At 57.7% G+C, this 48,441-nt stretch carries 43 protein-coding genes and 1 pseudogene; 8 read left to right on the forward strand and 36 right to left on the reverse strand.

The features are described 5' to 3' along the window. Nucleotides 1–114 precede the first annotated feature (114 nt). From WA157_RS10790 to WA157_RS10805, 4 genes are all read left to right on the forward strand, one after another. Entirely contained in the window at nucleotides 115–477 is a 363-nt protein-coding gene (locus WA157_RS10790) for a PilZ domain-containing protein (protein WP_011464547.1), read from the forward strand. Between the two features lie 90 nt (nucleotides 478–567). Then, a complete protein-coding gene (locus tag WA157_RS10795; protein WP_422620957.1) occupies nucleotides 568–1,362 on the forward strand; it encodes a TatD family hydrolase in 795 nt (264 codons plus the stop codon). Nucleotides 1,363–1,384: 22 nt separating this feature from the next. After that, a complete protein-coding gene (locus tag WA157_RS10800) occupies nucleotides 1,385–2,041 on the forward strand; it encodes an ankyrin repeat domain-containing protein (protein ID WP_422620958.1) in 657 nt (218 codons plus the stop codon). A 93-nt stretch (nucleotides 2,042–2,134) separates the two neighbouring features. Beyond that, nucleotides 2,135–2,827 (forward strand): crotonase/enoyl-CoA hydratase family protein, encoded by a 693-nt coding sequence (locus WA157_RS10805; protein ID WP_422620959.1) that lies wholly within the window; start codon nucleotides 2,135–2,137, stop codon nucleotides 2,825–2,827. 75 nt (nucleotides 2,828–2,902) lie between these two features. Here WA157_RS10805 and WA157_RS10810 read toward each other — a convergent pair whose 3' ends face one another. The 6 genes and pseudogenes from WA157_RS10810 to guaB all read right to left on the reverse strand — a co-directional run bounded on the left by WA157_RS10810 (nucleotide 2,903) and on the right by guaB (nucleotide 10,904). Next, nucleotides 2,903–4,552, reverse strand: a complete 1,650-nt coding sequence (locus WA157_RS10810) for an AMP-binding protein (RefSeq protein ID WP_422620960.1) — start codon at nucleotides 4,550–4,552, stop codon at nucleotides 2,903–2,905. A 76-nt stretch (nucleotides 4,553–4,628) separates the two neighbouring features. After that, nucleotides 4,629–5,543 (reverse strand): FHA domain-containing protein, encoded by a 915-nt coding sequence (locus WA157_RS10815; RefSeq protein ID WP_422620961.1) that lies wholly within the window; start codon nucleotides 5,541–5,543, stop codon nucleotides 4,629–4,631. A gap of 57 nt (nucleotides 5,544–5,600) precedes the next feature. Beyond that, entirely contained in the window at nucleotides 5,601–6,647 is a 1,047-nt protein-coding gene (locus WA157_RS10820) for an LD-carboxypeptidase (RefSeq protein ID WP_422620962.1), read from the reverse strand. A gap of 23 nt (nucleotides 6,648–6,670) precedes the next feature. Then, a pseudogene (gene tadA, locus WA157_RS10825) lies at nucleotides 6,671–7,693 on the reverse strand (tRNA adenosine(34) deaminase TadA); the annotation flags it as partial. Nucleotides 7,694–7,800: 107 nt separating this feature from the next. Beyond that, nucleotides 7,801–9,411 carry a glutamine-hydrolyzing GMP synthase gene (gene guaA / locus WA157_RS10830; protein ID WP_422620963.1) on the reverse strand — a complete coding sequence of 537 codons (1,611 nt, stop codon included), beginning with the start codon at nucleotides 9,409–9,411 and terminating at the stop codon, nucleotides 7,801–7,803. Between the two features lie 23 nt (nucleotides 9,412–9,434). Beyond that, nucleotides 9,435–10,904 (reverse strand): IMP dehydrogenase, encoded by a 1,470-nt coding sequence (gene guaB, locus WA157_RS10835; protein ID WP_422620964.1) that lies wholly within the window; start codon nucleotides 10,902–10,904, stop codon nucleotides 9,435–9,437. A gap of 129 nt (nucleotides 10,905–11,033) precedes the next feature. Here guaB and WA157_RS10840 point away from each other — a divergent pair, with 129 nt between their 5' ends. Next, a complete protein-coding gene (locus tag WA157_RS10840) occupies nucleotides 11,034–11,555 on the forward strand; it encodes a DUF4124 domain-containing protein (protein WP_422620965.1) in 522 nt (173 codons plus the stop codon). A 35-nt stretch (nucleotides 11,556–11,590) separates the two neighbouring features. On the opposite strand, the gene WA157_RS10845 is transcribed toward WA157_RS10840, so the two are convergent. The 3 genes from WA157_RS10845 to bioB all read right to left on the reverse strand — a co-directional run bounded on the left by WA157_RS10845 (nucleotide 11,591) and on the right by bioB (nucleotide 13,550). Beyond that, entirely contained in the window at nucleotides 11,591–11,938 is a 348-nt protein-coding gene (locus tag WA157_RS10845; protein WP_422620966.1) for an RnfH family protein, read from the reverse strand. Then, nucleotides 11,928–12,371: a type II toxin-antitoxin system RatA family toxin gene (locus WA157_RS10850; RefSeq protein ID WP_422620967.1), complete on the reverse strand. Its 444-nt coding sequence runs from the start codon at nucleotides 12,369–12,371 to the stop codon at nucleotides 11,928–11,930. Before WA157_RS10850 ends, WA157_RS10845 begins: the two co-directional genes overlap by 11 nt. A 129-nt stretch (nucleotides 12,372–12,500) precedes the next feature. After that, entirely contained in the window at nucleotides 12,501–13,550 is a 1,050-nt protein-coding gene (gene bioB / locus WA157_RS10855) for a biotin synthase BioB (RefSeq protein ID WP_422620968.1), read from the reverse strand. Nucleotides 13,551–13,793: 243 nt separating this feature from the next. Here bioB and WA157_RS10860 point away from each other — a divergent pair, with 243 nt between their 5' ends. Next, a complete protein-coding gene (locus WA157_RS10860; protein WP_422620969.1) occupies nucleotides 13,794–14,399 on the forward strand; it encodes an HD-GYP domain-containing protein in 606 nt (201 codons plus the stop codon). Between the two features lie 6 nt (nucleotides 14,400–14,405). Here the strand turns inward: WA157_RS10860 and WA157_RS10865 are convergent, their stop codons facing one another. The 21 genes from WA157_RS10865 to WA157_RS10965 all read right to left on the reverse strand — a co-directional run bounded on the left by WA157_RS10865 (nucleotide 14,406) and on the right by WA157_RS10965 (nucleotide 35,522). Continuing rightward, complete coding sequence (locus WA157_RS10865) at nucleotides 14,406–15,614, reverse strand: PLP-dependent transferase (protein WP_422620970.1); 1,209 nt, start codon at nucleotides 15,612–15,614, stop codon at nucleotides 14,406–14,408. A gap of 28 nt (nucleotides 15,615–15,642) precedes the next feature. Continuing rightward, the gene (locus WA157_RS10870; protein WP_422620971.1) at nucleotides 15,643–16,167 is read right to left on the reverse strand and encodes a phosphoribosyltransferase; all 525 of its coding nucleotides are present in this window, start codon (nucleotides 16,165–16,167) and stop codon (nucleotides 15,643–15,645) included. Between the two features lie 88 nt (nucleotides 16,168–16,255). After that, nucleotides 16,256–17,632 (reverse strand): adenylosuccinate synthase, encoded by a 1,377-nt coding sequence (locus WA157_RS10875; protein ID WP_422620972.1) that lies wholly within the window; start codon nucleotides 17,630–17,632, stop codon nucleotides 16,256–16,258. Nucleotides 17,633–17,656: 24 nt separating this feature from the next. After that, nucleotides 17,657–18,805, reverse strand: a complete 1,149-nt coding sequence (locus WA157_RS10880; protein ID WP_422620973.1) for an ATP phosphoribosyltransferase regulatory subunit — start codon at nucleotides 18,803–18,805, stop codon at nucleotides 17,657–17,659. A 57-nt stretch (nucleotides 18,806–18,862) separates the two neighbouring features. Next, nucleotides 18,863–19,051: a DUF2065 domain-containing protein gene (locus WA157_RS10885; RefSeq protein ID WP_422620974.1), complete on the reverse strand. Its 189-nt coding sequence runs from the start codon at nucleotides 19,049–19,051 to the stop codon at nucleotides 18,863–18,865. 17 nt (nucleotides 19,052–19,068) lie between these two features. Then, a complete protein-coding gene (gene hflC, locus WA157_RS10890; RefSeq protein WP_422620975.1) occupies nucleotides 19,069–19,968 on the reverse strand; it encodes a protease modulator HflC in 900 nt (299 codons plus the stop codon). Between the two features lie 9 nt (nucleotides 19,969–19,977). Then, nucleotides 19,978–21,369, reverse strand: a complete 1,392-nt coding sequence (gene hflK / locus WA157_RS10895) for an FtsH protease activity modulator HflK (RefSeq protein ID WP_422620976.1) — start codon at nucleotides 21,367–21,369, stop codon at nucleotides 19,978–19,980. A gap of 69 nt (nucleotides 21,370–21,438) precedes the next feature. After that, nucleotides 21,439–22,587, reverse strand: a complete 1,149-nt coding sequence (hflX, locus tag WA157_RS10900) for a GTPase HflX (RefSeq protein ID WP_422620977.1) — start codon at nucleotides 22,585–22,587, stop codon at nucleotides 21,439–21,441. Next, nucleotides 22,565–22,813 carry an RNA chaperone Hfq gene (gene hfq, locus WA157_RS10905; RefSeq protein ID WP_011464588.1) on the reverse strand — a complete coding sequence of 83 codons (249 nt, stop codon included), beginning with the start codon at nucleotides 22,811–22,813 and terminating at the stop codon, nucleotides 22,565–22,567. Before hfq ends, hflX begins: the two co-directional genes overlap by 23 nt. 168 nt (nucleotides 22,814–22,981) lie before the next feature. Next, entirely contained in the window at nucleotides 22,982–24,325 is a 1,344-nt protein-coding gene (gene der / locus WA157_RS10910) for a ribosome biogenesis GTPase Der (protein ID WP_422620978.1), read from the reverse strand. A gap of 17 nt (nucleotides 24,326–24,342) precedes the next feature. After that, on the reverse strand, nucleotides 24,343–25,482 hold the full coding sequence (gene bamB, locus WA157_RS10915) for an outer membrane protein assembly factor BamB (RefSeq protein WP_422620979.1): 1,140 nt from the start codon (nucleotides 25,480–25,482) through the stop codon (nucleotides 24,343–24,345). Beyond that, nucleotides 25,479–26,201 (reverse strand): YfgM family protein, encoded by a 723-nt coding sequence (locus WA157_RS10920; protein ID WP_422620980.1) that lies wholly within the window; start codon nucleotides 26,199–26,201, stop codon nucleotides 25,479–25,481. Before WA157_RS10920 ends, bamB begins: the two co-directional genes overlap by 4 nt. Nucleotides 26,202–26,215: 14 nt before the next feature. After that, the gene (gene hisS / locus WA157_RS10925) at nucleotides 26,216–27,529 is read right to left on the reverse strand and encodes a histidine--tRNA ligase (protein WP_422620981.1); all 1,314 of its coding nucleotides are present in this window, start codon (nucleotides 27,527–27,529) and stop codon (nucleotides 26,216–26,218) included. Nucleotides 27,530–27,537: 8 nt separating this feature from the next. Continuing rightward, nucleotides 27,538–28,812 (reverse strand): flavodoxin-dependent (E)-4-hydroxy-3-methylbut-2-enyl-diphosphate synthase, encoded by a 1,275-nt coding sequence (ispG, locus tag WA157_RS10930; RefSeq protein ID WP_422620982.1) that lies wholly within the window; start codon nucleotides 28,810–28,812, stop codon nucleotides 27,538–27,540. Beyond that, a complete protein-coding gene (locus WA157_RS10935; RefSeq protein ID WP_422620983.1) occupies nucleotides 28,812–29,750 on the reverse strand; it encodes a helix-turn-helix domain-containing protein in 939 nt (312 codons plus the stop codon). Before WA157_RS10935 ends, ispG begins: the two co-directional genes overlap by 1 nt. After that, a complete protein-coding gene (gene pilW, locus WA157_RS10940; protein WP_422620984.1) occupies nucleotides 29,743–30,579 on the reverse strand; it encodes a type IV pilus biogenesis/stability protein PilW in 837 nt (278 codons plus the stop codon). The genes WA157_RS10935 and pilW overlap by 8 nt, the downstream gene beginning before the upstream one ends. A gap of 3 nt (nucleotides 30,580–30,582) precedes the next feature. Continuing rightward, nucleotides 30,583–31,731 carry a 23S rRNA (adenine(2503)-C(2))-methyltransferase RlmN gene (rlmN, locus tag WA157_RS10945; protein WP_422620985.1) on the reverse strand — a complete coding sequence of 383 codons (1,149 nt, stop codon included), beginning with the start codon at nucleotides 31,729–31,731 and terminating at the stop codon, nucleotides 30,583–30,585. A gap of 84 nt (nucleotides 31,732–31,815) precedes the next feature. After that, nucleotides 31,816–32,241 carry a nucleoside-diphosphate kinase gene (gene ndk / locus WA157_RS10950; RefSeq protein WP_296482098.1) on the reverse strand — a complete coding sequence of 142 codons (426 nt, stop codon included), beginning with the start codon at nucleotides 32,239–32,241 and terminating at the stop codon, nucleotides 31,816–31,818. Between the two features lie 57 nt (nucleotides 32,242–32,298). Continuing rightward, a complete protein-coding gene (locus WA157_RS10955) occupies nucleotides 32,299–33,699 on the reverse strand; it encodes a pseudouridine synthase (protein ID WP_422620986.1) in 1,401 nt (466 codons plus the stop codon). Continuing rightward, nucleotides 33,696–34,388, reverse strand: a complete 693-nt coding sequence (scpB, locus tag WA157_RS10960) for an SMC-Scp complex subunit ScpB (protein ID WP_422620987.1) — start codon at nucleotides 34,386–34,388, stop codon at nucleotides 33,696–33,698. The genes WA157_RS10955 and scpB overlap by 4 nt, the downstream gene beginning before the upstream one ends. 129 nt (nucleotides 34,389–34,517) lie before the next feature. After that, nucleotides 34,518–35,522, reverse strand: a complete 1,005-nt coding sequence (locus WA157_RS10965; protein WP_422620988.1) for an RluA family pseudouridine synthase — start codon at nucleotides 35,520–35,522, stop codon at nucleotides 34,518–34,520. Nucleotides 35,523–35,542: 20 nt separating this feature from the next. Between WA157_RS10965 and WA157_RS10970 the strand changes: the two genes are divergently transcribed. After that, nucleotides 35,543–36,349: an outer membrane protein assembly factor BamD gene (locus WA157_RS10970; protein ID WP_011464601.1), complete on the forward strand. Its 807-nt coding sequence runs from the start codon at nucleotides 35,543–35,545 to the stop codon at nucleotides 36,347–36,349. On the opposite strand, the gene WA157_RS10975 is transcribed toward WA157_RS10970, so the two are convergent. Continuing rightward, complete coding sequence (locus WA157_RS10975; RefSeq protein WP_422620989.1) at nucleotides 36,312–38,324, reverse strand: ATP-dependent DNA helicase; 2,013 nt, start codon at nucleotides 38,322–38,324, stop codon at nucleotides 36,312–36,314. The genes WA157_RS10970 and WA157_RS10975 overlap by 38 nt on opposite strands. Nucleotides 38,325–38,529: 205 nt before the next feature. Here WA157_RS10975 and WA157_RS10980 point away from each other — a divergent pair, with 205 nt between their 5' ends. Further along, on the forward strand, nucleotides 38,530–39,291 hold the full coding sequence (locus WA157_RS10980; protein ID WP_422620990.1) for a PP2C family protein-serine/threonine phosphatase: 762 nt from the start codon (nucleotides 38,530–38,532) through the stop codon (nucleotides 39,289–39,291). A 49-nt stretch (nucleotides 39,292–39,340) separates the two neighbouring features. Here WA157_RS10980 and zapE read toward each other — a convergent pair whose 3' ends face one another. From zapE to WA157_RS11005, 5 genes are all read right to left on the reverse strand, one after another. Beyond that, a complete protein-coding gene (zapE, locus tag WA157_RS10985; RefSeq protein WP_422620991.1) occupies nucleotides 39,341–40,438 on the reverse strand; it encodes a cell division protein ZapE in 1,098 nt (365 codons plus the stop codon). An 80-nt stretch (nucleotides 40,439–40,518) separates the two neighbouring features. Continuing rightward, on the reverse strand, nucleotides 40,519–41,946 hold the full coding sequence (gene lpdA / locus WA157_RS10990) for a dihydrolipoyl dehydrogenase (protein WP_422620992.1): 1,428 nt from the start codon (nucleotides 41,944–41,946) through the stop codon (nucleotides 40,519–40,521). A gap of 82 nt (nucleotides 41,947–42,028) precedes the next feature. Then, a complete protein-coding gene (odhB, locus tag WA157_RS10995) occupies nucleotides 42,029–43,291 on the reverse strand; it encodes a 2-oxoglutarate dehydrogenase complex dihydrolipoyllysine-residue succinyltransferase (RefSeq protein WP_422620993.1) in 1,263 nt (420 codons plus the stop codon). Between the two features lie 17 nt (nucleotides 43,292–43,308). After that, nucleotides 43,309–46,200, reverse strand: a complete 2,892-nt coding sequence (locus WA157_RS11000) for a 2-oxoglutarate dehydrogenase E1 component (RefSeq protein ID WP_422620994.1) — start codon at nucleotides 46,198–46,200, stop codon at nucleotides 43,309–43,311. Between the two features lie 193 nt (nucleotides 46,201–46,393). Then, a complete protein-coding gene (locus WA157_RS11005; protein WP_422620995.1) occupies nucleotides 46,394–48,289 on the reverse strand; it encodes a propionate--CoA ligase in 1,896 nt (631 codons plus the stop codon). Nucleotides 48,290–48,441 lie beyond the last annotated feature (152 nt).

The raw sequence follows: 48,441 nt of genomic DNA on the forward strand, positions 1-48,441 counted from the left end.
GCGCTGGCAGCAGCCGTGCGCACGGTGGAGCACCCATTTAACTGCGGTTTGATGCTGGAAGCAGTGGTGAGTCAGGCGCAAAATGCCATCAATGCAAAGAACTAGCAAAAGCCCATGAGTAACTCAACGCCAGTCACCCCACGTCCGAGTGTCATTCAGTTGGCCATCAAGGAAAAGTCGGCGCTCTACGCGGCCTATATCCCTTTGTTTACCGAGGGTGGCATCTTTATTCCGACAGCGCGCGAGTATGAGTTGGGCGACGATGTTTATGTGTTGCTGTCCCTGCCGGAAGATCCACAGCGTTACCCGATTGCGGGCAAAGTGGCTTGGGTGACGCCGCCCAGGGCGGCCAACAACCGTACGCAGGGCGTTGGCATTCTGTTTCCCAAGGACGAAAAATCGCGTTTACTCAAGCTCAAAATTGAAGAAATTCTGGGTGGCCATTTGGCCTCTGATCGGCCCACCCAAACGATCTGAACTGCCGCTTTGCGCCACAACACAGAGTAGGGGGACGGCTTTTCGGCACTGCCGGTCTGACAAACCGCCCGCTGCCTTTGACTGATACCTATGTTTACCGATTCCCACTGCCATCTCAATTTTCCTGAACTGATCTCCCAACTGCCGGCCATCCGGCAGGCCATGAGCGAGGCCCGGGTGGATCGCGCTTTGTGCATCAGCACCACGCTGGAGGAGTTTGGCGCTGTGCATGCGCTGGCCACCCAATATGACAATTTTTGGGCCACGGTGGGTGTCCATCCCGACAGTGAAGACGTGCAGGAACCCAGCCTGCAGGATCTGCTCAGCCGCGGCCAGTTGCCGCGCGTGGTCGGGATCGGTGAAACCGGGCTTGACTATTACCGTCTGGGCGAGCGCAGCGTGGCAGACATGGCGTGGCAACGCGAGCGCTTTCGCACCCACATCCACGCCGCCCGGCAGTTGGCCAAACCACTGGTGATTCATACCCGATGCGCATCCGACGACACCCTGGGCATACTTCGAGAAGAAGGTGAAAACGGCACTTTGGGAAGCGCCGGGGGTGTCTTTCATTGTTTTACCGAAACGCTTGACGTGGCGCGAGCGGCGCTGGACTTGGGTTTCTACATCTCTTTTTCCGGCATCCTGACTTTCAAAAACGCCCAGGACCTGCGCGACGTCGCTGCCTTTGTGCCGCTGGACCGTCTGCTGATTGAGACCGACAGTCCCTATCTGGCGCCAGTGCCTTACCGTGGCAAAACCAACAATCCGTCGCTGGTGCCGTTTGTGGCGGCGCAGTTGGCTGAGACCCGACACCGCCCGGTGGAATACATCGCGGAAATCACCAGTCGCAATTTCGAGACGCTGTTCAAAGGGGTTTTGTTGTGAATTCCGGGCAAGGAGTAAGTTAATGTTTAACTTTAAATATGTCTTTTATCTTATTGTTTTAATTAGTTATTCTTTCTGTCATGCTGGTTCGTATGACGATTTTTTTACTGCCATCAAGCACAACGATACCAACACGGTCATTGGACTCCTAAACCGGGGTTTTGATGCCAATACGCTGGATCCGGCGGGTGAACATGGTTTGTTGCTGGCCATAAGGGAACCCTCGCTCGAGGTGGCGACCGTCCTGATCAACTGGCCGAAAACCAAGGTCGAGACGCGTAATCGCCAGGACGAAAGCCCACTCATGCTGGCGGCCATCAACGGCTTGACGGAGATTTGTCAGCAGCTCATCAACAAGGGCGCGGACGTCAACAAGCCAGGCTGGACGCCGCTGCATTACGCGGCCACCCATGGGCATCTGGCGGTGATGAACCTGCTGTTGGAAAACTACGCCTATATCGATGCAGCTTCACCCAACGGCAGCACGCCGCTGATGATGGCAGCCAGCTATGGCACGCCAATGGCCGTCAAGCTGCTACTTGAAGCCGGCGCAGACCCCATGCTCAAGAATGACCAGGGGCTGTCCGCGATTGACTTTGCCCAGCGCGCCAACCGTGCGGAGTCCGCCGAGATGATTTCCGCCTTTGTGCGGGCTCGCCAGCCGAAAGAGAAATGGTAGCTTGATCTGAATCGTACTTCATACGATGTATATTATGTTAAGTTACGTTGCTACGGTTAGACTGTCCGCTTTGCCACTTACAGGATATTGATCATGAGCAGACTGGTTACGTACGATCTTGCGGATGGTGTTGCCACGCTGGCGTTGGACAATGGCAAGGTGAATGCCCTGTCGCCCGATCTAATCATCGACTTCAATCAGGCGCTGGATCAAGCCGAGCAAGATCGCGCGGTGGTGATCGTGACTGGCAAGCCGGGCATTCTTTCCGGTGGATTCGATCTGAAGGTCATGATGTCCAGCCCCCAAAATGCGATTGATCTGGTGACTGCCGGGTCAAGGCTGACGCGTCGCATGCTGACCCATCCGTTTCCGCTCATCGTCGCCTGTCCGGGTCACGCCGTTGCCAAGGGCGCATTTTTGTTGCTGGCAGCCGACTACCGAATTGGCGTCGAGGGGCCGTTCAATATCGGACTCAACGAGGTGCAGATCGGTATGACCATGCACCATGTAGGTATCGAACTGGCGCGTGACCGCTTGAGCCCGTCGGCCTTTCAGCGCTCGGTCATCAGCGCTGAAATGTTCACCCCCCAGGGAGCGCTGGTCGCGGGCTTTTTTGACCAGGTGGTTGCCATCGATCAGTTGCTGGTTACAGCCGTGGAAGTCGCCCAGCGTTTGAAGAAGATCAACATGACGGCGCACAAAAACACCAAACTCAAGGCCCGCAAGGCACTGTTGGACAGACTCGACAGCGGCCTGGAACGCGACAAAATAAGCGGCTTGCACTAAACCAAAACAAGGAGGACGCAAGGGCTGGCGAAGACTTCGCCTACCCTGCCTTTCCCTTGAGCGCCGTTAAGGCAGCTAGCTCTTGGGCATGTCGCGCAGATCGCGGCGCAGGATTTTCCCGATCGGCGTCTTGGGTAATTCATCGCAAAACGCGATGTGGCGCGGCATCTTGTAGCCGGTGAGTTGGGTCTTGCAGTGCGCGATGATGTCGTCTTTCGTGAGGCTGGGGTCTTTTCTCACAACCACCACTTTCACCGCTTCGCCCGTTTTTTCATCGGGTATGCCCACCGCCCCGCATTCAAGCACCCCCGGATGCATCGCGATCACGCTCTCGATTTCGTTCGGGTAGACGTTGAAGCCAGAGACCAAAATCATGTCTTTTTTGCGGTCGGTGATGGCGAAATAGCCCTCACCGTCCAGGTGTCCGACATCGCCGGTCTTTAACCAACCGTCCTGCATCACCTTGGCCGTCTCTGCCGGGTTGTTCCAGTAACCCTTCATCACCTGCGGGCCGCGGATGCAAATCTCGCCTGTGTGTTGCTCCAGATCGCCCTCGCCGTGCCAGACCGGCAACTCGTTGAAGTGTTCGTCCCGGATCGACACCTCGGTGGATGGGATGGGCAAACCTATTTTTCCATTCCAGGGTGTGGCCAGCGGATTGGCGCAGACCCCAGGCGAGGTTTCTGTGAGGCCATAGGCTTCCGTGATGTAACGCCCAGTGACTTGCTGCCAACGCTCGGCCACGGTCTTTTGCACCGCGGCACCACCGCCCACCACCACCTTCAACGTCGAAAAGTCGAGTTGGTCGAAGCCTGGGGCATTCAAGAGGCCGTTGAACAAGGTATTGACGCCGGTCATGACGCTGAACTTCCAGCGCCCGAGCTCCTTGATCAGTGCCGGCAAGTCGCGCGGATTGGTAATCAGCGCGATCAGGCTCCCCCACTTCATGAACGACAGGGTCGAGGTCAGACAAAAGATGTGATACAGCGGCAATGGCGCAATGGCAATCTCGCTGCCTTCCTGAAAGCTCGCCGATATCCAGACACCCGTTTGCTCCACGTTGGCCAGGATGTTGCGGTGGGTCAGCATGGCACCCTTCGAGACACCGGTGGTGCCGCCGGTGTATTGCAAGAATGCGATGTCCTCGCGCGTCACTTGAACCGGCTTAAACGACGACTTTGCGCCGCGTTCCAGCGCCGCCCGAAAGCCAATCGCGCCATCAATGCGCCAGGCAGGCACCATCTTTTTAACCTTCTTGATGACGAAGTTGATCAACGAACGTTTCGGCCACGGCAGCAGGTCTCCGACTTGCGTGGTGATCACATGCTTGACCGGCGTGTTGCTGAGCACGCGCTGCAGCACACTGGCAAAATTCTCAACAATGACAATGGCTTTGGCGCCGGCATCCTGCAACTGATGCGCCACTTCACGCGGCGTGTACAGCGGATTGACATTCACCACGACCATGCCAGCGCGCAGGATGCCGAACAGTGCCACCGGGTATTGCAGCAGGTTCGGCGCCATGATGGCGACGCGGTCACCCTGGGCCATGCCCGGCAATCCCTGCAAAAAGGCGGCAAATTCACGCGTCAGGCGCTCCAGCTCGGCATAGTCCACGGTGTGGCCGAGGTTGTGAAAAGCCGGTCGGTCAGCAAACCTGGTCGCGGTCTTTTCGAGCAGATCGGGGATTGACGTGAACAGGTCGGGATTGATGTCGGCTGGCATTCCGGCGGGATAGTTTTTTAACCAGATTTGCTTGTCGATGTTGTTCTCCAGTGAGAGTTGACTCGGGGCCGCGGTCTCAGGACACTGAAAAATGCAAGGTCGGCGCGTTCTGGTCGGCAAACGATGTTCCAAGGGCAATTTCGCCGCGCCCATGCAAGACACATTCTTCGCGCCTGAGCAACAGGTCGGAGCCGCCGCCTGAAAACCGCACCCAGCAGCCGTAGGAGCTAAGGTCCACCAGCATGACGCTGCCATTGCGCCAGTCAACACGCGCGTGGGTGCGGGAAACGCGCGGGTCATTGACGACCACCTCGGCCTGATGCATGCGTCCAATGTGAATCGGCAGCTCGAACGACTGGAAAGTCTTGCGGTTGCCAAGCCAGCTCAACTCAATCTGGCCGCCCAGCACATCGGTTTGAGTCACATCAAACTGCGGGTCCACCTCGGCCTGCTTGGTCAGAAAAGCCGAGGCGACGTCTTCCTGCCAATCGACCTGGTAGACGGTACACGGCTCGGCGCGCCCGCGGATGTTGATCGGCCCCAGAATTCGAAAGCGCACACCTTCTGCTTCCGTGGCGCTGTCCAGCGCTGCGCTATTGGCCCAGATCTGATGCGCACCCGAGAGGTCACTCAGACGCGCCGCGATGTTGACGGCATCGCCATAACAGTCACCAGCCAGGAGCTCGACATCGCCACTGGCAACACCAATGCGGATCGGCATTCGTTGGGCGGGGGGTACCAGGGTCATGCGTTTTTGATGTCGGCGCTGTATCTCGACCACGGCATTGATGGCGGACGCGCTGTCCTTAAACAGGGCCAGCACCCCGTCGCCCAGCATTTTGACAACCCTCCCTCCGTGCGATTCAACCACGATGGCAATCCAGGTCGTAATCTGCGTTACAGCCAGAGTGGCTTTGGCATTCCCCAAGGCTTCAAAGACACTTGTGCTGCCAAACAGATCGGCAAATACGACAGTCGTGTGCTCACCCATACCCAGCTGATTCCGTTTCTTGATCTTGGATCGAGTTTAGGGCATATCCCCGCCTTTTCAGGCGTGGCCCCAAAACAGCAAGGCGTCGCGTCCCTGCACCAAAAGATCGGTTTTGGCCCCCACGGGCAGCAGCACTTTGGTGGCGACATGGCCATAGGGCAAGTTGGTGAGCACCGGGACTTTGATCTGCTGGCGCAACCAGTTCACGACCGTCTGCAATTTGTAGCCCCGGTCATGTGGCACCAGTTTGAACTCGGTGAACTGGCCCAACAAAATCGCTTTTTGCCGCGCCAACACACCCGCGTGCAACAACTGCGTCAGCATACGTTCGATCCGGTAGGGGTGCTCGGCCACATCTTCCAGAAACAGGATGCCGCCCTTGACCTCTGGAAAATACGGTGTGCCCAGCAGTGAGACCAGCACCGACAGATTGCCGCCCCAAAGTACTGACTTATTTATGCCAAATGAGGCTGCAGCCCCCGTCGATATTGCATTAGTTGCTATTAAATCATTAGCATTTGAAGATGCGGCATCAGAGTTCTTGTCGCTCAGGTGCGGCTCACGCAATTGCCGCCAGCCGGCCCCCTCCCCTTGCCCACAGATCAAATCGTCAAAACAGGCTTCCATGATGTCGTCGGGCACGGCATGGGTCGGCCCGGTGGTTGTCAGTGGAAGTTCAGCGTCATGACCGTCCGTCTTGCCACCCACGCCAAAACCTTCGCACAGCGCAGGGCCAGCCCAGGTGACGCGCCCGGTTTTCGCCAGCACGGCACTTTGAAACGCCGTGAAATCACTGATGCCAACGAAGCGCGTGCCTTGATCAATCGCTTTGGCCACTGCTTTGTAGTGAATACCCGGCAGAAGGCGGCTCAAGCCATAACCGCCGCGTGAGATCAGTGCCACATCGGCGCCACTGGCGCAAGCGCGATGAATGGCCGCCAATCGGGTCTCGTCGTCTCCGGCAAAGCGTAAATGGCTGGTCAGCGCCGCTTCGTCAATTTCAACCTCATGGCCCAGCGATTTGAGTCGCGCCACGCCACGTTTGAAAGCGGCCTTGTCACGCACGGCGCCCGATGGAGAGTAGATGTAGATGTGTTTATTCATGAAATTTTTGTTTTGGATTGCGGGGCTGCGTCCAGCAGTGACGCGAAGGCGCGCAGCGCCGCGCGGTGGCCGCGATCCGGAAACGGAACTTCATAGGCCGCCTGTTCGCTGTCGGCTGGCGACTCCAGGTCCATGACCAACAGTTCCGCAAATCGTTCTGGCGCGCTTCTCATCAGGGCTTGCCCCAGCCATTGGCTGCTGCTTTGAACCACTAGCACAACGTTGTTCAAGTCGAGCTGCTCGACCAGCCCGCTCAACAACTGCTGGTGCCATTTCAAAGTGTGGACGCTTTCCTTTTTCGGCTTATCGCTTTTTCCAAACCCAATCAAGTCAGGCGCCACCACCCGATGACCAGCCGCCAGAAAAACCGGTATTTTCTTGTGGTACTGGTAACTCCATGACGTGCGGCCGTGCAGGCAAAGGTAGGTCAAAGGTGCCTCCTGCGGGCCAAGGTCGAGATAATGCAGCCGCAGCCCGGCGAGTGCGGGCAAATCACTGACGTACCTGGCGGCCCAAGGGTAGTCTGGCAGGCCGCAAAACCGTGCCTCCGGGGTTCGTAAGGCGTCTTCGCGCAGCGGGCTGCAACCGGTTTGACTCTGGGCCCGTTTTTGCTGAAAAAAACGCTGCAACAACTCAGCGCACGTATCGGCCAGCACGCCGCCCTGCACTTCTGTCTGGTGGTTCAACTGCGGATTGGCGAACAAATCAAGAACTGACCCGGCGGCACCTGTCTTAGGGTCGGGCGCCCCATACACCACACGCTGCAGGCGCGCGTGCAGCATGGCACCGACGCACATGGCACAGGGCTCCAGCGTGACAAACAGTTCGCAACCGTCAAGCCGGTAGTTGCCCAAGGCCCGGGCGGCGGCGCGCAAGGCCACTATTTCGGCGTGAGCGCTCGGGTCCTGGGTTTCAATTGACGCGTTGCGTCCGCTGGCGATCAGTACCCCGTCTTTCAACACCACGGCACCCACCGGCACTTCCCCGGCCAAGGCAGCAAGGCCCGCCTGCGTCAGGGCCAACTGCATGGCTTGGTCATCGGTCATGGTCGGTGGCAAGGTGATTTTGTAAGCTGGACTGGTCACCATATGCTACTATAAAGATAGCTATTAACGCAATTGGCACGCGGGCTAGCACGCAAAAACGTATATATTCATTCCCACTCAATGGTGGCCGGCGGCTTGCTTGACACGTCGTATGTGACCCGGTTGATGCCGCGCACTTCGTTGATGATGCGGCTCGACACTTTTTTCAGCAGTGCGTAAGGCAACTCGGCCCAGTCGGCGGTCATGAAGTCACTGGTTTGCACGGCACGCAAGGCGACCACGTAGTCGTAGGTGCGGCCATCGCCCATGACGCCGACACTCTTGACGGGCAAAAACACCGCGAAGGCCTGACTGGTGAGGTCGTACCAGCTCTTGCCTGATGCCTCGTCGATGAAGTTGTGCAACTCGTCGATAAAGATGGCATCGGCACGGCGCAGCAAATCTGCGTAGTCCCTTTTGACTTCGCCCAGAATCCGCACCCCCAGACCGGGACCGGGAAACGGATGCCGGTACACCATGTGATAGGGCAAACCAAGCGCCACGCCGAGCTCGCGTACTTCATCCTTGAACAATTCGCGCAGGGGCTCCAGCAGCTTCAGGCCAAGTAGCTCCGGCAAGCCGCCCACGTTGTGGTGGCTTTTGATGACCACCGCTTTTTTGTTCTTGGCGCCGCCGGATTCGATCACGTCGGGGTAGATCGTGCCCTGGGCCAACCAGGCGACGTGGCGCGACTGGTCGCTTTTGAGTTTGGCAGCCTCGGCCTTGAACACTTCGACAAACTCGCGGCCAATAATTTTGCGTTTGGCTTCCGGGTCGCTCACGCCTGCGAGTTGCCCGAGGAACTGGTCAGCAGCATCAACCCGAATCACCTTGGCGTGCAGCTTGCCGACGAACATCTCCATCACCAGATCGCCCTCGTCGAGACGCAGCAGGCCGTGGTCCACGAACACGCAGGTGAGTTGCTCACCAATGGCCCGGTGGATCAGGGCCGCGGCGACCGACGAATCGACCCCACCGGAGAGGCCCAAAATGACCTCGTCGGTGCCGACCTGGGCGCGGATTTGCTCCACCGCCTCGCTGATGTAATCGCCCATGATCCAGTCAGCCCGTGCACCACAAATATCGAGCACAAAGCGCTCCAGAATGGCCGCCCCGCGCTTGGTGTGCGTCACCTCGGGGTGAAACTGCACACCATAAAAACGCCGCGTTTCATCGGCCATGCCGGCGATCGGGCAACTGTCAGTACTGGCCATCAGCTTGAAGCCAGGTGGCAACTCGGTGACCTTGTCGCCATGACTCATCCAGACCTGCAGCATGCCGTGGCCCGCGGCCGTCTTGTAGTCCTGAATGCCTTCAAGCAAGGCAGTATGGCCATGGGCGCGCACATCGGCCGGGCCAAACTCGCGCTGGTGCCCGCTGGTGACGATGCCGCCCAACTGGTGCGCCATGGTCTGCATGCCATAACAAATGCCCAGCACCGGCACGCCCAGTTCAAACACCGCGGGTGGCGCTTTGTCGGTCGTCTCTTCATAGACGCTGGCATGGCTGCCCGACAGGATGATGCCCTTGAGCTTGCCATCGCGGGCATAGGCGCGCACCCAGTCGTCGGTCACATCACAGGGATGCACTTCGCAAAACACATGCGCCTCACGGATACGCCGCGCAATCAACTGGGTGACCTGGGAGCCAAAGTCGAGAATGAGAATTTTTTGATGCATAAGGGTTAACGCCGCGTGGTTTCTTACTCTGCTCTGTAGTTCGGTGCTTCTTTGGTAATCTGCACGTCGTGGACATGGCTTTCGCGGATACCGGCGGTGGTGATTTCCACAAACTCGGCCTTGTTTTGCATCTCTTCAATCGTGGCGCAACCGCAGTAGCCCATGCTGGCGCGCAAGCCGCCGGCCATTTGGTACACGATAGAGACCATGGTGCCTTTGTAGGGCACGCGGCCTTCAATGCCTTCAGGCACCAGCTTGTCGGCATTCGGGTTGCCCGTTGAAGATTCCTGAAAATAGCGGTCCGCACTGCCCTGTTGCATGGCACCGATAGAGCCCATGCCGCGGTAGGTCTTGTAGCTGCGGCCCTGAAACAGAATCACTTCACCGGGCGCCTCTTCGGTGCCGGCGAACATGCCGCCCATCATGACCGTGCTGGCCCCGGCGGCGATGGCTTTGGCAATATCGCCACTGAAGCGGATGCCGCCATCGGCAATCAGCGGCACGCCAGTGCCTCTTAGCGCCATGGCCACGCTGTCAATCGCCATGATTTGCGGCACGCCCACACCCGCCACGATGCGGGTGGTGCAAATGGAGCCTGGACCAATACCGACTTTGACTGCGTCCGCGCCGGCCTCGACCAGCGCCAGCGCTGCGGCACCGGTTGCAATGTTGCCGCCAATCACCTCAATGTGCGGAAAGTTTTTCTTGACCCAGCGCACGCGGTCAATCACGCCCTTGCTGTGACCATGCGCGGTGTCCACCACGATGGCATCGACCCCTGCGCGCGCCAAGGCTTCCACCCGCTCTTCAGTGCCCTCGCCCACGCCAACGGCGGCACCCACGCGCAATTTGCCCTGCGCATCACGCGCCGCGTTGGGGAAGCTGGTTTGCTTGGTAATGTCCTTGACGGTGATCAGGCCCTTGAGTTCAAACGCGTCATTGACCACCAGCAAGCGCTCAATCTTGTACTGGTTCAACAACACTTTGGCTTGTTCGAGGGTCGTGCCATCGGGGACCGTCACCAGCTTGTCGCGCGGCGTCATGATGTGGCTCACGGGCAGGTCATAACGGGTTTCAAAGCGCAGGTCACGCCCGGTGACGAGGCCAACCACCTTGCCACCATCGCATACCGGAAAGCCCGAGACACCGAGTTGCGCCGACAGGTCCATCACCTGCAGCACGGTGTGCTGCGGCGTGATCACCACCGGGTCGCGCAACACGCCTGATTCGTAGCGTTTGACCTTGGCTACTTTCGCAGCTTGCTGCTGCGGTGTCATGTTTTTATGAACAATGCCAATGCCGCCCTCTTGCGCGATGGCAATTGCAAGACGCGACTCGGTCACCGTGTCCATGGCAGCAGAGACCAAGGGCAGCTTGAGCGCAATATTGCGGGTGAAACGAGTGGCGAGAGAAGTGTCCTTGGGGAGGACTTGAGAGTACGCTGGCACCAACAGAACATCGTCGAAGGTGAGCGCTTTGCCGATCAGGCGCATGGTCTAAGCTCCAAATGGCGGATTGTACCCGCGCCTCTGGCGCTCCCCGGCGGCACAGTTGCTGCATCCAGTGTCGTTTGCAGGGTTCGTCGCCAGGCAGATGCGTCGGCAGAGCGCTAAACTTCGGCCATGAAAAATATCCGGCAAATTCTGTTTCTTTTCGCGTGCCTGGTTTCGCTGGCAGCGTCGGCGCAGTGGCAGTGGACCGACAAGGATGGACGCAAGGTGTTTAGCGACCGCGCGCCCCCGGCCGACGTCCTGGAGAAAAATATTTTGAAACGGCCAGGCATGGCTGGCAGAACCACGGTTAACGCAGGTGCGGCGTCACCTGCGGTGTCGCCTGTCGCCGCGGCATCGGCGGCGCAAAACGCGGCCAGCGCGCCCAAACTCAGTGGCATCGACAAAGAGTTGGCTGACAAGAAGAAGAAAGCAGAAGAAGCGCAGGCTGCCCAGCGCAAAGCCGAGCAAGAGAAGGTGGTGAAAGCCAAAGTCGAAAACTGCGCACGCGCCAAACAAGCCAAAGCCAACTTCGATTCCGGCGTGCGTGTCAGCCGAATCAATGAAAAAGGCGAGCGTGAAGTGCTCGATGACACCGCCCGCGCCAACGAGGTCAAGCGTATTCAGGCCATCATGAATTCCGACTGCCAATAGCCGGTTTGAAAGGCGGCGTAGATCGCCGACTCAACTCAATAACCCGCCTTGGCCCCTGCGCGTTTTTTCACAAAGAGTCCGGCGCTACGGGCGCCCTGTCTGGCAAAGCGCTCCCGGCGCGCCACTTTTGGGTCGACGGTGAGCGGCCGGTAAATTTCCAACCGATCATTGTCCTGGAGCACTTGCATCAAGCTGGCTTTGTGACCCCAGACGCCCAGCGCCAGGCAGGACGGATCAAGTGCAGGGAAAAGCTGAAGCAGCCCACTGGCCTGCAAGGCCTGCAACGCCGTGCTGCCGGCGGTCAACCGCAGCACGACCTCCCGCACATCGCGGGCTCGCGGCGAATAAACCACCGTGATTTGAAGGCAAGCGTCACTCGCCATAAACTTGTTTGGCCCGCTTGACAAAAGCATCGACCATACTGGCGGCGATCTTGTCAAACACCGGGCCCACCAGCTTGCCCAGCGTGGCATTGTCAAAGCCGTAGTTGAGCGTCAGTTCTACCCGGCAAGCGCGCTGGGAGTCGTCACCAATCGGCACAAAATTCCACTCGCCATCCAGTCTTGAGAACGGGCCGTGCACCAACTTGATGGCCACCTGCCGATTCGGCACATGCGTGTTGCACGTGGTGAACGTCTGACGGATGCCACTGAAAGAAATGCCGATTTCCGCCGTCATGCCGGTCTCGTCACCCATGACGACGCGCGCGCGATCACACCAAGGTAAAAATTTGGGATATTGGTCCACGTCCGTGACCAGCACATACATCTCGGACGGGCTGTACCAGATGAGGACGGACTTGGTGACGGTTTTCATAGGTGGATGCTGATCTGCGCGAAATTCTAAACAAGTAGGTATTCTGGCTGATCGTGACCGGTCTTTCCTACTTGTTGCCCGCATTTGCAGATGAACGCGTCATCCCTGGCGTCTTTGCCTCTCATTGATTTAGCCGCCGCAGCGCTCTTTCTGCACTTCGGTCAGGGTCGAGGCATGGGTCTTCAAACCGAGCTTCGCCAGCAGCGCGAGGTCGTCCCCGGCTTCTGGATTGCCGGTGGTGAGCAGCTTGTCGCCGTAAAAAATAGAGTTGGCGCCAGCCAGGAAGCACATCGCCTGCACCGCATCGCCCATTTGACGACGGCCAGCTGACAGCCGCACGCGCGCTTTCGGCATCGTGATGCGCGCCACCGCGATGGTGCGCACGAATTCGATCGGATCAAGCGGCTCGATGCCATACAAGGGCGTGCCTTCAACTTGCACCAGATGATTCACCGGCACCGATTCCGGATACGGGTTCAGGTTGGCCAGTTGCGCAATCAGCCCCGCGCGTTGCTCGCGCGACTCACCCATGCCGACAATGCCGCCGCAGCAAATCTTTAGTCCCGCATGCCGTACGCGCCCCAGCGTATCGAGGCGGTCCTGATAGTCGCGCGTGGAAATCACATTGCTGTAAAACTCCGGGGCACTGTCGAGGTTGTGGTTGTAATAGTCGAGTCCGGCCTGTTTCAGACGATCGGCCTGGTCGCCTTCGAGCATGCCGAGGGTGGCGCAGGTTTCCAGGCCCAGTTGCTTGACCCCGCGCACCATCGCTTCGACCTTTTCCATATCGCGCTCTTTGGGCGAGCGCCAGGCGGCACCCATGCAAAAACGGGTCGCGCCGCTGGCGCGGGCTTCACGCGCGGCCTCCAAAACCTGCTCGAGCTCCAGCATCTTCTTGGCTTCGACGCCGGTGTCGTAACGCGCCGCTTGCGGGCAATAACTGCAATCTTCCTCACAGCCGCCGGTCTTGATCGACAGCAGCGTTGCCAGCTCGACATCGCCCTTGGGGAAATGGGCGCGGTGTGTTTGCTGCGCCTGAAACATCAGGTCGTTAAACGGCAACTCGAATAAGGCCAGCACGTCAGCCAGCGGCCAGGTGGCCGCTTCCGGCAAGGTGATGGTCGCTGCCGACGGATGGAAGGCCACTGCACTGGACTGTTGCGACGGGGTTGGGGACATGGTGATTCCTTTAACGGTTCATGTTCGTTGGTGGTAGGCCAGCCAGTTTGGCAGACCGGAAAAGACAAGATACTCTGCTGCTGCAGTAGCGCACGCACGGCTGTATCAATTGCGGCATCCCGGCTGCGGTCGGGGCCGTCGCTCTGCGGCCGAAGCGGTCGAGGCAAACGGCAATTTTAATCGCCACTGGCAACGACCACAAAAACGTGGCAGAGTCGGGGCTGTCTGTTGAAGAGCTTCCTTATGGTCACCAACTCCACTTTCAATGCTCTGTACAAGTACACCAAAGCGCTGTCGGTCGCGCTCGGCTATCGCGATCAACTGACGCGTTTGCATTCCGACCGTGTGCTTGCTTTGTCGGTCGAAATGGGACTGCATTGCGGTTTGTCTGCCAGTGAAATCGATGCGCTTCGAATAGGTGCCGCGTTTCATGACATTGGGAAAATTGGCATTCCGGATGATGTGCTGCTCAAACCGGGGAAGTTGGATCAGGCTGAGTGGCAATGCATGCAAGGCCATTCCGAGATTGGAGAACAGATCCTGTTGAGCACCGATCTGAAAGGCGCAAAATCTGCCGCGCTGGCGATTCGCCACCATCACGAGCATTTCAATGGGACGGGTTACCCCGACAGCCTTCGTGGCGAGCAGATTCCGCTTGCGGCACGCATCATCTCGATCACTGACAGCTACGATGCGATGGCTGTTACCCGGTCCTACCACGCAGCCAAAAAGCATGGCGAGATCATCGCCATTCTGCGCGCGGAAAGCGGCGAAAAACACGATCCTGAGCTGACGCGTCTGTTTCTGGGCTTCATTGAGGGCAGTTCGCTCAAGACGCAACTTGTTTGAAGATGCTCAAGCCAAGCTTGCCTGCAGGGCCTGCTGAAGATCGGCCTGCAAATCGGCAACCGCCTCCAGACCGACCGAAAAGCGCACCAGCGTGCCTTGCCTCAGGTAGACCGGCCAGGTGCTACGCATGGAGGCCAGTTCATAAGGCATTACCAGACTCATGGGCCCGCCCCAGCTGTAACCCAGCCGGAACAGCTTGAGTGCGTTGCAAAATGCATCAATCTGGTCCTGACTGAACTTCTTGTCAAAAATCACGCTGAACAGGCCCGCTGCACCACCGGATTCAGTCTGACACAGCCCGAGCCAATGCCCATGCCCAGGTGAATCGATCAACGCCGGATGAAGAACTTGAACAAATTCGGCGCGGGCCTCGCACCAGCGGGCCAGTATGCGCGCTGTCTCGTCGTGCGCCCGGTAGCGCAGCGCCAGGCTGGGCAGTGCCCGCAACACGGCTTCGGCATCATTGGCCCCCACGCCCAGCCCCAGGCGCATATGGGTCAGCTTGAGCTTCATGTGCAGCGAGGCGTCACGGGTGATGACGCTGCCCATCAGCACATCGCCACCACCGCTGGGGTACTTGGTTAGCGCATGCACCGAGACATCAACACCGAGGGCCGGACTGGCGCCGGGCGTCAGGTCAAACGGCGCAAAGGCCAGACCGGCGCCCCAGGTGTTGTCCAGGGCCGTCAGCACACCACGCGCCTGGCACACGCGCACCAGCTCGCGCAGATCGGGAAACTCCAACGTGACGGAGCCGGCCGCCTCCAGCCACACCAGACGCGTGCGCGGACCGATTTTGGCCGCCAGGTCCTGCGGATTCATCGGGTCGTAGCTTTGGTGGGTGATGCCCCAGGCTTTGAGTTCGCCCTCGGCCAGCACTTTGTTGGGACCATAGGCGTTGTCTGGCAGCAGCACCTCGTCACCGGTGCGCAGCAGCGACAAGGCCACATTGGCAATGGCCGCCAGCCCACTGGGCAGCAGCAGACATTGCAGGCCGCCCTCTAACGTGCACAAACGCTCTTCCAGCATGTACGTGGTAGGCGTGCCATGCAGACCGTAGGTGTAGGCGGTCTTGTCCTTCCACTCAAAATTGCGCATGGCCGCCACATTGGGAAAGATCACCGTTGAGGCCTTGAACACGCCCGGCTGCGGCGCGGCGAAGCCTGCCGGAGGAACATACGGGTGATGAATCAGCGTGGTGGTGAGGTCAGCCATGGTCAGCTCCGATGCTTCAAGCAATTCACTAGACGCTCCACTTCTTGATCAACTGCTCCGGGCTTAAAGCGTCATAGCCCTCAAAGGGCTGGTGAATCCAGGGGTTGGTTGGCAAAAATTCGACCGAGTAATCCGGCGTAAACGTGGACAAGCCTTTGGTCCAGATCACGGCGCTACGCAGCTCGGTAATGGGCTTGTAGTTGTTCTTGAGTTGATGGATCACCGCCTTGAGCGTGTGGCCGGAATCCGCCAGGTCATCCACCAGCAGCACTTTGCCGGCAATCTCGCCCTTGGGGGTGGTGATAAAGCGCGCGATATCCAGTGTTCCCTGCACCGTGCCGGTATCAGCCCGATAAGAACTGGTGGACATGATGGCCAGCGGCTTGTCAAAAATGCGCGACAGGATGTCACCCGGACGCATGCCGCCACGAGCCAGACACAGAATGGTGTCGAACGGCCAGTCTGATTGGTGAATTTTGATGGCCAGCTTTTCGATCAGGTTGTGGTACTCGTCGTAACTCACATACAGGTGCTTGCCGTCTTCCGTCAACATAAATTTACTCCTGAATTAATAGCGTACCACGCATATAGCACGGGGGCTAGAGGCCAATTTGGCATAAATTACTTGACATTGGGCAGGCTCAGTCGGCCAAATAGGGATGACGCATCAGAATGGTCTGCGCCCGGTCCGGCCCGGTGGACACCATGTGAATGGGCACGCCGGTGATCTGCTCAATGCGCTGCAGATACAGGCGCGCGTTGGTCGGCAACTTCTCAAACTGGGTGACACCCACGGTACTGTCGCTCCAGCCGGGAATGGTCTCGTAAACCGGTGTGCAGCGCTCGATGTCATCAGCACCCATTGGCAGGATATCGGTCAATTCACCGTCGAGTTGGTAACCCGTGCAGAGCTTGAGTTCCTGCAGGCCATCGAGCACATCGAGCTTGGTAATGCACAGCCCCGTCAAGCCGTTAACCTGGGCCGAACGCTTGAGCAACGCCGCATCGAACCAGCCGCAGCGCCGACTGCGGCCGGTGGTGACGCCTTTTTCAGCGCCGACGGTGCTCATGTGGTAGCCCGGCGTGCCTTCAACTTCCCACGCCAGTTCGGTCGGAAACGGACCGCCACCGACACGGGTGCAGTAGGCCTTGGTGATGCCCAGGATGTAATGCAACATGCCCGGGCCGACACCGGAGCCGGCTGCGGCATTGCCCGCCACGCAGTTGCTCGATGTCACGTAGGGATAGGTGCCGTGATCCACATCCAGCAAGGTGCCTTGAGCGCCTTCAAACAAGAGGTTGGCGCCTTTGAGATGTGCCTCATTGAGTTCACGCGACACGTCAGCCATCATCGGTTTGAGTTGCTCGGCATGCCGCATGGCTTCGTCAAACACCGGCTGAAACAACACTTTGCCGTCTGCCATGTACGGCGCCAACGTCGGACCAAAATCAAACGCGACAGAACCGAGATAGGTGGTAAGCACATGGTTGTGCAAGTCCAGCAACTCGTGCAGCTTGCGCGCAAAACGCTCCGGGAATTTGAGGTCTTGCACGCGCAGGGCGCGCCGTGCAATTTTGTCCTCGTAGGCCGGGCCAATGCCGCGCCCGGTGGTGCCGATCTTGGCCTGGCCACCTTGCTCGCGCGCCGCTTCCCGCGCCACATCCAGCGCGGCGTGAAACGGCAAAATCAAAGGGCAGGCTTCACTGATACGCAAGCGTGAACGCAGTTCAACCCCCGCCTTTTCCAGCGCCTCGATTTCTTCAAACAGCTTGGCCGCCGACAGTACCACACCATTGCCGATGTAGCACTTCACCCCCGGACGCATGATGCCGCTGGGCACCAGATGCAGCGCGGTCTTGACACCATGGATCACCAAGGTGTGGCCGGCGTTGTGGCCGCCCTGAAAACGCACCACCCCTTGCGCACTTTCAGTCAGCCAGTCGACCAGTTTGCCCTTGCCCTCGTCGCCCCACTGAGTGCCCACGACCACGACATTACGTCCTTTGGTTGCTATCATTTTCCGCTTTCGTTTCAGTTGTTCTTAAATACTTGCCACAATCCATTGCCCGTTACACGAGATCAATTCGCGATCGCAATGGAACTCATCAACGTCACTCTCATGACCCGGCAAAACGCAGACCACGGTTTCACCTTGCGCACGCAAGGACCCGATCGCCACACGCAAGTCAGCCGCCTCACGCCACGGCGCACGGATCGCCGCGCGCAAGGGCCGCGCTGGCAGCACGCCCACCAGGGCCTTCACATCAAGGCTGAATCCCGCCGCCGGGCGGTTGCGACCAAACACGGCACCGACTTCGTCATAGCGGCCACCGCGCACCAGGGCGTCACTGGCGCCGGCCGCGTAAATTGAAAACCGGGTGCCGGTGTAGTAGGCATAACCGCGCAGATCAGCCAGATCGAAGCTGACCTTGGCGCCGTCGAGTTGACTCGCCAGCCACTTCAAGTTTGATAGCGATTCAGTGATAGCTGGCATGGGCTGGAGTGCCTTTTCAGCCTCAAGCAATACTTTTTCATCGCCGTAGAGCTGCACCAGCGCCAACAACCCTTGACGTGAAGATGGTGGAAATTTTTTCGTCAATACGGACAATTCGCTGGCATCCTTGGCTGCCAGCGCCGCATAAATTTGTTCGGCCAAGGCGATCTCGACCGGCACGCCCTTGAGCAGCGCGTGGACGATGCGGGCATCGGCCAGATCCACGCTGGGCGAGGCAACCTTGACCACTTTGAGGCAGTCCAGTGCCAGCATCAGTATTTCAAGATCAGCCTCCAGCCCGGCATGGCCATAGATTTCAGCCCCGAATTGCAGGGGCTCTCGACTGGCATGGGGCGCCCCTGGGCGCGTATGCAGCACCGGGCCGCAGTAGCACAAACGGGTCACGCCCGGTCGATTCAACAGGTGAGCATCGATGCGGGCCACCTGCGGTGTGCTGTCCGCCCGCAAACCCATCATGCGACCGGAGAGTTGGTCGACCAGCTTGAAAGTTTGCAGATCGAGCGCAGCCCCGGCGCCGGTGAGCAGCGATTCAAGATGCTCCAGCAAGGGCGGCATAACCAACTCGTAGCCATAGCAACGCGCTGTATCGAGCAGGTTGCGACGAAGTTCTTCGATGTGCCGCGCTTCAGACGGCAAGACATCGGCAATGTGATCCGGCAGGACCCAAGCAGACATGTGATTTTGGGGTGCTGTTAAAAACGTGATTTTACCGGGCTATCAGACCAGAATCGGTCACAGCAGCCAGCAAATCATCAGCGCACCTGCAGACAGGGTGCACAGCCCGAAGAAACGCAACTGGCCATCGGTCAACTGAAGGATCTGCAAAAACATTTGGCGCCAGCGCGCAGGAGACAAGAACGGAAAAAAGCCCTCGATCACCAGAACGAGGGCCAGGGCCAGCCAGAAGGTCTTAGCGTCCAAACCCGTTTCTTCTCATCTCACTTTTTGGTCGGCGCGGGCGTAGCGTTGCCGCGCAGGACTTTGAAAAATTCGGAGCTGGCAGGATCCACCACCATCACATCGCTCTTCTTGTTGAAGCTGGCCTTGTAGGCATCCAGACTGCGATAAAACTGCGCAAACTGGGGGTCACGCCCGAACGATTCTGCATAGACGCGCGCAGCTTCGCCATCACCCTCGCCTTTGATCTTTTGGGCATCGCGGTAAGCGTTGGCAATCGTGATTTCCCGTTGGCGATCCGCATCCGCCCGAATTTTTTCACCCTCGGCAGCACCGGTTGAACGCAATTCATTCGCCACACGCTTGCGCTCGGCTTCCATGCGCCGGTAAACCGACTCGGTGATGGCATCCACATAGTCGACCCGCGTGATGCGCACATCAATCACGTCCACGCCCCAGGGTTTGGCACCACGCACCTGAGCCAGCACCTCGCGTTTCACATCCGCCATCAATGCTTCACGCTTGTCGGACAGGAGCTCATTCACTGTACGTTTGTTGATTTCTTCCTGAAACGCATTTCGAACCACACGATTGAGTTGACTGGCGCCAGCCGATTCATTGGTGCCAACATTTCGAATGTATTCAGTCGGCTCTGAAATGCGCCAACGCACATACCAATCGATCACCACCCGCTGCTTCTCGGCCGTCAGCACCGGCTCATTGTCGGTACTGTCCAGGGTCAACAATCGCTTGTCGATATATGACACATTCTGAAACGGCGGCGGCAGTTTGAAGTTCAAACCAGGCTCGGTGATGACTTCCTTGATCTGACCCAAGGCGTACAAAATACCAAATTGCCTTTGATCCACAACAAACAGCATCGAACTGGCAAGCGCAAGCGCCACCAGAAACGTTGAAAAAATAAGACCTAGTCTGTTCATGCGGGGCTCCTAGCGGGTATCGCGATCACGGCTACGGGCAGCGTCCCGGGCACGCGCGTCAATGGTGGGAACGGCTGCCGAATTCGCCGGTGCCGCCGGCGCGGTCAACGCAGCGGCGTCAGCGCCCTGCCCCGTCATCTGGACAATTTTGTCGAGTGGCAGGTACAACAAATTGGAGCCCTGCCGGGAGTCAATCATGACCTTGGTCACGCTGCTGTAAATCTGCTGCATGGTGTCCACATACATACGGTCGCGTGTCACCTGTGGCGCTTTTTGGTATTCCGTCAGTACGGACCTAAAGCGCTGCGCATCACCTTGCGCCTGCGCCACAATTTTTGCCTTGTAGGCATCGGCCTCTTCCTTCAGCCGTGATGCAGAACCGATGGCCCGTGGCACCACATCGTTGGCATAGGCCTGTGCTTCATTCTTGGCCCGTTCACGCTCTTGGCCGGCTTTAAGCACATCATCGAAAGCGGCCTGCACTTGCTCGGGAGGACGTACACCGCTTTGTTGCAAATTGACGCCAACCACTTCAATGCCGACCTTGTAGCGGTCGAGTATCTTTTGCATCAAGGCACGTACGCGCGGAGCAATCTGGTCCCGCTCTTCAGCCAATGCACTGTCCATGCGCATCTTGCCAACCACTTCACGGACGGAGGTTTCCGCAGCCTGAACCACGGCCGCCGTCGGGTCCTTGCTTTCAAACAGGAAAGCGCGCGCATCATTGAGCCGGTACTGGACCGCAAACTTGATTTCGACAATGTTTTCATCTTGAGTCAACATGGCGGACTCTCGCAGGCCGGTGGCCTTGATGATTGTGTCGCGCCCGACATCCACCGAGCGGATCTGTGTCACAAAAACAAGTTCATGGCGCTGAATTGGGTAAGGCAGACGCCAGTTAAAACCGGCACCCACGGTCGAGCGGTATTTGCCAAACTGGGTGATCACCGCTTGCTGACCTTCTTGCACAATGAAAAAGCCTGTTCCCAGCCAGATCAACAGCACAACGCCAACAATCAGGCCAATGCCAATCCCGGCGTTCTTCATGTCTGGCTGAAAACCGCCACCAGAGCCACTACCCCCCATGCCGCCGCCGACACCGCCGCGAATTGGGTTTTTCACATTACCAAACAAACCACCCAACTTGCGATTGAAATCACGCCACAACTCGTCGAGGTCGGGCGGGCCCTGGTTGGGACCCCGCTTTTGACCGCGTTGATTGCCATTCCTGGGGGGCGTATCGGGTGCTTTGGTATCTTGGCGTTCAGGCTCGGACTCGGGCTCGCCTGAGTCCGCTGGCTTATCCTCACCGCGACCCCACCTGGGATCATTCAGATTGAACATCCCCCGAATACGCTCTGGCCAATAGGCCCAGCGAAAGGTGTGTAAATGAAGTTTCATCTCATATTCTCTCGTGTATCGTTAAGGCATTGTGACCAATCCGCAGGCCACCTCATGATATTCAGGGAATTACGCAGCACCTGTATCGGGCAAGGCGTCCCCGCTCACCCTGCGCGCCAACTGCTGGCGCAGCGCCGCAACACCCTCACCATTTTTGGCACTCAAAAATACGCGTGGTGTTGGAACTCCGTTTAAATCAAAAACATCTTCCAGTTGCAAGGGATGCTGCGCCGGGTCAATGGCGTCAAGCTTATTGAAAACTAATATCTGTGGGATATCGGCTGCACCAATTTCACCCAGTACGCGCTGCACCTCGGCAATCTGTTCCAAAAATTGAGGACTGGCAGCATCGACCACATGCAGTAGCAAGTCAGCATCAACCGCCTCTTGCAGCGTGGCCTGAAATGCATCAATCAGCCCATGCGGCAGGTCCCGAATAAACCCCACGGTATCAGAGAGCGAAATCGAACGTCCAGCCTCACCCAGATACAGCTGGCGTGTGGTGGTGTCAAGGGTTGCAAACAGCTGATCTGCCGTGTACGTTCGAGCTTTGACCAAGGCATTGAACAGCGTGGATTTACCAGCGTTGGTATAGCCGACCAGGGAAATATTGAAGGCCTCACGGCGCTCGCGTTGACGCCGCTGCGTCTGCCGTTGCTTCTTGACCTTGAGCAGACGCTCTTTGATCTTTTTGATGTTGTCGCCAATCATCCGGCGATCCAGTTCGATTTGGCTTTCACCGGGGCCACCGCGCATGCCAATGCCGCCGCTCTGACGCTCCAGGTGAGACCACCGGCGCACCAGGCGTGTGCTCAAGTACTGCAGGCGAGCCAGTTCGACCTGCAGCTTGCCTTCATGGCTGCGCGCTCTCTGACCGAAAATTTCAAGAATCAGAAGCGTGCGGTCATTGACCGGCAGTTCAAGATGACGTTCGAGATTGCGCTGCTGCGCCGGGCTTAAACTTTGATCGAAAAGCACCTCAACCGCGCCAGACTGAGTGGCCAGCAATTTGATTTCATCGGCTTTACCACTGCCCACAAACAAAGCGGCATCGGGTGCTTTGCGTTTGCAGGTGATCCGGGCTACGGGGTTTAATCCTGCCGTCTGCGCCAGCAAACCCAATTCTGCGAGTTCACCATCAAAATTGGGGTATCCGAAATCAACCCCCACCAAGAGGGTCGGGGCAGACTGACGATCAGGCGGCTGCAGGTTCGTCACCCTCACCGGTTGAAAAATTCACAGCACGCCCCGGCACAATGGTGGAGATAGCGTGTTTGTAAACCATTTGAGTGACCGTGTTGCGAAGCAAGACGACATACTGGTCAAAAGATTCAATCTGACCTTGCAGCTTGATTCCGTTGACGAGATAAATGGAGACCGGTACATGTTCTCGACGCAAAGCGTTGAGAAAAGGGTCTTGGAGTAGCTGACCTTTGTTGCTCACGATATTCTCCGTGTTCAAAAATTAAAGAAGCATTGACGATACCACAGCAAAGTGTGATCTCTGGAGCGGAAAGCTTAAACCCACAATAAATCGGACCCGCCTGCGCGGTCACTTATCAGGTGAAAAAAGCACCTGCCCTGCCAAGACTGGCGCCAGTCCGGCCAGCATTCAAGCCACAGCTTTATCGGCGTAGGGATTGGTCGATGATTTGAACTCAATGCGCATGGGTGTGCCAACCAAGTCAAATTCTTTACGAAAACGACCTTCCAGAAAGCGTTTATAGGCATCGGTTACATGCTCTAGCGAATTGCCATGAATAATAATTACTGGCGGATTCATGCCGCCTTGATGGGCATAGCGCAATTTCGGGCGAAACATGCCCGAACGTTTGGGGCTCTGAAACTGAACCGCCTCCATCAACAGACGCGTCAATATCGGTGTTGACATCTTGCAATTGGCCGCCTTGTAAGCTTGTGCGATGGAAGCCCACAGCGGCCCCAAACCTTGCCTTTTTGTGGCGGATATCAAGTGCATGGTGGCAAACTTCAAGAACGGCAAACGGGTCTCAATCGAGCGTTTAACGAGCTCGCGCTGATACTCATCCACCGCATCCCATTTGTTCACAGCGATCACCACGGCCCGTCCATTTTCAAGAATGTAACCAGCAATGTGAGCATCCTGGTCCGTAACCCCCTGGGTGGCATCAATCAACAACAACACAACGTTGGATGACTCAATCGCTTGCAGAGTTTTGACGACCGAGAATTTCTCGATGGCCTCAAACACTTTGCCGCGGCGGCGCAGACCGGCGGTATCAACCAGTTCAAATCTTTGGCCGTTGCGCTCAAACGGCACGGAAATCGCATCCCGCGTCGTCCCCGGCAAGTCAAACGCAACCAGGCGCTCTTCACCCAGCCAGGTGTTGATCAAGGTTGACTTTCCCACATTGGGGCGACCCGCCACCGCCAGTTTGATGATGCCAGGATCGCGTTGCTCATCAGCAACGTCCTGATCTTCCAAATGAAGCGGCGCCAGGGCCAAATCTACCAGCGTGCGAATACCCTGGCCGTGCGCGGCCGAGATCGCATGGACCTCGCCAAGACCCAACTCAAAGAATTCAACCAGTTGGGCGCCTGCCAGCATGCCCTCGGCCTTGTTCGCTGCCAGCACACAGGGTTTGCCGAGGCGGCGAAGATACTTGGCTATCTCGTGGTCCTGCGCCGAAATGCCTTCCCGCGCATCCACCACAAAAATCACAACATCGGCTTCGGCAACGGCCTGCGTCGTCTGTTTCGCCATTTCCTTGAAAATGCCACCGGCAGCATCGGGTTCAAACCCACCCGTGTCGATGACGATAAACTCGTGCTTGCCCTGCTTTGCGTTGCCGTAATGACGGTCACGGGTCAGTCCGGCGAAATCAGCCACGATGGCGTCCCGCGACTTGGTCAGTCGATTAAAAAGCGTCGATTTACCCACATTAGGGCGACCGACCAAGGCTACAACAGGTTTCATGATCTGGAATCTTGCCGTTACTCTGGCACAAATCCGAAAACGCCACCACTGCGCGTGACGACCACCAGCGTGCCCACAGCCAGCACCGGTGCCGCAACCACCGCCGAGCCATCGGTTGCGACGCGCGTCAGGGCAGACCCGTCTTCACGCGAGAGCAAATGAACGAGGCCCGCATCATCGCCCACCGCGATTGAACGCCCCACAACCAACGGGGCCGTCAGACTGCGGTAGCGCAGACGCTCAGACACCCAGGCGCGCTCACCGTCGATACGTCGCCAAGCCATGATTTTCCCGTCACTCTCGACACCATAAACATACTTGTCATCACCATGAACACCCGTGTAGCCAAACGCAGGCTTGGTCCAAAGCAAGGTGCCACGGGCTGCATTGGCACACCCAACAGTCGCCTGGAAGGCGCGCGCGCACACCACATCGCCATCGCGGCTGACACGTCCAACCAAATCCACCAGCCGCTCGATATCGTTGGTGCCACGTGGTGAGGCAATGGGGGACTCCCACGGAATGGCACCGTTGGATGGGTTGATGCCGACGAGTCGTCCAGATAAGCCCGCCACCAGCGTATCGCCAACGGCCAGCAAGACGCCCGCCTGACGCAGCACCAAGGACTCTCCGGGACGCTGCTGTGTCCAGAGTTTGCGCCCCGAAAGACCGTCAAAAGCAGTGACTGACCGATCAGCGGCCAGCACAAAAACGCGCCCACCCGCCACCAGCGGGGCCGTAAAACCTTGGGCCGGTAGTTTTTGACGCCAAATCTCGCGTCCACCATCCAAGGCAATCAACTCATTGCCACGCGTTACCACGGCGGCAAATCTGCCATCGCTTCCCACGCCCGCTGCAATCTGGCTACCGACATTGGTACGCCATAGCTCTGCGCCCGTGCGCGCGTCCAACATGGCCACAACGCCATCCGAACTGGCCACCGCCACCGTGCCATTGTTAACTTTGACATCCAGCGGGAAGTCGACGGCCCCCACTTTCGCGGTCCACGCTAAACGCACACCCAGCAGACCCGCGTTGGGCGCCAACTCGACTGGTTTGGGTTTGTCTGGCGTACTCGAACAACTGATGAGGGAACCCACTACGACCAGGCAAACAGCGACCTTTGTGGCTGCAGTTGATAGATTAACAAGCTTCACTTTGTCCCTTCCGATGTCGGCGCGATCACCGCGGGTCCGGCGCCAGCATTTGTCAACGCAGCAACATGACTGCCCGCCAACGGGTCAACCCCGAGCGAGTTCAACTTAACTTCCACCAAGCGCCGGTACTCGGTACGCTGATCAAAATTTTTAAAAGCATTTTCGTATTCTGCAATTGCGTCTTTTTTCTTGCCTTGCAGCAACAGGATGTCACCTTTGCGATCTGCCACCAGCGCCTCAAAACTGGCTGGGAATGATCCACTCAATTGTTGCAAGGCCTCGTCAAAAGCTTTGGAGTCCATCAACAGGCCTGCCAATCGCAGCTTCGCAATGGCCTGGTAACCAGTGTCCGAACTCTTGTCCACGACCCAGCCCAACGCCGACTTGGCGGCTCGCACATTACCCACACTGTAATAATACTTGGCGACCAGAAGCCCGGCCTGATGGGCGTAAGTCGTTGATGCAAAACGGTCTTTCATGTCTGCAAAAGCCCGGTCAATTTTTGCAGTGTCTGCCGAAGTCACGACACGCTCCACTTCGTCATACATGGCGGCTGCCTGCGTGGCCTGATTACGCTGCCAATACTGGTAGAAATTCCAGCTGGCAAACGCACCCAACACCAGAATCAGAGCCCAGGTAATCGCATTGCCGTAACTCTTCCAAAAATGTTTGAGTTGGTCAAGTTGTTCTTGTTCTTCGAGATCTAATTGATTTGCCATGAGATTTTTTTTGATTAAGTTTGCGATTGTAGGGTGGACGACCAGCCCAGCACGTCTGTTAGCGATTGGCTGACTTGTGCGCCACTGCCATCACGCAGTGATTTAACGATGACCAGATTTTTTGCTATTTCATCAGCACCAAAAACAAGGGCAAACCGGGCGCCACTGCCATCGGCGCGTTTGAATTGGGATTTCATGCTGCCCATCCCGTCACCCGAGTTAGTATGCATCTGAACACTAACCCCCGCCGTCCGTAGCGTTTGCAGTGTCTGCAGTACCAAAGGCAGGGCCTCAACATCAGGCACGATGGCATAGGCATCGAGCGGTGGCACGACACTGTCCAAGCCTTGTTCCCGGATAAGTTCAAGTACCCGATCAACGCCTAGAGCCCAGCCGACAGCCGGCGCCGGCTTGCCGCCCAGTTGCTCGATCAGATAGTCATAGCGACCGCCGGCACATACCGTTCCCTGGGAACCCAGGCGATCGGTCGTGAATTCGAATACCGTGAGGTTGTAGTAATCCATACCGCGAACCAGGCGTGGATTAACGATGTAGGCAACGCCGTTGGCATCCAAAATTGTCTTCAACGTGTTGAAATGAGCGAGTGACGCCTCGCCCAAGTAATCAAGTGGTCTGGGTGCCGACTCGACCACGGTTTGCATCGCCGGGTTTTTGGTGTCGAGAATCCGAAGCGGATTGCTGTAAAGGCGCCGCTTGGCATCTTCATCCAGGACATCAGCGTAGCGCTCAAAGTGGTTAATCAACGCTTGCCGATGTGCCAGGCGTTCCTGCGGTTGGCCCAGACTGTTGAGTTCAAGCCGAACGTCTGTCAACCCTAAATCCTTCCATAGCGCTACGGCCAGCAAAATCAGCTCTGCATCCACCTCTGCGCCAGAAAATCCAAGGGCCTCGGCGCCAATCTGATCAAACTGCCGATAGCGCCCACGCTGGGGCCGCTCATGACGAAACATCGGGCCGATGTAATACAGCCGCTTTCCGCCGTCGTACAACATGGAATGCTCCACGACTGCCCGCACCACACCGGCAGTGGCTTCCGGTCGCAGCGTCAACAGGTCCCCATTGAGGCTGTCTTCGAAAGAATACATCTCTTTTTCGACAATATCAGTGACTTGACCCAGGCCGCGAATAAACAGCGGCGTGCGCTCCACAATGGGCGTGCGAATGTTCCGGTACGCATAACACGCCATCAAGGCTCGCACTTTGGCCTCCAGCCATTCAACAGCAGCAGAATCAGGCGGCAACACATCATTCATACCCTTGATGGCAGTCAATTTTTCCTGCCTGGCGGCAACAGATTGTTCACTCATGGGCTTAATCAGGACGATTCGGTTGCCGTTTGCACACCAAAACGTTTCTCAACATAGTTTTCAACAATTTTCTGAAATTCTTGCGCAATGGCGTCGCCGCGCAAGGTCAAACGCTTTTCACCATCAATGAAGACGGGCGCAGCAGGGGCCTCCCCCGTACCGGGCAGACTGATGCCGATATCGGCTTGCTTGCTTTCGCCAGGTCCATTGACGATACAACCCATTACCGCCACCTTGAGCTTTTCCACGCCCGGATATTTTTCACGCCAGACTGGCATCTGGGCCCGCAGATAACCTTCAATCTGCTGGGTGAGTTCCTGAAACGTGGTGCTGGTCGTGCGGCCACAACCGGGACAGGCCGTGACACTGGGAACAAATGACCTCAACTCCAGCGCCTGCAAAATTTCTGCCGCAATGACAACTTCCTGCGTCCTGGATTCGCCCGGCTGGGGCGTCAAGGAGACGCGAATGGTGTCGCCAATTCCCTCTTGCAACAAAATGGAGAGCGCCGTGGCGGATGCCACTGCGCCTTTGGTGCCCATGCCGGCTTCGGTCAAACCCAAATGAAGCGGGTAGTCACAGCGCTTGGCCAGTTCACGGTAAACGGAAATCAGATCCTGAACACCACTCACCTTGCACGACAGGATGATCTGGTTTTCATCCATGCCCATCTTGACGGCATGACGGGCCGACTCAATCGCAGAAGTAATTAATGCCTCATACATCACCGGCTTGGCACCCCAGGGCAAGGAACGACGACTGTTCTCATCCATCAAACTCGCCAACAACTCCTGATCCAGGCTGCCCCAGTTAACGCCGATACGAATCGGCTTATCCCATCGCATGGCCGCTTCAATCATCAGTCCAAACTGTTTGTCGCGCTTGTCACCCTTGCCAACATTGCCGGGGTTGATCCGGTATTTAGACAAGGCCTGTGCGCACGCCGGATAGTCAATCAACAGCCGATGACCGTTGTAATGGAAATCGCCAATCAGGGGAACATCAATTCCCATGCGGTCAAGTTGCTCGCGAATGTGCGGAACGGCCTGGGCCGCTTCTGGCGTATTCACCGTCAGACGTACCATTTCAGAACCAGCAAGCGCCAACTCCTTGACCTGAATAGCCGTGCCGATGACATCGACTGTGTCGGTATTGGTCATGGACTGAACACGCACGGGGGCATCACCGCCGACGGTGACCACACGCGCGTTCCACACCACCCGAGCCTGACGGGACCGCCGCGGCTTGGCTGTCGCAGATGCGATTGGTAATAAAGATTCCATTACTTCACCTCAAACCGGGCCACATTATTTTTTGCAATGCCCGTCAAATCAAAAGGCTTGCCACGGACTTGGACCTCCGTGGCATCAGCCCGGCCAACCACCACCGACAGTGGCAAGGCCCCGGACACACCAACCACCTCAAGATCACTCAGCGTCTTGCGCACTTGAACGACCCTGTTGGCATCGAGCACCTCGATCCATGAGGAACCCCGAGCCTTGAAGATGAGCAGGCCTGTTGTTGCGCCAGAGCCGGGCACGATGACCGGCGGCGAACTGGCAGCACCCTGCAACGCAGCTGAAGCTTCAGCGGTGTTTGAATTTTCCGCCCCGACAGCCTCTGACCCTGAAAGCGCAAAATTCGTCGCCGAGCTTGGTGCAGTCACCTCAACGGGCACTGAATCTTCAGTGGCCGCAGAAGCCGGCACCGACAGTGGCAGCACCGAGTCAGTCGAAGCGTTCTGCGGTGCGCTGGCGACCTCAGTTTGCGGTCTGAAAGGAAAAAAAACAAGCACCGCTATTCCCAGCAATAACGCTAGCACGGCAAGAGCAAAAGGCCTGGAGAGTTGATGCCAAAACGACAAGCCCAAACCATCACCAGACGGACGGAATGGTGTGTTGATTCCGGACTCATCGGTCTTGAGAAGCGGCGCCGCCGTACGTGGCAGTTGCTCCAGGATCGGCGCCGCATCAATCTTCAGCGTACGACAAATGCTGGCAGCCAAAGCGCGAACAAAAACGGTATCTGGCAACAAGTCAAATCGATCAGCTTCAAGGGCTTCCAGTTTGGCGACAGGAACCTTGAGGCCAACGGCCAAAGCGTCGATGTGCAAACCTTGTGCTTCGCGCGCCATTCGCAGCATCGCGCCGCCCGACATATGCACCATTGAATCAGGGACAGGGATCACATCTTCAGAGACAGGCAAAAAACGCTCATTCATCAAAGGCACTCCGTTGATAGGAGGCCGCTTCACGAGACTGCGGAAAACGCTTCTGTAGCTGCGTGGCAAGCTGCAACATGGCGTCTCGATTGTTCATACGTCGCTCCACCTTGACCCCAAGCCACAGCGACTCCGCATTAGCCAACTCACTGTTGTTGAGACGTCGCACATAGAATCGAGCACGAACAAAATCATCGCGCTGAAACAGCAATTTGGCCAGGTTATAAGCCGTGACAGGGTTGCCTGCATCAAACTCATAGGACTTCAATAGGCTAAGCTCGGCGTCGGCGGCCTGCCCGGCCCCGATCTGACATAAGCCTTGCGCCATCAAGGTCTTGGCTCGCTCCCCATATTGCGGGTTTGAAAGCGCCTGCGAGAACATGAGCATCGATTCAGGGTACCTCGCCTGCTGGCACAACAACCAACCGAGGTTATGCACAACATTTGAATTCTGTGGATTGATGCTTAGCGCCTTCCTGAAACTCTCCTCTGAGAACCGGAAATCATTGAGCCGCATGTAAATCAGACCACGCAAGTTGTAGGCTTCACCGAAAGTCGGATCGGCGGCGATGGACTGCTTGAGTTCATCGAGTGCGATTGTTGTCTGGCCCTGTTCGAAATAGCCGACCGCGAGTTCCAGCCGAATACGAGCGCGCCTGCGGGCATCCGGCTCATCCGAAGCAGTCATCATCTCGACCCCATTGCCTGTTGGGTCAACACCCGCCACTTTTGAAGCGCAGCCTGAAATACCGACCAAGCCAGTGACAAGCAAGCAAGCGCAGAACAGGCGCTTGCCAATTTGAATCCATCCCGAATTATTCATTAACATGCTTCAGTTCTCCTTGACCTGAGTGCTGATCTCGGACACGGGCTTCAGCATGAAGGTACGCTGGCGCGCGATACGCTCGCCGACCCGGGTACGGTCTTTCACTTCACCGGCTAGTTGACCGCATGCAGCGTCGATGTCATCGCCGCGCGTCTTGCGGATGGTGGTCACGATACCTGCATCACTCAAAATTTTGGCAAAAGCCTGAATGCGTTGTGGCGTCGATCGCGTCAACCCAGAGGCAGGGAAAGGGTTGAAGGGAATCAAATTGAACTTGCACCAAACACCACCGCTTGAATAATGTTGAACCAATCTGACCAACTGCTGCGCATGCTCTGGCTGGTCGTTCACATCCTCCAGCATGCAATATTCAAACGTAATAAAGTCACGCGGCGCGTAGGCGAGATAACGATTGCAGGCGTTCAATAACTCGGCCAGCGAGTATTTTTTGTTGAGGGGCACCAAGTCGTCGCGCAAAGCGTCATTGGGCGCATGCAAAGACACGGCCAGTGCGACCGGACAGTCCCGCGCCAAACGGTCCATCATTGGAACCACACCCGAGGTGGAAACCGTCACTCGCCGACGGGACAAACCGTAGCCGTGATCATCCAGCATGGCGCGCAGTGCCGGCACCAATTCGGCGTAATTCTGTAGGGGTTCGCCCATCCCCATCATCACAACATTAGAGATCACCCGTTCATCACGCTGCAGGTGCTTGCGCAAAAAATGCTCTGCAAACCACAGTTGAGCAATGATTTCACCGGTTTTAAGATTGCGGCTGAAGCCCTGATGCCCGGTAGAACAAAAACGGCAGCCCATGGCGCAGCCAGCCTGCGATGAAATACACAGGGTTCCGCGATCTTCCTCGGGAATAAAAACGGCCTCAACCGCATCGCCGCCACCGACGTCAAACAACCATTTGATCGTACCGTCCGAAGATATGTGCTGCGAAATCAGATCGGGCGCCTTGACCTGCGCGGAGACTTTCAGTTTCTCCCGCAAGGACTTGGCTAGATCGCTCATGTCATCAAAGTTGGAGGCACCTTTTTGATGAATCCAGCGAAACAACTGAACGGCGCGATAGCGCTTCTCACCCAGCCGTTCGCAAAAAACAGCCAAACCATCAAGGTCGAAATCAAGCAGATTGGCCGTCATCGGATCTGTGCGGCGCCGGGCCGCCCCAAGCGCGCCGTGCCCCCCTCGGCGGGCAGCGATACGCAATGGAGCGCGGGGGCCATTTTATCGGCTGTACACATTCATGCCAGGAAAGAAGAACGCGATTTCCACGGCGGCGGTTTCAGCAGCGTCTGAACCATGCACTGCATTGGCATCGATGCTGTCGGCAAAGTCGGCGCGAATGGTGCCAGGCGCAGCTTTCTTGGGATCGGTCGCACCCATCAGATCACGGTTCTTCAGCACGGCATTCTCACCTTCAAGCGCCTGAATCATGACCGGGCCGGAGATCATGAAGTCAACCAGGTCCTTGAAAAATGGACGATCTTTATGTACGGCGTAAAACGCTTGCGCCTCACGAGCCGACAAATGAGCCATCTTGGCAGCGACCACTTTCAGGCCAGCCGCTTCAAAGCGGGCGTAAATTTGACCAATTACATTTTTGGCCACGGCGTCGGGCTTGATGATAGAAAGAGTACGTTCGATTGTCATGATTTTTCCTGAACTGAAATGAGATTGTGCCCACCGGGCAAAGTCGATTATTTTAGCCTAGCGGCTCCGTCCACCGCGACGTTGCCCGCCGCCCGAACCATTGCCGCCGCCACGTTGCCCCAGATCCTGCCGTTGCCGGGTAAAACTGTCCGCTCCAATGTAACCAAAGGCCGTCTTCATTGGATCTGGTTGACTTGCACCAGCTTGACGGTCCCCGGTCTGCCCCTGCTTTTTCCGCGACTGCCCCGAGCCTTGCGAAAAACCTGCGCCACTCTTTGGCGTGCCACCCGCTGTCGGATTGCGTTGACCGTTTCCTGTGTTGCGCGCACCATTGCCGCGGGCGCCCCGGCGCCGGTTTCGTGACCCAGGACCCTGCTCGGCGCCTTCACGGCGCGAAACATCTACGCCGCCCTCGCCAGCCTCATTCCCCTGTGCACTGGAACTTCGCGGCCCCGCGGCCTGCATCAGTGACTTGATATCGCTCTCATCGAGCTCCATCCAGGCTCCACGCTTGAGACCGCGCGGCAGCATCATGGCGCCATAACGGATTCGGATCAATCGGCTCACCGCGTGACCCACCGCCTCAAACATGCGGCGAACCTCCCGGTTACGCCCCTCAGCGATCGTGACCCGGTACCAACAGTTGGCGCCTTCACCCCCACCCGCTTCAATCGATCCGAATTGGGCGACTCCATCATCCAGCTTGACACCATCAAGCAAACGTTGCTTCTCATCCTTGTTCAACGCCCCCAGCACGCGGACCGCGTATTCCCGCTCCAGACCAAACCGGGGATGCATCAGGTTATTGGCCAATTCCCCCGAACTGGTGAACAGCAGCAAGCCTTCGGTGTTGAGATCAAGTCGCCCCACCGATTGCCACTTGCCCTGAAACAACTTGGGCAATCGGCGAAAAACGGTCGGGCGATTCTGCGGATCGTCATGGGTTACCACTTCTCCAACCGGTTTGTGATAAGCAATCACCCGTGCAGGCGGCGCATCAATTCGAAACCTGATCGGCTTGCCATTAACCTTAACGTGATCACCAAACTGAATACGCTGCCCAATATGCGCTGGTTCATTGTTGACGGTAATGCGCCCTTCCATGATCAACTGTTCCATTTCCAGCCGCGACCCCATCCCGGCCTGAGCCAGGACTTTATGCAACTTGGGCGTTTCGGCCAAGGGCGCCAGCACCCGCTTGAGAGCAATCGTGTCTGCGCATTCTTCATCTGCGTCAAATTGCCCAGACACCACATCCTCAAAACGATTCTCCGAAATCATCGGCATTGACTTCTGCTGACCTGCCACGGGGGTCTGCGTTGTTTGTTCCGACTTTGATTGGTCGCCCATGCACGCCTCGGCCGTTGGCGTGACATTTGTTTCCACTATCGGCGTATCAGCTTGTTGATGAGCGTCCACTTTTGATTCTTTTGGCGTGTCGGAGCTGTCTACAGTCATGATTCTGTCCTGTTCAAGAAAAATAGTTCACCATCGGTACTCAAGTCACCTGTCGCGATGGCTTGCAGTGCAACCCCTTCGTTAGTCACACTCTCTTCGAGCGAAGGCGGCATATCCAGTTCAGTCTGCACGCCGGATTCGCGCGACTGGAGCGTATCCATCACATCGGTACGCTGCTCCGGGGTATCCAACAAGGGCAACTGGTCAAGGGACTCAAGCCCCAAATCATCGAGAAAGTGTTTGGTCGTCGCAAAAAGTGCCGGTCGTCCAACGGTCTCCCGGTGACCAATAACCTCAATCCAGCCCCTGTCTTCAAGTTGTTTGATAAGCAAGGAATTAACCGTGACACCGCGTACATCTTCGATATCGCCGCGCGTGACCGGTTGCCGGTAGGCAATGATGGCCAGTGTTTCCAGCGTCGCGCGGGTGTAGCGCGGCGGCTTTTCAGGGTGCAAGCGGTCGAGAAACTCCCGCATTTCGGGCCGACTCTGGAAACGCCATCCGCTCGCCACGTTGACCAATTCAACCCCGCGCTGAGCCCAGTCTTGCTGGAGCTCTCGCAACAACACTTTGAGCGTGTCCAAACCCAACCGGTCGTCAAACAGCACCCGCATATCGCGTAAGGGCAAAGGTTGCGATGTGCAAATCAGGGCGGTTTCCAGGATGCGCTTGGCAGCCACCGTATTCATGGTCTTGTGACTCCGGCAATAGCACCCTCAAGGCGCAAAATTAGTAGGATTCATGGGGCGCAGCAGGCAGATTGACAAATCTACCGCGCATTCCCTGGCTGCTGGCCTGGGCGTTGGTTTCTCTCACCATTATGTTTGATTGTAACTGAGGCCCCAGTTTGCCAACGCAAGATTCAAATCCACGGGCAAGCTGGCTTGAAACACCATCGGCTCCAAGGTCACCGGGTGGGTAAAAGCCAGACGGCAAGCATGCAAGGCCTGCCGTTGCATGCCCGCCGCGGCACGGCCCCCGTACAGCACATCGGCGACCAGCGGATGGCCGATCATTGCCATGTGAACGCGAATCTGATGGGTTCGACCTGTATGCAAGGTGCACAGAACCCAACATCCCTGATCGCAATTCTGAAGAAGTTCGACATCTGTTCTGGCCAGTTTGCCGGGATTTCTGGCCAAATCCACCACCGCCATGCGCAAGCGGTTGCGAGGATCCCGGCCGATCGGCGCGTTGATTTCAACCCGGCGATTACCCGTCCAGGGCCCATGGGCCAACGCCATATACTGGCGGCTCACCTCGCGCGCCGCAATGGATCGTATCAAGGCATCCATCACCGGGCGTGTCCGGGCCACCACCATCAAACCGCTGGTATCTTTGTCCAGCCGATGCACAATCCCGGCGCGTGGCATATTCATGGCCTTCGCGTCGTGGGCCAGCAAGCCGTTGAGCAGTGTTCCGCTCCAGTTGCCGGGGGCTGGGTGAACCACCAGACCCGCCGGCTTGTTGATCACCATCAGGTGCTCATCCTCAAACACCACATTCAGAGCCATCGCTTCCGGCTTGAAGGCCTGACTTTGGGGTGTTGGTCGCAATTCAATCGTTCCGACATCTGCAGCCTTGACCCGCATTGACGGCTTGTGAATCACGATCCCATTGATGGTGACGCCCCCCAAATCAATCAACTGCTGCAAGTAGCTGCGCGAAAACTCCGGCACCAACTCAACCAGCGCCCGGTCAAGACGCTGTCCATGTTGGGCTGAACCAAAAACCAGCTGACGTAATTCGACGTCTGGCCCGGTGTCGGCGCGGTCTTCGGGTTCTTCGCTATCAGGCCCGCCCGATATAATCAATTCGGTCATTTTCAAGAAAGTTGTTCCTCATGCTTCGAGCTAAATTATCGGTGGTCTGCGCTTGGTCACTGGCGGGTGCAGTATTGCTGCTGCCTGGGTGTTCGTCCACACCACCGGATCAAACGGCTGACTGGAGTCCCAACAAGATTTACGCCGAAGCCAAAGATGAGTTGAGTTCAGGCGGTTATGACAAAGCCGTTGTGCTGTTCGAGAAGCTTGAAGGACGTGCCGCCGGAACACCGTTGGCGCAACAGGCACAACTGGACAAAGCGTATGCGCAATACAAGTCTGGCGAATCGGCACAAGCCCTTGCCACCCTAGATCGCTTCATGAAACTGCATCCAGCCAGTCCGGCACTTGATTACGCCCTGTATCTCAAGGGCATCATCAACTTCAATGATGATCTGGGCCTGTTTTCTGCCGTTACCCGCCAGGATCTGGCTGAACGGGACCAGAAGGCATCGAAGGAGTCGTTTGAGTCTTTTAAAGAGTTGGTGACTCGCTTCCCGGAGTCGCGTTACACGCCAGATGCGCGCCAGCGCATGACCTATATTGTCAACTCACTGGCTCAATACGAGGTGCATGTGGCGCGCTATTACTATGGTCGAGGCGCCTATGTGGCTGCCATCAACCGGGCGCAAGTCGCCGTGACCGATTACCAAGGCGTGCCGGCCGTTGAAGAAGCCTTGTTTATCATCGTCAAGTCCTATGACGCACTGGGTCTTACCCAACTCCGGGACGACGCCAAACGGGTACTTGAAAAGAACTACCCCCAGACTGAGTACCTGACCCGTGGCTTTAAAACGAACACTGATCCCTGGTGGAAGGTCTGGTAAGCGCCTGGAGCACCTCGGTCAGCTCTTCTTCTGAACTGATTTGCCTCATCGACGGCAGGGCTGACAGCAGCTTCTTTCCGTAGCCCATGAGAGCCAGGCGGGTATCGCACACCACCAAAATACCACGATCAGACTCGCGTCGAATCAGGCGACCCGCACCTTGCTTGAGGGCGATAGCCGCCTCGGGCAAGGCATAGTCTTTAAACACGCTGCGACCAGCGGCCACCAGCCGTCTGGAGCGCGCCTCCACCAGTGGATCGGTGGGCGGTGCAAAAGGAAGCTTGTCAATGACCACCATCTGTAACGCGTCGCCGGGCACATCCACACCCTCCCAAAAAGACGCTGACGCCACCAGAATACAACCTTGCCTGTCGCCCTGATCACCCTGGCGAAAGCGCTGCATCAGTTCGCGTTTCGGCTGTTGTCCCTGCACCAGAATTTCCAGAGACCTTGACTCGGCAAAATGGCGCTGCAATGCCTCGCTCACGGCTTGCAGGGCGCGCAGGGTTGTTGTCAGGACCAGCGTGCGGCCACCGATCACAGACGCCGCCCGGGCCACAAATTCGGCCACTTGCGCACTGTGCCCCGGATCACTGGGCCTGGGCAAATGCCGCGGCACATACAGGGTCGCCTGCTCGGCATAGTTGAATGGGCTGTCAATTTTCAGAATTTCAGCATCGGCTAAACCGCAGGGCTCGGTAAACCAGCGCAACTGGGCGTCTGCACCCAAGGTTGCGGACGTAAATATCCAGGCGCGTTGTGAAGCATCCGCTGCAGTTGACTTGATCAGTCGCGTCTGAACCGCGTTCGCAATATCCAAGGGTGACTCGACCAGCCTGAGTTGCACGCCAACATCGAGCCAGCGCACCGATTCAGACGCACAGTCGTCTGAGAAAAAAGCAAGTCTTTCGATAAAAACGCTCGCTCTTTCACGCAAACGCATGAGATCTGGCGCGATGGCGCTGACGGTATCGAGGGCCAGCATCACCCGGGCACACGCCGCCTGCAGCGCGCCAAGAGCACCATGCCAGGCCGACTCATCCACCTGATCCGGTGCCGCCCCGACCCAGCGCAGTTTGGCACCTGGGCTGGCCTGGCCCACGACCAGTCGCAAATCGCGCGCGGCGTGCTCGGCATCGAATGCCAGGGTCTGCCAGTCCTGCAACCCTCGCGCATGCTGCAGGCCATGAAACAGCAGATCGCGGGCAAAATCCAATAGCTGCCCGGTGGTCAATTGCTGGCCCAGAAACTGCACGCCAGTTTCATTGAGTTGATGCGCTTCATCAAAAATAACCGTTTGCACAGACGGCAGCAACTCCGCCATACCCGACTCGCGAATCGCCAAATCAGCAAAAAATAGATGGTGGTTGATAACAACCACATCGGCGGCCAGAGCTTCGCGCCGAGCCTGATTGACATGACAGTCCCGAAACTCGGGGCATTGCGAGCCCAGACAGTTGTCCCTTGTGGACGTCACCACCGCAATCGCGGGGGAGCGTTCATCCAGCCCCGGCAACTCAGCCAAGTCACCACTGCGGGTCAGCTGCGCCCAAGCTTCGATTTTGGCCAGAGTCCGCCCTAACATACGATCAGAAGGATCGGAGTCCTGCCGAGCCACGGCCAGGCGATGCAAACACAAATAGCTACCCCGGCCTTTCAGCAGGGCGGTACGGACTGGCAAACCCAAGGCTTTCATCAAACGCGGAAGATCGCGACCAAACAATTGATCCTGCAATGTCTTGGTGGCGGTCGACAGCAGCACCCGTGTGCCACTCAATAGGGCGGGAACCAGGTACGAGAACGTCTTGCCAATGCCGGTTCCCGCCTCGACCACCAGCACCCCGCCGTCCTCGATCGTTCGCGCAACCGCCACGGCCATGTCGGTTTGACCCTCTCTGGGTGTGAACTCTTCGACCATGCGCGACAACAAGCCGCCGGGGGCAAAGGTCTCACGCGTCAGATTTTGCAAATTCATGGGCAGACAAAACACTTAAGTCACAAAGCCGTCCGGCTTGCGAATACAAGCCCCCCTGAAGCCTGTTGAGGCCTGGGCGCTTGCCAAAAATCAAACAGTCCGTCGGAGAAATTGGCATGTGTTGTGTTCATCGGGTTCATGGCTTGGCCTGATAATAGCGGCCTAATAAGAATTTTTAGGGGAGCTCTCACTTTGATAATTCACCATGCCTAAAGGCTACCGTCTCACCGCATCAACCGGCATCCACAAGGGTGACCGCGATTACCAGCAAGACCAGGTTTTATTGCTGCGCCACGCGCGGGTCAGTGGCTGTGTGCTGGCCGTACTTGCAGACGGCATGGGCGGACGCAGCGGCGGACGCAAGGCTTCCGATCAGGTCATGATGACGGCCCGGCAACTGTTTGAGCGCTACGCGCCCGAAACCGATGATGCCGTGGTCGCGTTGACACAACTGGTAGAGGAGGCCCATACGGTCATCAGACTGACCGCTGTTTCATCGGAAGAAGAACCCCACAGCACGGTGGCGGCTTTTTTGATCAACCCGGGCGGTGACTGCTACTGGGCGCACGCCGGCGATTCAAGAATTTATCACTACCGCGGCAACAAACTCATCAAGCGCACCCTGGATCATTCCTACGTTCAGGCGCTGGTCGATCGGGGTGAACTCACCGAAGAGCAGGCCAACGCCCATCCGCAATCCAATATTCTTCTGGGTTGCCTGGGAACCGAAAACGATCCACCGGTCAGCACGCATTTCATTCCCCAACTGCACGCGGGGGACATTCTGATGGCCTGCAGCGACGGCATCTGGCACTACTTCACGAGTGATGAAATCGGATCGGTTCTCGCCACCCTGTCAGCACGGGAAGCGACCGAGTTTTTGATCGAAAAAGCGCGCTCCCGTGGTCATGGCAGCGGCGACAACCTGTCATTGGTGGTGGTCAAGCTCGAACCGTTGGGAACCTGATTTTCAGCATTCATTGAGCAAAAGCCAGGTCAAAGCCGAGAGCTATCTGTTACGTCAAACAGGTGTCGACCAGACGACGCTCCAGCGCCAAAAACTCGGCCGATTGCATTTCGTTCAAGCGCGACACCGTGCGCGGAAATTCATGCAGCAGCGGCCCCTCCAGATACAACTCTTGCGGCGGTACCGCCGCTGACATGATCAGCTTGACCCGTCGGTCATACAGCACATCCACCAGCCAGGTAAAACGCCGCGCCTCCGACGCCATGCGAGGCGGCATCTGGGGAACGTCACTCAATAAAACGGTGTGAAACCGGCTGGCAATCTCCAAATAGTCGTTCTGTGAACGAGGCCCACCGCACAAAGTTTTGAAGTCAAACCAGACCAGTCCTCCCGCCTTGCGCCGCGCGTGAATTTGCCGGGCCTCAATTTGCAGCACGGGTTGTTCGTCCTGCGTTTCCGCCAGGCGCTCAAAGGCATCACGCATGGCCGCGTCCGCTGGCGCACCCAGGGGCACATGGTAGCAATCGAGTTGCTCCAGCATCAGGCGACGGTAATCGACGCCGTTGTCCACATTGACGACTTCGAGTTGCTGTTTGAGCAAGGCAATCGCAGGCAGAATCCGGTCGCGGTGCAGACCATTGGGGTACAGATCGTCCGGCTTGAAATTTGAGGTCGTCACAAATCCGACACCGTTGCTGAACAAGGCCGCCAGCAGCCGGTGCAGGATCATGGCATCCGTGATGTCGGCAATGTGAAACTCATCAAAGCAAATCAGCCGGTATTTTTTCGCCATGCGCCGGGCCAGCACATCCAGAGGATTGGCCGTGCCGCTCATCTCGGCGAGCTCACGATGCACTTCCCGCATGAACTCGTGAAAATGCAACCGGGTCTTGCGCTTGAGTGGCACAGCGCCAAAAAAGCAGTCCATCAGAAAACTCTTGCCCCGCCCGACCCCGCCGTACAGGTAGACGCCGCGCGGAATGGCGGGGCGGTTGATCAGCTTCTTGATGGAATTGGAGCGCTGCTCCCGAAAAGCCGTCCACTCACGGGCACAGCGCCCCAACGCCTCCACGGCGCGCCACTGCGCTGGGTCAGCGGTGTAGCCACGGGCGGCAATCTCGGCTTTATAGGCTTGTCTGACAGTCACGAACTCAACTCTAAATTGCTATACTATTAATAGCTACATGCGCATATAGAACGGGGGCTAGAGGCCTATTTTCTATAAACTTAGAAATTCAGTGTGCGTTTGTCCACCGCCAGCGCCGCTTCCTTGGTGGATTCGCTCAAAGTCGGATGAGCGTGGCAAATGCGTGCAATGTCTTCGCTGCTGGCGCGGAATTCCATCGCCACCACACATTCGGCAATCAACTCGCTGGCCATGGGGCCGACAATGTGCACGCCCAAAATTTCATCCGTGGTGGCATCGGCCAGCATTTTGACCATGCCGGTGGTGTCCCCCAAAGCGCGGGCACGGCCGTTGGCCAGGAACGGGAAAGTACCCGCTTTGTAGGCCACGCCGTCGGCCTTGAGTTGCTGCTCGGTGCGTCCCACCCAGGCAATCTCCGGGCTGGTGTAAATCACCCACGGAATGGTGTTGAAATTGACATGCCCATGCTGGCCCGCGATGCGCTCTGCCACCGCAACGCCTTCTTCTTCCGCCTTGTGCGCCAGCATCGGGCCACGCACCACGTCACCGACTGCCCACACGCCGGGCAAGTTGGTTTTGCAATCACCGTCCACCACGATCGCACCGCGTTCGTCGAGTTGCAGGCCAACGGCTTCGGCGTTCAGGCCGACGGTGTTGGGCACCCGGCCAATTGACACGATCAACTTGTCCACGTCCAGTTTTTGAGCCTCACCCTTGGCGTTGGTCCAAGCGACGCTGACACCTTTTTTGCCGACCTTGACGTCGCCAACCGTCACGCCCAGCTCGATCTTGAGGCCCTGCTTGACAAAGGCTTTGTGCGCTTCCTTGGCAATCTGCGCGTCGACCACACCCAGGAAAGTCGGCAGGCCTTCCAGAATGGTCACTTCAGAACCCAAACGACGCCAGACCGAGCCCATCTCCAGGCCGATCACACCCGAGCCAATCAAACCCAGCTTCTTCGGCACGGCCGTCATGGCCAAAGCCCCTTCGTTGGACAGGACTTGGCTCTCGTCGAACGGCGCACCCGGCAGCGCGCGGGCGCTAGAACCCGTGGCCACAATGACTTGCTGGCCCATCAGGGTTTCTTCGGCAGCGCCTGCCACCTTGATTTCGTAGCCGCCCTCCACTGCTTTCACAAACGAGGCGCGGCCATGGAAGAAGCTGACCTTGTTCTTTTTGAACAGGTACAGGATGCCATCGTTGTTTTGCTTCACCACGGCATCCTTGCGTGCCACCATCTTGGCCGCATCCATGCTCACGCCTTTGACCTCGATGCCGTGCTCGGCAAAGTGATGGCTGGCATGGTCAAAATGCTCCGACGACTGCAGCAGAGCCTTGGACGGAATACAGCCCGTGTTGGTGCAAGTGCCGCCCAGCGCCGGGCCGCCCTGGTTATTTTTCCACTCATCGACACAGGCCACGTTTTTGCCGAGTTGGGCGGCACGAATGGCAGCGATATAGCCGCCGGGGCCAGCACCAATCACGATCACGTCAAATTGCTTGCTCATAAAAATTCCGTTCTTTGAATTGAAAACCCACCGGATTCGGGCACATGAAGTGCGCCGCTCCGGGTGGGTCGAGCCAGATGGCTTAGATGTCGAACAACAGGCGCGCCGGGTCTTCCAGCGCTTCCTTCATCGCCACCAAGCCCAGCACGGCTTCACGGCCGTCGATGATGCGGTGGTCGTAGCTCATGGCGAAGTAGTTCATGGGGCGCACCACCACTTGACCGTTTTCCACCACGGCGCGGTCTTTGGTCGCGTGAACCCCCAAAATGGCCGACTGCGGCGGATTGATGATGGGAGTGGACAGCATGGAGCCAAAAGTGCCACCATTGCTGATCGAGAACGTGCCACCGGTCATTTCTTCCATGCCCAGCTTGCCGTCACGGGCTTTGGCACCGTATTCGGCGATCTTTTTCTCAATGTCGGCAAAGCTCATCTGGTCGGCATTGCGCAAAATCGGCACCACCAAACCGCGCGGCGAGCCCACAGCGATACCAATATCAAAAAAGCCGTGATAAACGATGTCGGTGCCATCCACCGACGCGTTGAGCATCGGGAACTTCTTGAGGGCATGCACCGCCGCCTTGACGAAGAAACTCATGAAGCCCAGCTTCACGCCATGCTCTTTCTCAAACCGCTCCTGCATGCGCTTGCGCATGTCCATCACCGGCGCCATGTTGATCTCGTTGAACGTGGTCAAAATGGCATTGGTGGATTGCGATTGCAATAGCCGCTCGGCGACACGGGCGCGCAGGCGACTCATTGGCACGCGCTGCTCCGGGCGTTCGCCCAGATTGACAACCGGTGCTGCGACCTGAGGCAATAAAGTCGCTGCAGCCCTTGCTGGCATTGCGGCAACAGCTGCTGCTTTAGGCGCAGAAGCAGCCGCAACAGCGCTCAACACATCACCCTTGGTGACGCGGCCATCTTTACCGGTGCCTGTCACGGAGCCCGCGGCCAGCTGGTTATCCGCCATCAGCTTGGCCGCCGCCGGCATCGGCACACCGGCCATCGCACCGCCACCCACAACTGCTGCCGACGCCGTGGCGACTGGCGCGGCCACGGCAGCTTCAGCCGCCGCAGGCGCAACCGCCGCACCCGCCTTGGCTTCGGTGTCGATGCGGGCAATCACCTGCTCGGCCGCCACGGTGCCACCGTCAGCAACCAGAATCTCAACAATCACACCGGCCGACGGGGCGGGAACTTCCAGCACCACTTTGTCGGTTTCGATGTCAATCAGGATTTCATCCACGGCGACAGCGTCACCGACCTTCTTCTTCCACTGCAACATGGTGGCCTCAGCCACGGATTCCGACAGTTGCGGGACTTTCACTTCTACGATAGCCATGATATTTCTTTCGTTCTTTATTTGGTGAGGACAGTGCCTTTGAGCTTGGCGAATGCGCCTTCAACCAGCGCTTTTTGCTGCTCCTGGTGCAGGTGCGCATAACCCACGGCGGGCGATGCCGACGCCGCGCGGCCCGAGTAGCCCCGCTTTTGCCCGTCAAACATGTTTTCGTAGATGTAATGCTGCACAAAAAACCAGGCGCCCTGGTTTTGCGGCTCGTCCTGACACCATACGACTTCCGTCACATTCGGATATTTTTTGAGTTCAGTGGCAAACGCCTTGTGTGGGAACGGATACAACTGCTCGACCCGAATAATCGCCACGTCGTCGGCGGCGATTTCTTCGCGCTTTTTGACCAGGTCGTAATAGACCTTGCCGGAACAAGCCACCAGGCGCTTGACCTTGTCGGCCTTCAGCGCTTTTTGTTCCGGAATGATGGTCTGGAAGCTGCCCTTGGTAAATTCGGACACGGGAGACGCCGCATCCTTGGCGCGCAGCAGCGACTTGGGCGTCAGGATGATCAAGGGCTTGCGAATGTTGCGCACCATCTGTCGCCGCAAAATGTGGAAAATCTGGCTCGCCGTGGTCGGCTGCACGACCTGCATGTTGGTGTCGGCACTGAGCTGCATGAAGCGCTCCAGTCGGGCCGAGCTGTGCTCGGGGCCCTGGCCTTCATAGCCGTGCGGCAGCATCAGGGTGATGCCGTTGACGCGGCCCCACTTCACCTCGCCGGAGGCGATGAACTGGTCGATAACAACTTGCGCCCCATTGGCAAAGTCGCCAAACTGGGCTTCCCAGATCACCAGCGTGTTGGGTTCGTTCGACGCGTAGCCATACTCAAAGGCCAGCACGGCCTCTTCTGACAGGATCGAGTCGATGACGACAAACGGAGCCTGGTTGTCGGTCACGTTTTGCAGCGGGATATAGGTGCCCACATCCCACTTTTCACGGTTTTGGTCGTGAATCACCGAATGCCGATGGGTAAAGGTGCCGCGACCGCAATCTTCGCCGCTCAGGCGCACCGGGTAACCGCTGGCCACCAGCGAGGCAAAGGCCATGTGTTCGCCCATGCCCCAGTCCACCGGTAGGTCGCCCCTGCCCATGGCGGCGCGGTCTTCATAAACCTTTCTAACCAGGTTGTGCGGCGTCACGCTGGCCGGAATGGTGGTGATTTTTTCAGCCAGACGCTTCCACTCACCCAGGGGGATCGCGGTCTCGGCGGCATCGGTCCACTTCTGGCCAATAAAGGGCGCCCAGTCCACAGCGTACTTGCTCTTGAAGTTGGTCAGTACCGGGTCCACCGTGTGCTTGCCCGCATCCATGGCGGCGCGGAAGGCTTTGACCATGTCATCGCCGAGCGTGGCCCCCAAACCCTGCGCTGCCAGCTTGTCGGCGTACAGGCTGCGTGTTCCAGGGTGAGCTGCAATTTTCTTGTACATCAGCGGCTGCGTCAGCGCCGGTGTGTCCTGCTCATTGTGGCCGAGCTTGCGGAAACAAATGATGTCTACCACCACGTCCTTGCGAAACTCCAGACGGAACTCAAGTGCCAACTGAGTGGCCAGCACCACGGCTTCCGGGTCATCGCCGTTCACATGCACCACCGGCGCCTCGATCATCTTGATCACATCGGTGCAATACAGTGTGGAGCGGCTGTCGCGTGGATCGCTGGTGGTGAAACCGATCTGGTTGTTGATGATGATATGCACCGTGCCACCCGTGGAGTAACCCCGGGTTTCAGCCAGCGCAAAGGTTTCCATGTTGACACCCTGGCCCGAAAAGGCCGCGTCGCCATGCACCAGCACCGGCAGCACTTGCTTGCCGAGCGGGTCAGCGCGGCGATCCATGCGAGCGCGCACCGAACCTTCAACCACCGGGTTGACGATCTCCAGATGCGAGGGGTTGAACGCCAGACTTAGGTGCACCGGGCCACCGCGTGTGGTGACGTCAGAACTGAAACCCTGGTGGTACTTCACGTCCCCGCTGGTCAATTCTTCGGGTGCGGTATGGTCGAACTCGGCAAACAGATCACCAGGCATCTTGCCCAGCGAATTCACCAGCACGTTCAGACGGCCCCGGTGCGCCATGCCAATCACGATTTCCTGGATGCCCTTGACGCCGGCCGATTGAATCAGCTCATCCATGCAGGCGATAAAACTCTCGCCACCTTCCAGGGAAAAGCGCTTTTGCCCCACGTACTTGGTGTGCAAAAACCGCTCCAAGCCTTCGGCGGCGGTCAGCCGATCCAGAATGTGTTTTTGTTGCTCCACCGAGAAGCTCGGTTTGGAACGAATACTCTCCAACTTTTGTTGCCACCAGCGTTTGTGGTTCTGATCCGTGGTGTGCATGAACTGCGCACCAATGGTGCCGCAATAAGTCTGCCGCAACGCGTTCATCAGCTCGCGCAGGCTCATGCTGTTTTTGCCAAAGAAGGTGTTGCTGGTGTCAAACACCGCTTCCTGGTCGGCATCGCTGAAACCGTAAAACGAGGGCTCCAGTTCAGGAATCGCCACCCGCTCGGCGCGCTTCAAAGGATCCAGATCGGCCCAACTGACGCCAACGTTGCGGTAGGCTGCAATCAACTGCTGCGCGGCGGTGCGTTTGCGCCCCATTTCGGCATCGACATTGGCCACCACCACCTTGGTGCCGCCCTGTTTGGCACGCTCGGCAAATGCATTGATGACCGGCAGGTGGGGCACGTCTTTGGCGTTGCTGCCATCTGCGGCGGGCACATGCTGCAAGGCATCGAAGTAGTCACGCCAACTGTCTGGCACACCACCGGGATTGGCCAGGTAGTTTTCGTACATCTCTTCGACGTACGGCGCGTTGCCACCAAAAAGATAGGTATTGGCCTGATAGGCCTGATAGACCGACGATGTCGAACTCGCCCCTTGAGACGTTATTTCACTCATATTGCGCTGACCTCCGTTTCCCTGCAGGAAACTTGAGCTGGTTAAAGCTGTTTTAAAAACCTTCCGCGTCACGGCTTGACCGTTTGGCGGATGCGACTGTGGCTGGAAGGGCCCTGTGACAAGGCGTAATTGTGCCACTAATGAGAACTTTGGGTCAGGCAGCGGGCATTCGGCGCCGACCCCAAATGCCAACTTACTCTGTCACCAAATCCTTGATCTGTTGCAGCGCTGCCGGGTCTTCCATGGTCGTCAAGTCCCCTGGGTCGCGCCCTTCACAAACTGCCTGCACGGCCCGGCGCAGCAGCTTGCCGCTACGGGTTTTTGGCAGCACCGTGACGAAGCGCACGCGCGCTGGACGGGCGACCGCACCCAGGTCACCGTCCACGAGTTTCATGATCTCGCCCTCCAACTTCAGGCGACCGGCTTCGTCGGCAACCAGGGTCATATCCTTGACCACCGCAAACGCCATCGCGACCTGCCCCTTGAGTTGATCGGCGACACCGACCACCGCCACTTCGGCAATGTTGGGGTGGGCCGAGATGCTTTCTTCAATCTCACGCGTGCCCAGCCGATGCCCGGCGACGTTGATGACATCGTCGGTGCGGCCCAGGATGAAGTAGTAGCCATCGGCATCGCGAATGCCCCAGTCAAAAGTGCTGTAGACCATGCGTCCGGGGATGGTGGTCCAGTAAGTGCTGACAAAGCGCGCATCGTCGCCCCACACCGTTTGCAGGCAGCCGGGCGGCAACGGACCCTCGATGGCCACCACGCCCTTCTGGTTGGCGCCCTTGAGTTCCTCGCCGGTGTTTTCGTCGAGCAGTTTGACGTTGTAGCCATAGACCGCCTTGCCTGGCGATCCGAACTTGGTCGGCGAATCATCAACACCCTTGCAAATGCTCAGGATCGGCCAGCCGGTCTCGGTCTGCCAGTAGTTGTCAACAATCGGTCGGCCCAGACCCTCGCTGATCCACTGGGCGGTGGGCTGATCCAGGGGCTCGCCGGCCAGGAACAGTGCACGCAGTGATGACAAATCATATTTTTTGAGCAGCGCCGGGTCCTGTTTTTTCAGCACCCGAATCGCCGTCGGCGCGCTGAACATCACCGTCACCTTGTATTTCTCGACCAGACTCCACCAGATGCCGCCATCCGGTCGCGTCGGCAAACCTTCGTACATGATGGTCGCCATGCCCGCGATCAGGGGACCGTAAATGATGTAGCTGTGGCCCACAACCCAGCCGATGTCGCTGGTGGAAAAATAGGTTTCACCGGCATTGCCACAGTAAATGTGTTTCATGCTGGCGGCCAGCGCGACGGCGTAACCGCCGGTGTCGCGCTGCACACCTTTGGGCTTGCCGGTGGTACCGCTGGTGTAGAGCGTGTAGCTCGGGTGCGTGGCATCGACCCACTCGCAGGGCACCACGGTACTCATGTGTTTTTGCCGCAGAGCCGCCCACAGATGGTCCCGACCCGCTACCAAATTCATAGGGACGAGACCACGATCCACCAGCAGCACCGCCTCCGGTTTGTGGCTGGACAGGCGGATCGCTTCATCCAGCAGGGGTTTGTACGCCACCGCTTTGCCGCCGCGCGACCCGGCGTCGGCACTGATGATCACTTTGGGCGAGGCGTCTTCAATGCGCGAGGCCAGTGAGCCCGAGGCAAAGCCACCAAAAACCACCGAGTGAATCGCACCTATGCGCGCGCAGGCCAGCATGGCAAACGCGGCATCGGCAATCATCGGCATATAGATCAGCACCCGGTCGCTCTTTTTCACCCCCAGGTCTTTAAGCACCGCCGCCATGCGCTGCACCTCGGCGTGCAGCTCTCGGAACGAATAAACCTTCTCCTGGTTGGTCTCGGTCGACACAAAAATCAGCGCCGCCTGGTCGGCCCGGTCTTTCAGATGGCGATCGACCGCGTTGTGGCACAAATTGGTGGTGCCACCCACAAACCACTTGGCAAATGGCGGATTGGTGTAGTCACAGACCTGCTGTGGCTGCGTTTTCCAGTCCACCAGTTGGGCTTGTTCGCCCCAGAATGCGTCGCGCTCTTCGAGTGAACGGCGGTGAAATTCAGCATAGTTTGTCATTGTGGGTCTCCAAGGGTCATGAAACTGAATTCATAATTATGGACTTTGAACTTGCTACAAACTGACTTGGTGCGTCAGCCTCTGACCCTGCTGCACTACCTTGCGCCTGTTCACCTAGACACAGAGCGGCGTTATAGCGGGCGCGGCATCGG

Source organism: Rhodoferax ferrireducens (assembly GCF_049302455.1).
Lineage (GTDB): Bacteria > Pseudomonadota > Gammaproteobacteria > Burkholderiales > Burkholderiaceae_C > Rhodoferax > Rhodoferax ferrireducens_B.

What these genes read in the sequence shown, in the direction of transcription:
- WA157_RS10790 (WP_011464547.1), top strand. Translation starts at nt 115, where the DNA reads ATGAGTAACTCAACGCCAGTCACCCCACGTCCGAGTGTCATTCAGTTG.
- WA157_RS10795 (WP_422620957.1), top strand. Translation starts at nt 568, where the DNA reads ATGTTTACCGATTCCCACTGCCATCTCAATTTTCCTGAACTGATCTCC.
- WA157_RS10800 (WP_422620958.1), top strand. Translation starts at nt 1,385, where the DNA reads ATGTTTAACTTTAAATATGTCTTTTATCTTATTGTTTTAATTAGTTAT.
- WA157_RS10805 (WP_422620959.1), top strand. Translation starts at nt 2,135, where the DNA reads ATGAGCAGACTGGTTACGTACGATCTTGCGGATGGTGTTGCCACGCTG.
- WA157_RS10810 (WP_422620960.1), bottom strand. Translation starts at nt 4,552, where the DNA reads ATGCCAGCCGACATCAATCCCGACCTGTTCACGTCAATCCCCGATCTG.
- WA157_RS10815 (WP_422620961.1), bottom strand. Translation starts at nt 5,543, where the DNA reads ATGGGTGAGCACACGACTGTCGTATTTGCCGATCTGTTTGGCAGCACA.
- WA157_RS10820 (WP_422620962.1), bottom strand. Translation starts at nt 6,647, where the DNA reads ATGAATAAACACATCTACATCTACTCTCCATCGGGCGCCGTGCGTGAC.
- guaA (WP_422620963.1), bottom strand. Translation starts at nt 9,411, where the DNA reads ATGCATCAAAAAATTCTCATTCTCGACTTTGGCTCCCAGGTCACCCAG.
- guaB (WP_422620964.1), bottom strand. Translation starts at nt 10,904, where the DNA reads ATGCGCCTGATCGGCAAAGCGCTCACCTTCGACGATGTTCTGTTGGTG.
- WA157_RS10840 (WP_422620965.1), top strand. Translation starts at nt 11,034, where the DNA reads ATGAAAAATATCCGGCAAATTCTGTTTCTTTTCGCGTGCCTGGTTTCG.
- WA157_RS10845 (WP_422620966.1), bottom strand. Translation starts at nt 11,938, where the DNA reads ATGGCGAGTGACGCTTGCCTTCAAATCACGGTGGTTTATTCGCCGCGA.
- WA157_RS10850 (WP_422620967.1), bottom strand. Translation starts at nt 12,371, where the DNA reads ATGAAAACCGTCACCAAGTCCGTCCTCATCTGGTACAGCCCGTCCGAG.
- bioB (WP_422620968.1), bottom strand. Translation starts at nt 13,550, where the DNA reads ATGTCCCCAACCCCGTCGCAACAGTCCAGTGCAGTGGCCTTCCATCCG.
- WA157_RS10860 (WP_422620969.1), top strand. Translation starts at nt 13,794, where the DNA reads ATGGTCACCAACTCCACTTTCAATGCTCTGTACAAGTACACCAAAGCG.
- WA157_RS10865 (WP_422620970.1), bottom strand. Translation starts at nt 15,614, where the DNA reads ATGGCTGACCTCACCACCACGCTGATTCATCACCCGTATGTTCCTCCG.
- WA157_RS10870 (WP_422620971.1), bottom strand. Translation starts at nt 16,167, where the DNA reads ATGTTGACGGAAGACGGCAAGCACCTGTATGTGAGTTACGACGAGTAC.
- WA157_RS10875 (WP_422620972.1), bottom strand. Translation starts at nt 17,632, where the DNA reads ATGATAGCAACCAAAGGACGTAATGTCGTGGTCGTGGGCACTCAGTGG.
- WA157_RS10880 (WP_422620973.1), bottom strand. Translation starts at nt 18,805, where the DNA reads ATGTCTGCTTGGGTCCTGCCGGATCACATTGCCGATGTCTTGCCGTCT.
- hflC (WP_422620975.1), bottom strand. Translation starts at nt 19,968, where the DNA reads ATGAACAGACTAGGTCTTATTTTTTCAACGTTTCTGGTGGCGCTTGCG.
- hflK (WP_422620976.1), bottom strand. Translation starts at nt 21,369, where the DNA reads ATGAAACTTCATTTACACACCTTTCGCTGGGCCTATTGGCCAGAGCGT.
- der (WP_422620978.1), bottom strand. Translation starts at nt 24,325, where the DNA reads ATGAAACCTGTTGTAGCCTTGGTCGGTCGCCCTAATGTGGGTAAATCG.
- WA157_RS10920 (WP_422620980.1), bottom strand. Translation starts at nt 26,201, where the DNA reads ATGGCAAATCAATTAGATCTCGAAGAACAAGAACAACTTGACCAACTC.
- hisS (WP_422620981.1), bottom strand. Translation starts at nt 27,529, where the DNA reads ATGAGTGAACAATCTGTTGCCGCCAGGCAGGAAAAATTGACTGCCATC.
- ispG (WP_422620982.1), bottom strand. Translation starts at nt 28,812, where the DNA reads ATGGAATCTTTATTACCAATCGCATCTGCGACAGCCAAGCCGCGGCGG.
- WA157_RS10935 (WP_422620983.1), bottom strand. Translation starts at nt 29,750, where the DNA reads ATGAATGAGCGTTTTTTGCCTGTCTCTGAAGATGTGATCCCTGTCCCT.
- pilW (WP_422620984.1), bottom strand. Translation starts at nt 30,579, where the DNA reads ATGTTAATGAATAATTCGGGATGGATTCAAATTGGCAAGCGCCTGTTC.
- rlmN (WP_422620985.1), bottom strand. Translation starts at nt 31,731, where the DNA reads ATGACGGCCAATCTGCTTGATTTCGACCTTGATGGTTTGGCTGTTTTT.
- ndk (WP_296482098.1), bottom strand. Translation starts at nt 32,241, where the DNA reads ATGACAATCGAACGTACTCTTTCTATCATCAAGCCCGACGCCGTGGCC.
- WA157_RS10955 (WP_422620986.1), bottom strand. Translation starts at nt 33,699, where the DNA reads ATGACTGTAGACAGCTCCGACACGCCAAAAGAATCAAAAGTGGACGCT.
- scpB (WP_422620987.1), bottom strand. Translation starts at nt 34,388, where the DNA reads ATGAATACGGTGGCTGCCAAGCGCATCCTGGAAACCGCCCTGATTTGC.
- WA157_RS10965 (WP_422620988.1), bottom strand. Translation starts at nt 35,522, where the DNA reads ATGACCGAATTGATTATATCGGGCGGGCCTGATAGCGAAGAACCCGAA.
- WA157_RS10970 (WP_011464601.1), top strand. Translation starts at nt 35,543, where the DNA reads ATGCTTCGAGCTAAATTATCGGTGGTCTGCGCTTGGTCACTGGCGGGT.
- WA157_RS10975 (WP_422620989.1), bottom strand. Translation starts at nt 38,324, where the DNA reads ATGAATTTGCAAAATCTGACGCGTGAGACCTTTGCCCCCGGCGGCTTG.
- WA157_RS10980 (WP_422620990.1), top strand. Translation starts at nt 38,530, where the DNA reads ATGCCTAAAGGCTACCGTCTCACCGCATCAACCGGCATCCACAAGGGT.
- lpdA (WP_422620992.1), bottom strand. Translation starts at nt 41,946, where the DNA reads ATGAGCAAGCAATTTGACGTGATCGTGATTGGTGCTGGCCCCGGCGGC.
- odhB (WP_422620993.1), bottom strand. Translation starts at nt 43,291, where the DNA reads ATGGCTATCGTAGAAGTGAAAGTCCCGCAACTGTCGGAATCCGTGGCT.
- WA157_RS11000 (WP_422620994.1), bottom strand. Translation starts at nt 46,200, where the DNA reads ATGAGTGAAATAACGTCTCAAGGGGCGAGTTCGACATCGTCGGTCTAT.
- WA157_RS11005 (WP_422620995.1), bottom strand. Translation starts at nt 48,289, where the DNA reads ATGACAAACTATGCTGAATTTCACCGCCGTTCACTCGAAGAGCGCGAC.